Origin of the sequence: Haloferax sp. AS1 (assembly GCF_014530665.1) — an archaeon.
GTDB classification, from domain to species: Archaea; Halobacteriota; Halobacteria; order Halobacteriales; family Haloferacaceae; genus Haloferax; species Haloferax volcanii.
In genome coordinates, this window is the sequence record NZ_SPSA01000003.1 from 287853 (window position 1) to 344278 (window position 56426).

Annotated in this window: 50 protein-coding genes (2 of these 50 cut by a window edge); 13 read left to right on the forward strand and 37 right to left on the reverse strand. The window is 67.4% G+C overall.

The window, feature by feature from the left end; genetic code table 11:
* A protein-coding gene (locus E4P24_RS18200) for an SDR family oxidoreductase (protein WP_004061776.1) crosses the window boundary here: on the reverse strand, nt 1-304 show its beginning. Its footprint begins 458 nt before the window's first position; 304 of the gene's 762 nt are visible here — the first part of the coding sequence; the start codon lies at nt 302-304; its stop codon lies off the left edge, out of view.
* 99 nt (nt 305-403) lie between these two features.
* Here E4P24_RS18200 and E4P24_RS18205 point away from each other — a divergent pair, with 99 nt between their 5' ends.
* The 6 genes from E4P24_RS18205 (at nt 404) to xacK (ending at nt 7065) form a co-directional block, all read left to right on the forward strand.
* Entirely contained in the window at nt 404-1168 is a 765-nt protein-coding gene (locus tag E4P24_RS18205) for an L-arabinose 1-dehydrogenase (protein WP_004041122.1), read from the forward strand.
* 319 nt (nt 1169-1487) lie between these two features.
* Nucleotides 1488-2804 (forward strand): ABC transporter substrate-binding protein, encoded by a 1317-nt coding sequence (locus E4P24_RS18210; RefSeq protein WP_006600028.1) that lies wholly within the window; start codon nt 1488-1490, stop codon nt 2802-2804.
* 54 nt (nt 2805-2858) lie between these two features.
* A complete protein-coding gene (gene xacH / locus E4P24_RS18215) occupies nt 2859-3812 on the forward strand; it encodes a xylose/arabinose ABC transporter permease XacH (protein WP_004061772.1) in 954 nt (317 codons plus the stop codon).
* Between the two features lie 2 nt (nt 3813-3814).
* Nucleotides 3815-4744 (forward strand): xylose/arabinose ABC transporter permease XacI, encoded by a 930-nt coding sequence (gene xacI, locus E4P24_RS18220; protein WP_004061770.1) that lies wholly within the window; start codon nt 3815-3817, stop codon nt 4742-4744.
* A gap of 3 nt (nt 4745-4747) precedes the next feature.
* Complete coding sequence (xacJ, locus tag E4P24_RS18225; protein WP_115891574.1) at nt 4748-5911, forward strand: xylose/arabinose ABC transporter ATP-binding protein XacJ; 1164 nt, start codon at nt 4748-4750, stop codon at nt 5909-5911.
* A gap of 2 nt (nt 5912-5913) precedes the next feature.
* Nucleotides 5914-7065, forward strand: a complete 1152-nt coding sequence (gene xacK / locus E4P24_RS18230) for a xylose/arabinose ABC transporter ATP-binding protein XacK (RefSeq protein WP_049896013.1) — start codon at nt 5914-5916, stop codon at nt 7063-7065.
* A 261-nt stretch (nt 7066-7326) separates the two neighbouring features.
* On the opposite strand, the gene E4P24_RS18235 is transcribed toward xacK, so the two are convergent.
* Complete coding sequence (locus E4P24_RS18235) at nt 7327-8565, reverse strand: xylonate dehydratase (RefSeq protein ID WP_188148991.1); 1239 nt, start codon at nt 8563-8565, stop codon at nt 7327-7329.
* Nucleotides 8566-8721: 156 nt separating this feature from the next.
* Here E4P24_RS18235 and E4P24_RS18240 point away from each other — a divergent pair, with 156 nt between their 5' ends.
* Entirely contained in the window at nt 8722-10170 is a 1449-nt protein-coding gene (locus E4P24_RS18240; protein WP_115861463.1) for a 2,5-dioxovalerate dehydrogenase, read from the forward strand.
* Nucleotides 10171-10501: 331 nt separating this feature from the next.
* On the opposite strand, the gene xacR is transcribed toward E4P24_RS18240, so the two are convergent.
* From xacR to cobN, 11 genes are all read right to left on the reverse strand, one after another.
* Nucleotides 10502-11257, reverse strand: coding sequence for an HTH-type transcriptional regulator XacR (xacR, locus tag E4P24_RS18245; RefSeq protein WP_004041114.1), 756 nt, complete (start codon nt 11255-11257; stop codon nt 10502-10504).
* A gap of 658 nt (nt 11258-11915) precedes the next feature.
* Nucleotides 11916-13754 carry an IucA/IucC family siderophore biosynthesis protein gene (locus E4P24_RS18250; protein WP_115861465.1) on the reverse strand — a complete coding sequence of 613 codons (1839 nt, stop codon included), beginning with the start codon at nt 13752-13754 and terminating at the stop codon, nt 11916-11918.
* A gap of 8 nt (nt 13755-13762) precedes the next feature.
* Nucleotides 13763-15136 (reverse strand): lysine N(6)-hydroxylase/L-ornithine N(5)-oxygenase family protein, encoded by a 1374-nt coding sequence (locus E4P24_RS18255; RefSeq protein ID WP_188148992.1) that lies wholly within the window; start codon nt 15134-15136, stop codon nt 13763-13765.
* Nucleotides 15133-15774 (reverse strand): GNAT family N-acetyltransferase, encoded by a 642-nt coding sequence (locus E4P24_RS18260; RefSeq protein WP_115861469.1) that lies wholly within the window; start codon nt 15772-15774, stop codon nt 15133-15135. The genes E4P24_RS18255 and E4P24_RS18260 overlap by 4 nt, the downstream gene beginning before the upstream one ends.
* Complete coding sequence (locus tag E4P24_RS18265) at nt 15771-17552, reverse strand: IucA/IucC family siderophore biosynthesis protein (RefSeq protein WP_115803584.1); 1782 nt, start codon at nt 17550-17552, stop codon at nt 15771-15773. The genes E4P24_RS18260 and E4P24_RS18265 overlap by 4 nt, the downstream gene beginning before the upstream one ends.
* Nucleotides 17549-19120: an aspartate aminotransferase family protein gene (locus E4P24_RS18270; protein WP_188148993.1), complete on the reverse strand. Its 1572-nt coding sequence runs from the start codon at nt 19118-19120 to the stop codon at nt 17549-17551. The genes E4P24_RS18265 and E4P24_RS18270 overlap by 4 nt, the downstream gene beginning before the upstream one ends.
* Nucleotides 19117-20490, reverse strand: a complete 1374-nt coding sequence (locus tag E4P24_RS18275; RefSeq protein ID WP_004061752.1) for a diaminobutyrate--2-oxoglutarate transaminase — start codon at nt 20488-20490, stop codon at nt 19117-19119. Before E4P24_RS18275 ends, E4P24_RS18270 begins: the two co-directional genes overlap by 4 nt.
* 463 nt (nt 20491-20953) lie before the next feature.
* Nucleotides 20954-22162, reverse strand: coding sequence for an ABC transporter substrate-binding protein (locus E4P24_RS18280; RefSeq protein ID WP_008605878.1), 1209 nt, complete (start codon nt 22160-22162; stop codon nt 20954-20956).
* 88 nt (nt 22163-22250) lie between these two features.
* Nucleotides 22251-23081: a cobalt-precorrin-7 (C(5))-methyltransferase gene (locus E4P24_RS18285; protein ID WP_188148994.1), complete on the reverse strand. Its 831-nt coding sequence runs from the start codon at nt 23079-23081 to the stop codon at nt 22251-22253.
* Nucleotides 23074-23754 carry a precorrin-8X methylmutase gene (locus tag E4P24_RS18290; RefSeq protein WP_115803580.1) on the reverse strand — a complete coding sequence of 227 codons (681 nt, stop codon included), beginning with the start codon at nt 23752-23754 and terminating at the stop codon, nt 23074-23076. The genes E4P24_RS18285 and E4P24_RS18290 overlap by 8 nt, the downstream gene beginning before the upstream one ends.
* The gene (cobN, locus tag E4P24_RS18295) at nt 23747-27601 is read right to left on the reverse strand and encodes a cobaltochelatase subunit CobN (RefSeq protein ID WP_188148995.1); all 3855 of its coding nucleotides are present in this window, start codon (nt 27599-27601) and stop codon (nt 23747-23749) included. The genes E4P24_RS18290 and cobN overlap by 8 nt, the downstream gene beginning before the upstream one ends.
* 44 nt (nt 27602-27645) lie before the next feature.
* Here cobN and E4P24_RS18300 point away from each other — a divergent pair, with 44 nt between their 5' ends.
* A complete protein-coding gene (locus E4P24_RS18300) occupies nt 27646-29802 on the forward strand; it encodes a VWA domain-containing protein (protein WP_188148996.1) in 2157 nt (718 codons plus the stop codon).
* Nucleotides 29803-29837: 35 nt separating this feature from the next.
* Here E4P24_RS18300 and E4P24_RS18305 read toward each other — a convergent pair whose 3' ends face one another.
* The 11 genes from E4P24_RS18305 to cbiT are packed head-to-tail and all read right to left on the reverse strand — an operon-like array spanning nt 29838 to nt 38636.
* Nucleotides 29838-31076 carry a PQQ-binding-like beta-propeller repeat protein gene (locus E4P24_RS18305; RefSeq protein WP_188148997.1) on the reverse strand — a complete coding sequence of 413 codons (1239 nt, stop codon included), beginning with the start codon at nt 31074-31076 and terminating at the stop codon, nt 29838-29840.
* A 4-nt stretch (nt 31077-31080) separates the two neighbouring features.
* The gene (locus E4P24_RS18310) at nt 31081-31464 is read right to left on the reverse strand and encodes a DUF3209 family protein (RefSeq protein ID WP_004041101.1); all 384 of its coding nucleotides are present in this window, start codon (nt 31462-31464) and stop codon (nt 31081-31083) included.
* 2 nt (nt 31465-31466) lie between these two features.
* Complete coding sequence (locus E4P24_RS18315; RefSeq protein WP_188148998.1) at nt 31467-32687, reverse strand: CbiX/SirB N-terminal domain-containing protein; 1221 nt, start codon at nt 32685-32687, stop codon at nt 31467-31469.
* The gene (locus E4P24_RS18320) at nt 32684-33394 is read right to left on the reverse strand and encodes a cobalamin biosynthesis protein (RefSeq protein WP_188148999.1); all 711 of its coding nucleotides are present in this window, start codon (nt 33392-33394) and stop codon (nt 32684-32686) included. Before E4P24_RS18320 ends, E4P24_RS18315 begins: the two co-directional genes overlap by 4 nt.
* On the reverse strand, nt 33391-33651 hold the full coding sequence (locus E4P24_RS18325) for a ferredoxin (protein ID WP_188149000.1): 261 nt from the start codon (nt 33649-33651) through the stop codon (nt 33391-33393). The genes E4P24_RS18320 and E4P24_RS18325 overlap by 4 nt, the downstream gene beginning before the upstream one ends.
* Before the next feature lies 1 nt (nt 33652).
* Nucleotides 33653-34684 carry a precorrin-3B C(17)-methyltransferase gene (gene cobJ / locus E4P24_RS18330; protein ID WP_188149001.1) on the reverse strand — a complete coding sequence of 344 codons (1032 nt, stop codon included), beginning with the start codon at nt 34682-34684 and terminating at the stop codon, nt 33653-33655.
* Nucleotides 34685-34687: 3 nt separating this feature from the next.
* Complete coding sequence (locus tag E4P24_RS18335) at nt 34688-35572, reverse strand: precorrin-3B C(17)-methyltransferase (RefSeq protein ID WP_188149002.1); 885 nt, start codon at nt 35570-35572, stop codon at nt 34688-34690.
* Nucleotides 35569-36549: a cobalt-precorrin 5A hydrolase gene (cbiG, locus tag E4P24_RS18340; protein ID WP_188149003.1), complete on the reverse strand. Its 981-nt coding sequence runs from the start codon at nt 36547-36549 to the stop codon at nt 35569-35571. The genes E4P24_RS18335 and cbiG overlap by 4 nt, the downstream gene beginning before the upstream one ends.
* The gene (gene cobM, locus E4P24_RS18345; RefSeq protein ID WP_004041094.1) at nt 36542-37381 is read right to left on the reverse strand and encodes a precorrin-4 C(11)-methyltransferase; all 840 of its coding nucleotides are present in this window, start codon (nt 37379-37381) and stop codon (nt 36542-36544) included. The genes cbiG and cobM overlap by 8 nt, the downstream gene beginning before the upstream one ends.
* A complete protein-coding gene (locus E4P24_RS18350; RefSeq protein ID WP_006600012.1) occupies nt 37378-38085 on the reverse strand; it encodes a cobalt-factor II C(20)-methyltransferase in 708 nt (235 codons plus the stop codon). The genes cobM and E4P24_RS18350 overlap by 4 nt, the downstream gene beginning before the upstream one ends.
* Nucleotides 38082-38636: a precorrin-6Y C5,15-methyltransferase (decarboxylating) subunit CbiT gene (cbiT, locus tag E4P24_RS18355; RefSeq protein WP_004061742.1), complete on the reverse strand. Its 555-nt coding sequence runs from the start codon at nt 38634-38636 to the stop codon at nt 38082-38084. Before cbiT ends, E4P24_RS18350 begins: the two co-directional genes overlap by 4 nt.
* Nucleotides 38637-38805: 169 nt before the next feature.
* Between cbiT and E4P24_RS18360 the strand changes: the two genes are divergently transcribed.
* The 4 genes from E4P24_RS18360 to E4P24_RS18375 all read left to right on the forward strand — a co-directional run bounded on the left by E4P24_RS18360 (nt 38806) and on the right by E4P24_RS18375 (nt 40790).
* Nucleotides 38806-38991 carry a CbtB domain-containing protein gene (locus tag E4P24_RS18360; protein WP_004041091.1) on the forward strand — a complete coding sequence of 62 codons (186 nt, stop codon included), beginning with the start codon at nt 38806-38808 and terminating at the stop codon, nt 38989-38991.
* Between the two features lie 2 nt (nt 38992-38993).
* Entirely contained in the window at nt 38994-39830 is an 837-nt protein-coding gene (locus E4P24_RS18365) for a CbtA family protein (RefSeq protein ID WP_188149004.1), read from the forward strand.
* Entirely contained in the window at nt 39830-40171 is a 342-nt protein-coding gene (locus tag E4P24_RS18370) for a ferredoxin (protein ID WP_006600010.1), read from the forward strand. The genes E4P24_RS18365 and E4P24_RS18370 overlap by 1 nt, the downstream gene beginning before the upstream one ends.
* A gap of 124 nt (nt 40172-40295) precedes the next feature.
* A complete protein-coding gene (locus E4P24_RS18375; protein ID WP_004041088.1) occupies nt 40296-40790 on the forward strand; it encodes an Lrp/AsnC family transcriptional regulator in 495 nt (164 codons plus the stop codon).
* Nucleotides 40791-40857: 67 nt separating this feature from the next.
* On the opposite strand, the gene E4P24_RS18380 is transcribed toward E4P24_RS18375, so the two are convergent.
* Nucleotides 40858-42270, reverse strand: a complete 1413-nt coding sequence (locus tag E4P24_RS18380; protein WP_188149005.1) for an APC family permease — start codon at nt 42268-42270, stop codon at nt 40858-40860.
* Between the two features lie 276 nt (nt 42271-42546).
* Entirely contained in the window at nt 42547-43926 is a 1380-nt protein-coding gene (locus E4P24_RS18385) for an NAD-dependent succinate-semialdehyde dehydrogenase (protein WP_004041086.1), read from the reverse strand.
* A gap of 258 nt (nt 43927-44184) precedes the next feature.
* Between E4P24_RS18385 and E4P24_RS18390 the strand changes: the two genes are divergently transcribed.
* A complete protein-coding gene (locus tag E4P24_RS18390; protein WP_188149006.1) occupies nt 44185-45495 on the forward strand; it encodes an aspartate aminotransferase family protein in 1311 nt (436 codons plus the stop codon).
* A 171-nt stretch (nt 45496-45666) separates the two neighbouring features.
* Here E4P24_RS18390 and E4P24_RS18395 read toward each other — a convergent pair whose 3' ends face one another.
* From E4P24_RS18395 to E4P24_RS18445, 11 genes are all read right to left on the reverse strand, one after another.
* Nucleotides 45667-46716, reverse strand: a complete 1050-nt coding sequence (locus E4P24_RS18395) for a zinc-dependent alcohol dehydrogenase family protein (protein ID WP_115803570.1) — start codon at nt 46714-46716, stop codon at nt 45667-45669.
* Nucleotides 46717-46852: 136 nt separating this feature from the next.
* Nucleotides 46853-47524, reverse strand: a complete 672-nt coding sequence (locus E4P24_RS18400) for a helix-turn-helix domain-containing protein (RefSeq protein WP_004061730.1) — start codon at nt 47522-47524, stop codon at nt 46853-46855.
* A 74-nt stretch (nt 47525-47598) separates the two neighbouring features.
* Nucleotides 47599-48129 (reverse strand): Lrp/AsnC family transcriptional regulator, encoded by a 531-nt coding sequence (locus E4P24_RS18405; RefSeq protein ID WP_004061728.1) that lies wholly within the window; start codon nt 48127-48129, stop codon nt 47599-47601.
* A 208-nt stretch (nt 48130-48337) separates the two neighbouring features.
* The gene (locus tag E4P24_RS18410; protein WP_115803568.1) at nt 48338-49453 is read right to left on the reverse strand and encodes a DUF917 domain-containing protein; all 1116 of its coding nucleotides are present in this window, start codon (nt 49451-49453) and stop codon (nt 48338-48340) included.
* On the reverse strand, nt 49450-50538 hold the full coding sequence (locus E4P24_RS18415) for a DUF917 domain-containing protein (protein WP_115861490.1): 1089 nt from the start codon (nt 50536-50538) through the stop codon (nt 49450-49452). The genes E4P24_RS18410 and E4P24_RS18415 overlap by 4 nt, the downstream gene beginning before the upstream one ends.
* On the reverse strand, nt 50538-52082 hold the full coding sequence (locus E4P24_RS18420) for a hydantoinase/oxoprolinase N-terminal domain-containing protein (protein WP_006600004.1): 1545 nt from the start codon (nt 52080-52082) through the stop codon (nt 50538-50540). Before E4P24_RS18420 ends, E4P24_RS18415 begins: the two co-directional genes overlap by 1 nt.
* Entirely contained in the window at nt 52075-53166 is a 1092-nt protein-coding gene (locus E4P24_RS18425; RefSeq protein ID WP_115803566.1) for a DUF917 domain-containing protein, read from the reverse strand. Before E4P24_RS18425 ends, E4P24_RS18420 begins: the two co-directional genes overlap by 8 nt.
* The gene (locus E4P24_RS18430) at nt 53163-54233 is read right to left on the reverse strand and encodes an ABC transporter ATP-binding protein (RefSeq protein ID WP_006600002.1); all 1071 of its coding nucleotides are present in this window, start codon (nt 54231-54233) and stop codon (nt 53163-53165) included. Before E4P24_RS18430 ends, E4P24_RS18425 begins: the two co-directional genes overlap by 4 nt.
* Nucleotides 54226-55338 carry an ABC transporter ATP-binding protein gene (locus tag E4P24_RS18435; protein WP_115891569.1) on the reverse strand — a complete coding sequence of 371 codons (1113 nt, stop codon included), beginning with the start codon at nt 55336-55338 and terminating at the stop codon, nt 54226-54228. The genes E4P24_RS18430 and E4P24_RS18435 overlap by 8 nt, the downstream gene beginning before the upstream one ends.
* Nucleotides 55335-56234 (reverse strand): ABC transporter permease, encoded by a 900-nt coding sequence (locus tag E4P24_RS18440; RefSeq protein WP_004061713.1) that lies wholly within the window; start codon nt 56232-56234, stop codon nt 55335-55337. The genes E4P24_RS18435 and E4P24_RS18440 overlap by 4 nt, the downstream gene beginning before the upstream one ends.
* On the reverse strand, nt 56231-56426 hold the 3' portion of the coding sequence (locus tag E4P24_RS18445; RefSeq protein WP_004968525.1) for an ABC transporter permease. Its footprint extends 836 nt past the window's final position; only the last 196 of its 1032 coding nucleotides appear in the window; its start codon lies beyond the right edge, outside the window — the gene reads right to left on this strand; it ends in the stop codon at nt 56231-56233. The genes E4P24_RS18440 and E4P24_RS18445 overlap by 4 nt, the downstream gene beginning before the upstream one ends.

Sequence of the window (56426 nt, forward strand, 5' to 3'; positions counted from 1 at the left end):
GGCCGGCGTTGCAGACGACGATGTCGAGCGAGCCGAACCGCTCGACGGTCGCGTCGACGAGCGCCCGGACCGCGTCGGGGTCGGTCACGTCCGTCGGCACGACGCTCACGGCGGCGTCCGTGGCGTCACGAATCTCGTCAGCGAGCGATTCCAGTCGTTCGACTCTGCGGGCGGCGAGACACACGTCCGCGCCGTCCTCGGCGAGCACGCGCGCGGTCGCCGCGCCGATTCCCGAACTCGCACCCGTGACGAGCGCCGTCCGGCCGTCGAGCGGGTCTTCCAAGGCGGTTGGTCGGTCGACCATACGCCGTGATTGTGACCCTGCCGCATACGTGTTTCCCCACGGGAATCTGGCGACGGACGCTTGGAACACGTTTATTAGACTTCCGTCGATTGTCATCGTATGGCACGTATTGCGGTCACCGGAGCGGCTGGTAACGTCGGGAGAGTCACGGTCGAAGCGCTGGCGTCGGACCACGACGTGACGCCCATCACGCATCGCGAGCGCGAGGGACTCGACAGCGTCATCCTCGACGTGCGCGACGAAGACGCGCTGACCGAGGCGTTCGAGGGCCACGACATCGTCGTCCACCTCGCGGCCAACCCGAACCCCGACGCGGCGTGGGACAGCGTCTACGAGGTCAACATCGGCGGCACGTACAACGTCTACGAGGCGGCGCTGGCGGCCGATATCGACCGACTCGTCTTCGCCAGCACGAACCACGTCCACCAGATGTACAACATCGCGGACGCGACCCGACCGGAGACGCTGGCGGCCGACGCCGAGGCGGTCGGCGTGTCGGACCCGCCGCGCCCCGACTCGTACTACGGCGTGAGCAAGGTGTTCGGTGAGGCGCTTGGCAACTACTACGCGGACCGACACGGACTGGAAGTGCTCAATCTCCGCATCGGATGGCTCCTGACGGCCGACGAGGTCCGCGAGAAGATGGACGAAGAGGAGTCGGTCGCGCGCTACGTCCGCGCGATGTGGCTCAGCCCCGGCGACTGCGAACAGGGGATGCGCCGGGCCGTCGAGGCGTCGCTTCCCGATTCGCCGCTCGCGGTCAACCTCATCTCGGCGAACGACGACCGATATCTCTCGCTCACGGAGACGATGCGCGCCATCGGCTACCGCCCGCGAGACAACTCGGCGACCGTCGTGGAGTGAGCGAGCGGGGCGGTGGCTGAGCGACCGTGGAGTGACGTTCGTCGATGCCGACGCACCGCTACTGCGAGTCGGTGTCGCGGGCGACGACGCACGACCCCGAACGGCGTCTCGTTCGCCTCTCGAAGGAGCGTTCAGGTTCTCGCGCGGTAGTTTTCGGGGCGAATCCATCGCGAAGCGCGTTGCTGGGACCCACTGTTTTTATATCATCATCTGCTATCCACAACTTATATGTGTGGGTAGATAACATGGGTACTACATGGTCGAGCATGACAGTAGCGATGAAAGTGTAAACCGTCGAAAATATTTGAAGGCCCTGACCGTGGGTGCGGCCGCTGGTATCGCGGGGTGTACCGGCGGTGGCGGAACCGAGACGGAGAGCACCGAGAGCGGAAACGGGAACGGTTCCGGCGGTTCCACCGACGACACCGAGACGAGCGGGAGCAGTTCCGGTGGGTCGTGGGACTCGCAGCTCGAAGTGCTCCACGGGTGGGCCGGCGGCGACGGCGAGGCGGCGGTCACCGCGCTCATCGAGGCCTTCGAGGAGGAGCATCCCGAGATGGATACGAACTTCCAGGCGGTCGGCGCGAGCGCGAACGTGAACCTCAACGCGACGATTCTCCGGCGACTCGCGAACAACAACCCGATGAGTTCGTTCGCCAACTGGCCGGGCAAGAACCTCGAACGGTACTCGGGCGCGCTCATGGACCTCGAAGCCGACGTGTGGGACGCCGAAGGGTTCAAAGACACCATGCAGGCCCGCGCGGTCGAACTGTGTAAGTTCAACGACCAGATGCCGGCGGTCCCAATCGGCTCCCACCGGATGAACAACCTGTTTTACAACACCGCCGTGTTCGAGGAGGCCGGCATCGACGCGTCGAGCCTCGACAGCGTCGACGCGCTCCTCGACGCGCTCGAAGCTATCGACCAGAACACGGACGTGACGCCGATGGCGCAGGCGATGGTCGCGCCGTGGACGAATCTCCAACTCTGGGCGCAGATTCTGACGAGCCAGAGCGGCGTCGACGCGTACACGAACTTCATCGAAGGCAACCCCGACAGGGCGGCCGTCGTCGAGGCGCTCGAAGCGCTGAAGACCATCAACGAGAACTACATCACCGCCGACGCCTCGTCCATCAGCTTCACGACGGCGGGCCAGAAGGTCATCTCGGGGAACGCGGCAACCATCCATCAGGGCAACTGGGTGTACGGGATGTTCCGCGCCGACGATAGCTTCAACTACAAAGAGCAGTGGGACTGGATACCGTTCCCGGGAACGGAAGGTATCTACTTCTACCACGTCGACTCAATCGTCGCACCGAGCAACAACCCGAGCCGCGAGGAGACCATCGCGTGGCAGAAGTTCGTCGGCACGAAGGAGGCGCAAATCGCCTTCAACAACCCCAAGGGGTCGGTTCCGCTCCGCACCGACATCGACCCGAGCGAACTGACCGACTTCCTCGCGATGACCTACGAGGACCTCACCGACTCGGAGGCGTACCCGCCGACTATCGCCCACGGACTCGCCGTCACGCCCAAGACGATGGGCGCGTGTAAGACCGCCTTCGGCGACAACTTCATGGGGCCGTTCAACGTCGAAGCCACCGCCGACGCGCTCGTCGCAGCGGTCTCGGAGTAAGACCTCGGCTGAAACTTCACCCACATTATACACAAATAAAATATAGGTATATCCATGGCTACACACGATAACACGGAGCACGTTTCTGACGCGACCGACGAGGCGGTCGGGTGGGAGTCGAAGCTCCGGTATTTCCTCAACAGCGACTTCGTCCGCTCCGCGCCGTACTGGGGAATCCCGTTCGTCCTCATGAGCATCGCCGTCTACGGTGGTATCGGCTACAACTTCGCCATCTCGTTTACGGACTACGAGGGTCTCGGGACTCCCGATTACTCCACGCTCGACTTGGAGATGTACGCACAGGCGCTGTCGAGCGACGCGTTCATCGCCGCCGCGCAGAACAATCTGGTCCTCCTCGTAGGCTTTACGACTATCTGTCTGGTGCTCGGCCTGTTCCTCGCAATCCTGTTGGACCACGGCATCCGGTTTTCCGAGAAGTTCCAGACGGTCTATCTCCTCCCGATGAGCCTCTCGTTCGTCGTCACCGCGCAACTGTGGCTCTGGATGTTCAACGTCGAAAGCGGCATCCTCAACCTCGTGGTGACGACACTCGGGTTCAATCCGGTGGACTGGTTGGGGAATCCATCAATCGCGCTCGGCGCGGTGATATTCGCCCTCATCTGGCAGTTCAGCGGATACACGATGGTCGTCTACCTCGCGGGGCTCCAGTCGATTCCCGACGACCAGTTCGAGGCGGCCCGCGTCGACGGCGCGAGCATCACTCGGACCTACCTCCGCATCATCGTCCCGCAACTGAAGGAGGCGTCCGTCAGCGCGGCCGTCGTGCTGATGGTGTTCGCGCTGAAGGCCTTCACCTTCCTGTACGCCCTCGTCGGTCGCTACCGCCCGCCGAACGGGACGGACATCTTGGCGACGCTCATGGTTCGCCGCGCGTTCAAGTTCGGTGAGTGGGCCTACTCGGCCGCCATCGCGACCATGCTTCTCATCATGGCGCTCGGCGTCATCGGACCGTACCTCTACTACCAGTACAAACAGGGGAGTCTCTGACCATGTCACAGTCGTCATCCACAGGCAGCTTCGACGTCGCATCGCTCGTCGAGGACGTGAACCTCCGGCGCGTCGCCCAGTACGCGCTCGTCGTGTTCTTCCTCGGGTTCTTCCTCGTCCCGCTGGAGACGGGAATCATGACCGCCATCAAGACGAACGAGTCGGTCGCTCGCTCGCTTCCCTTCGCGCCGCCGGTCGGTGAGGGTTTCACCCTCGGGAACATCCAGTTCGCTCTCGAACAGCTCTCGGGGTCGTTCTTCAACTCGCTCATCATGTCGATTCCGGCGACCATCGGGAGCGTCCTGTTCGGGAGCATGGCAGCCTACGGCCTCACGATGGTCAACTGGCGGGCGCAGATGGGTATGCTGATGCTGTTCGTCGTCGGCGTCTTCGTCCCCTATCAGGCCGTGTTGGTCCCGCTCGCGCGCTTCTGGAACAACATTTTCCCGCTCGCGCGGATGCTAGAGCCGATGGTGGCGTCGATACCCTTCTTCCAGGGGTACCACGCCGAACTCGTGCCGCTCGTCATCACCCACATCGCCTACGGGATTCCCATCTGTACGATACTGTTCCGGTCGTACTACCAGAGCCTCCCGAACTCGCTCGTTGAGGCCGGGAAAATCGACGGCGCGAGCATCACGAAGATCTACCGGCGCGTCATCCTGCCCATCTCGAAGCCGATGTTCGGCGTCGTGTTCATCTACCAGTTCACGCAGATTTACAACGAGTTCCTCTTCGCGTTCACGCTCGTCACCGGGTCCGACGCGCCCGCGGCACCGGTCACGCTGGTGCTGCCCGCAATCGGGGCGTCGACCTCCGGCATCGACTTCGGTATCAGGATGTCCGCGGCGTTCCTCGCGGCGGTTCCGACGCTCATCCTGTACGTCGCGTTCGCCGAACAGTTCGCGAAGGGACTTCGCACGGAGGCCTGACCCATGGGACAGATTCAACTCACCGACCTGACGAAGCGCTTCGGCGACACGGTCGCCGTCGACGACCTCTCGCTCGACATCGACGACGAGGAGTTCCTCGTGCTCGTCGGTCCCTCGGGGTGCGGCAAATCGACGACGCTCCGGATGCTCGCCGGCTTGGAGACCCCGACCAGCGGGGACATCTACATCGGCGGGGACCACATGAACTACCGCGTCCCGCAGAACCGCGACATCGCGATGGTGTTTCAGGACTACGCGCTGTACCCCCACATGACCGTCCGGCAGAACATCCGGTTCGGACTGGAAGAAGAGGAGGGATACACGTCTGAAGAACGCGACGAACGCGTCGTCGAGGTCGCGGAGACGCTCGGCATCGCCGACCTGCTCGACCGAAAACCCGACGAACTCTCGGGCGGCCAGCAACAGCGGGTCGCCCTCGGACGTGCTATCGTGCGCGACCCCGAGGTGTTCCTGATGGACGAACCGCTGTCCAATCTGGACGCCAAACTGCGGGCGGAGATGCGGACCGAACTCCAGAACCTGCAAGACCAACTCGCGGTCACGACCGTCTACGTCACCCACAACCAGACGGAGGCGATGACGATGGCCGACCGTATCGCCGTCATGGACGACGGCGAACTCCAGCAGGTGGCCTCGCCCTTCGAGTGCTACCACGAGCCGAACAATCTGTTCGTCGCGGAGTTCATCGGCGAGCCGATGATAAACCTCGTCCGCGGGACGCGCTCGGAGTCGACGTTCGTCGGCGAGCATTTCTCGTACCCGCTCGACGCGGACGTGCTGGAGTCCGTCGGCGACCGCGAGGACCTCGTCTTGGGGATTCGCCCGGAAGACATCGAGGTCGTTGACGCGACGACCGACGACACCGCCGACGACGCCGCGCTCGGCGACCACGAACTCCGGATGGACGTGACCGTCGTGGAGCCCCACGGCGACCAGAACGTCCTCCACCTCTCGCACCCGGACCAGCCCTCCGCCGACGACGCCCTGCAAGCGGTCACGGAGGGGATGCATCTCGTCACGCGGGGCGACCGCGTCACGGTGACGATTCCGCCGGACAAGATTCACCTGTTCGACGCGGAGACCGGAACCGCGGTGCACAACCGACGTCACGACCAGGAAGCCGACTTCACACAACTCGAACAGTAGCCATGGCACGATTGACACTCGACGACGTAACGAAGGTGTACACCGACGAGGGCGGCGGCGATATCGTCGCCGTCGAAGAGATATCGCTCGATATCGACGACGGGGAGTTCCTCGTGCTCGTCGGCCCCTCGGGCTGCGGCAAATCCACGACGCTCCGGATGATGGCGGGGCTCGAAACCGTCACCGAGGGCGAACTCAGACTCGAAGACCGCGTCCTCAACGGCGTGTCCGCGCAGGACCGGGACATCGCGATGGTGTTCCAGTCGTACGCGCTGTACCCGCACAAGAGCGTCCGCGGGAACATGTCGTTCGGCCTCGAAGAGTCGACCGACCTGCCGGACGACGAGATACGCCAGCGGGTCGAGGAGACGACCGACATGCTCGGCATCAGCGACCTGCTCGACCGCAAGCCCGGACAGCTTTCGGGCGGCCAGCAACAACGGGTCGCCCTCGGACGCGCAATCGTGCGCGACCCCGAAGTGTTCCTGATGGACGAGCCGTTGTCCAATCTGGACGCCAAACTGCGGGCGGAGATGCGGACCGAACTCCAGCGCCTGCAAGGCGAACTCGGCGTGACGACCGTCTACGTCACCCACGACCAGACCGAGGCGATGACGATGGGCGACCGCGTCGCCGTCCTCGACGACGGCGAACTCCAGCAGGTCGGCACGCCGCTGGACTGTTATCACCGGCCGAACAACCTGTTCGTCGCGGGCTTCATCGGCGAGCCGTCGATGAATCTCTTCGACGGGTCGCTTTCGGGCGACACCTTCCGCGGCGACGGCTTCGACTACCCGCTTTCGGGGGCGACCAGAGACCAACTCGGCGGCGCGAGCGGCCTCACGCTCGGCATCCGACCCGAGGACGTTACCGTTGGCGAGCGGCGCTCCGGCCAGCGCACCTTCGACGCCGAAGTCGTCGTCGTCGAGCCGCAGGGGAACGAGAACGCCGTCCACCTGCGATTCGTCGACGGGGACGAGGGGACCCAGTTCACCGCGACCACCACCGGACAGTCGAGAGTCGAAGCGGGCGACTGCACGACCGTCTCGTTCCCCGAAGACGCGATTCACCTGTTCGACGGGGAGACCGGCGACGCGCTGAAGAACCGAGAGCTCCCGTCGAACCGCGCCATCGACGCGTTCGTCTCGAACTGACCGGTCACCGCGGTTTCCTTTTCGTCCGCGGTTCGCGCGCCGCTGTCAGCCGTCAGGTTATCTGCCGTCAGCGTCGCGACTGCAACCGCGAGTCGCGTCGCTCCGGTCTCGAACTCAAGCGAGTGAAAACGCGGCCGCGGCGGACGCGCCGCGGGGCGAGAGATGCTCACGGTTCTCGCCCGCGGTGGTGCGTCCGGGTTATGGGTGTGGTATGTCAGGCTGTCGCGGCCGCCGTGGGACAGTCTCGCTCTCGGCGTCGGGTTACTCCTCGTCGAAGAGCGTCTCCCCTTCGACCATGTGTGCTTCGACGGCGTCGAGGTCGAGCGTCAGCCCGAGGCCGGGCTTTTTGGGAATCTCCATGCGACCCTCCTGAATCAGGTCGTCCTCCTCGACGAGGTCCTCCCACCAGCCGAGCTGGTAGGAGTGGTATTCGAGGGCCAGCGAGTTCGGGATGGCCGCGGCGACCTGCGCGGAGGCCATCGTCCCGATGGGCGACGAGACGTTGTGCATCGCCACGGGGATGTAGTACATGTCCGCGAGGTCGGCAATCTTCCGCGTCTCGCGCATGCCGCCGACGCGAGGCAGGTCGGGCGCGATGATGTCCACCGCCTGCGGTTCGAGCAGCGTCCGCTGGCCGAACTTCCGGTAGACGTTCTCACCGACCGCGATGGGCGTCGTCGTGGATTGGGTCACGAGCTTCTGCACGTCGTGGTTCTCCGGCGGCACGGGGTCTTCGAGCCACCACACGTCGTAGTCTTCCAGCTCGGACGCGAGGCGCTTGGCGCTCCCGCCGGTAAAGGACCAGTGGCAGTCGAACGCCACGTCCGCGCGGTCGCCGACGGCCTCGGTGACGGCCTCGACGATTTCGACCTTGTGGTCGATTTCGGGGTTTCGGAGGTGGCGGTTCGCGCGGTCCTTCTCGTGGCCCGAGGGCACGTCGAGGTCGAACTTGATGGCGTCGTAGCCGAGCTCCTCGACCACGCGGACGCCCTCCTCGGCGCAGGCCTGCGGGTTGGCCTCGTCTTCGGTGTGGAGGTCGCAGTAGACGCGCACCTCGTCGCGGTACTTCCCGCCGACGAGCTGATAGGCGGGCACGTCGAGGAGCTTTCCGGCGACGTCGTGGAGCGCGATTTCGATGCCCGAGATGGCGGAGATAACCTTGCCCGAGACGGAGCCCTCGCCGGACATCTTCTGGACGAGATGCTCGTACAGGCGGTCGATGTCGAGGGGGTTCTCGCCGACGAGGAACGGCTTCATCCGCTCGATGATGGCGGTGTCGCCGCCGCCCCAGTAGGCCTCGCCGGTACCGACGACGCCCGCGTCGGTGTAGACGCGGACGAGAATCCACGGGTAGTTCCCGTCGACCATCGTCGTCTGTACGTCCGTGATTTCGGCGTCGCGGACGCCACCTCGCGGATTCGTGATGTCCATCGTCTCCGCGGACAGGTCGCGCATCGTGTACTCCGCGTTCGGGTCGCTAAGCTTCGCTTGCTCAACCATTGCGCACGTATATCTCGAAAGCCACTACAAAAGTGTGTGGGTCGGTAGTCCGTCGCTCACCCCGACGCGCGCTCCCGAACTCGCCCCGTCGTCGACAGCCAACAAATAGTGACAGCTTCGCAAGAGTTGTATGTCGGAAGACAGAACGTGTACCCGATGACGGACCCTAGTAAAAACTACGTCAACGGTGAGTGGGTGACCTCGGAGACCGGAGAGACGACCGAGGTGACGAACCCCGCGAACCCGAGCGAAGTGGTCGCGGCGTATCAGCACTCGAACGAGAACGACGCCGCGGCGGCCGTCGACGCCGCCGTCGCGGCGGAAGACGAGTGGCGAAACACGCCCGGCCCCGAGCGCGGGCGCATCCTCCGCGAGGCGGGGACGCTCCTCGCCCAGCGGAAGGACGAACTGACGGAGATTCTCATCGCCGAGGAGGGGAAGGCGCGGCCCGAAGCGGCGGGCGAGGTACAGCGCGCCATCGACATCTTCCACTACTTCTCGTCGAAGGCCGCCGACCTCGGCGGCACGAAGAAGGGTGCGAGCGGGCCGAACACGAACCTCTACACGCGACAGGAGCCGGTGGGTGTCGCGGCGCTCATCACGCCGTGGAACTACCCGATTGCGATTCCGGCGTGGAAGCTCGCCCCGGCGCTCGCCGCCGGCAACACCGTCGTCCTCAAACCCGCCTCCATCGCGCCCGGCGTCGTCATCGAAATCGCCCGCGCGCTCGACGAAGCCGGCCTCCCGGACGGCGTCCTCAACGTCGTCACCGGACCCGGTAGCTCGGTCGGCAGCGAGTTCATCGGCAACGAGGGCACGGACCTCGTCTCCTTCACCGGCAGCAGTCAAGTCGGTGAGATGGTGTACGAGCAGGCCACAGACGCCGGCAAGCGCGTCCAGACCGAACTCGGCGGGAAGAACCCGACGCTCGTCGCGGACTCCGCGGACCCCGCCGAAGCCGCCGACATCGTCGCCAACGGCGGGTTCGGAACCACCGGCCAGTCGTGTACGGCCTGTTCCCGTGCCATCGTCCACGAGGACGTGTACGACGACTTCGTCGCCGAGCTCGTCGACCGCGCGGAGTCCCTCGACGTCGGCCCCGGTACCGACCACGAGATGGGCCCGCAGGTCAGCGAGTCCGAACTCTCCTCGACGCTCGAATACATCGACATCGCCGAGGCCGAGGGCGCGACGCTCGTCGCCGGCGGCGGCGTCCCCGAGGGCGAGGCAGTCGAGACGGGTCATTTCGTCGAGCCGACGGTGTTCACCGACGTGGACCCCGACATGCGCATCGCACAGGAGGAGGTCTTCGGCCCGGTCGTCGCCGTCATCGAAGTGAGTGACTTCGACGAGGGGCTGGCGGTCGCGAACGACGTCGACTACGGCCTGTCGGCCAGTATCGTCACCGACGACCACACCGAGGCGAACCGCTTCGTCGACGAGGTCGAAGCCGGCGTGGTGAAGGTCAACGACAAGACGACCGGCCTCGAACTCCACGTCCCCTTCGGCGGGTTCAAGCGCTCCTCGTCCGAGACGTGGCGCGAGCAGGGCGACGCCGGTCTCGACTTCTACACCATCGAAAAGACCGTCTACGACAGCTACTGAGCGTCCCGCCCGGTCGCCGACGGCGACCGTCTGCCATCACCTCGTTATTTTGCTCCCTCTTCTCTTCTCTTCTCTTCTCCTCTCTTCTCCTCTCCTCTCCTCTCCTCTCCTCTCCTCTTTCGTGTCCCACCCCCGCCGATGCTGTTGTTCCGGCTCGACACCTTTCTATTCTCTATATCAGAATAGAGTGGACGGAACTATTGTCGTGAAAATTACAAGCGTACTCGTGTAATTGTCTATCGTCGTCGTCCGTCGGGAACTACGTCAATACGGTCCTGCGTCGATGATTCGTGCGGAGCTGCTACTGTTCCGAGATAGCGAACGAGGGGCGTCAGTAGTTGATGTTGAGTTCGACGACGTTCGCCGCGCTCAGGACGCGTTCGGGAAGCGCCCCGTGGAGGTCTTCGTCGCTGACGCGGCTGGCCGGAGCGGAGACGCTGATGGCCCCGAGCACCTCGCCGGACGAGGATTTGATGGGTGCGGCGAGACAGCGCAGCCCTTCGAGACGCTCGCCGTCGTCGATGGCGTAGCCTCGCTCGCGAACTCCTTCGAGCACCTGAAACAGCTCTTGCCGCGTGCCGATGCTCTTCGGCGTCTTCTGTTCGAGTCCGTGACGCTCGATTATCTCGTCCACCCGCGACTCCGGGAGGTTCGCGAGAATCGCCTTCCCGAGCGCCGTCGTGTGTAGGTTCGTCCGAAGGCCCGCGTAGGTGTCGAGGTCCACGGCGTCGTCGCCTTTCGCTCGCATCAGGTAGACGCCCATCCCCTGTTCTTCGACGAGGAGGTTGGCGAGTTCGCCCGTGTCGGCGGCGAGCGATTTGACCTCTGGCTCGGCGACCTGATACACTTCCATCGACTTCCGACTGTGGCCGCCGACTTCGAGAAACTTCAACCCGACGCGGTAGTCGTCGCCGTCCTTGAGGACGTACCCGTGTTTCTGGAGCGTCGTCAGGTGGTTGTGGACCGCGCTCTTTCCCATGTCGAGGTCGCCGGCCAGTTCCGTGACCCCGCAGGGTCCTTTCTGCATCAACTCCTCGACGAGCGCCAGCGTCTTTTCCGTGGTTCGTACCGGATGTTTGGCGTCCATGATTATTCGTTATCAAGTATCTGAATAAGTGTTCTGGTCGGGAGAACGAGGCGCTGTGAACGCGGACTGTCGTTGAGGCGGGACCGCGGATGCTCTCGCAGCAGATACCTGTTTCACCAGCGGCCCCTTCGTCTCGGTGGACTGGCCGGCCGCCTCCCGTTGTCGGCAGTCTCTCGAACCGGGGTTTCACCACGACCACCACTGTCCGTCCCTCGACTATCTCTCTTTCCTCAGTGGTTTTTCTTTTGAATCACAATATTGGAAGCGGTGAACTTCCGTTCCCATCTCATCACCGCTCGTCTCTCGCCTTTACTTTTCTTCTACCTCTACGTCGAAACAACATCCAGTGTTGTTCGGATATTCTTGAAACTCCGGATTAACGCCCTTTGAGTCCTGATCGCTGTCTTCCCTGTCGTGTCTGTGACTGCTGGTTTCGTCTCGTAGAGTTGGCAGCGACTGGCAAGTGTAGACGCTTCCTCCTGCTATTGTCGTGCAATTAATACGCACTACCATGTTGGATGTCTTTGACCCATCGTTCAGTTTCCGGCCCTCGCTCGTCGTGACTCGTAGTCGAGGACGAACGGTTGGCTCCACGGTGGTGACTCGGCATCGGGGAGCGCCGTCGGCGGAGCCGACGTTTCGAGGCCCGCTCAGCGGGTCAGTCGTCCGCCGTGCCCGTCTGACTCGCGCCGTCCGGTCGCTCGTCCGCGACTTCGTAGAGCGCGTTCGTCACCGTTCCGTGTTCGGAAGCGTGCGGACGACCGGGGGAGTCGTCGTAGCCGTAGTCGAAGATGCGGTTCCGGTTGAGGCTGAGCTTCGTGAACTCCGGTCGGAGCAGGTCGAACAGGTCGAACCGCGATTGGAGTTCGGGGAACTGCGCTTGATAGTCGAGAACCGCGCGTCGCGCGTGCGTCCAGAACTCCCGTTCGGGGTACGACTCGTGTTCTTCGAGCACGTCGGCGACGTACCGGAGGACGCAGACGAACAGCCCGGAGAAGATAAACTGACAGAGCCCTTCGGGCGGCTCTTTCCGAAGCACGTCGTGCACGTCGTCGGGGAGCGATTCCAACTCCGGGAGCGACTGGTCGCTCACGTTCACGTCGTCCGCGAAGTCCTTGACCGCGAGTCGCGTGGGGACGCCGTCTTCGACGACGAGGATGGTGTTTTGGCCGTGCGGGGAGAACACCGTTCCGTAGCGATAGAGGAAGTGCAGGAGCGGCGGCAAGACGGTGTCGAAGAACTCGCCCAGCCACTCGTCGAGGCTGAGCCCCGACTGTTCGACCAGCCGCGAGACGAAGGGTTCGCCCGCACCGTCGACGTGCATCAGCGACGAGAGCGTCATCGCCCGTTCGTCGTCTTCGAGGAACGTGTAGATGGACTCCCGCCAGACCGCGCCCAGCAGTTCGTGGTACTGGTACGGCGACCCGTCGATGTCGGTGAAGTCCGCGTGGTCGTAGTTGAGCCCGGCAATCTCGCCGGGGAGAATCAACCCCTGTTCTTGGAGGAAGTCGTCTCGCTCGTAGATGCCTTTGATGTACTCCGTGACCGTCGGCGCGAGTTCGGTCCGCTCGCCGGGAAGCCCCCGCCAGACGAGCGTGTTGAGAATCCGCATCGGAACTTTCACGTGGTGTTTCTCGGCGTCGTCGACGTTGACGAAGGTCCGGACCGACTGTTGCGGGAGGTACTCGTCCGGCCCGTCACCGAGCGGGACGATATCGCCGGCCGCGATGTGGTCGGGAAACAGCGGGACGACGGTGTGTTCCCACTGCCAGTCGTGCACCGGCATGAAGAAGTAGGCGTCCGGGTCGTACCCCTTCGCGTCGAGGCGGCTTCGGAAGCGCTCGTAGTGATCACCGAGTTCGCCGCTGACGAGCGAGTCGTGGTCGACCCCTTCGGCTCCGACGAACGTCGCGTGCTCCTTGCGGACCGCCGCCCACGAGAGCGTCACCGGCGCTTTGCGCTCGGGCGCGTACCGCTTGTAGTCGTCGTAGCCCCAGCCGAGTCGCCCCTTGTTGTACGTAATCCACGGGTGGCCCTCCATCTCGCCTTCGAGACGGGCGTAGTCGAGGTCCGTCGGGTCGAAGCCCCCCCGGTCCCGCTTTCGCGACTCGATGTGGGCGTCCGCGAGCAGCGTCCGCTTGTACTCGCGGACGAGGTTCCCCTCGGTCAGGCCGTCGAGGTCGGTCGTCTCTCCGAGGTCGCGAAGCAGTCGAAGGGGGTCACGGAGCGACTCCCACGTCCCGTCGGCCCGCCGCTCGACCGTGTCGCCGTAGACGTGGAGGCTGTCCATCAGCCGGTCGGCGGCCTCGAACCGGTAGCTCACCTCGCCGAGGTCGAACCGGTAGCCGTGGCGGTCGTCGCCGGCGTCGGCTTTCCGCGGCTCGATTATCTCCTCGTAGGCGAACTCTTCGAGCATCTTCGTCAGGAGGCGGCGTTCGACCGTCTCCCAGACGTCTGCGTCCAGTGCGTCCCGTAGCGTGCTGTCGTTCGGATTCATGGGTATCGTCAGTCGTTCTGCGTCGGCGTGGGTGGTGTCTCGCTCCCGCCCGCGCGGGTCGCGTTCGGTGCGTGTTCGAGGAACTGCGCCACCGAGAAGTCCTGAAAGACCGTGTCGACGTCGTCGGGATAGACCTCGCGGCCGACGAGTCGGTTGACGAACTTCGCGTTCCGGTAGCAACCGAGGCCGAGGTCCGGGACCCCGACGCCGTGGGTGTGGACCTCGGCGTTCTGGAGGAACACGTCACCCGGCGCGTCGACCGCGAGCCGGTGGTCTTCGGTCACGCCGAACCGGCCCTGTTCGTCCCAGTCGATGGCGTCTTCCAGCGGTTCGAGGAACGCTGGAATCGGTCGCTCGTAGCCCGTCCCGAGAATCACGACCTCGCTCTCGTGGACGAACGACTCCTCGGCCTGCCACTGGTGACAGTCGAGGGCGTACGCGTCGTTGACGGCCTCGATGTCGCGGACTTCGGTCATCGCAAACAGCCCCACGTCGGGGTCGCGGCCGCCGACGGAGCGCCGGTAGAGCAGGTCGTAAATCTCGGCGCTCGTCTCCGGGTCGATGCCCTTGTACAGCAGGTCCTGATTCGGGATGAGGTCGTCTTTCACCGCCTGCGGCAGGTCGTAGACGTACCGCTCGTACTCGGGGGTGAAGTGCTGGAGGCCGAGTTTCGAGTACTCCATGGGGAAAAACCCGTCAGAGCGAGTCAGCCAATCGAGCCGGTAGCCGTGGTCGGGCTGGCGCTCCAGGAGGTCCTGAAACACCTCGGCGGCGCTCTGCCCGGACCCGACGACGGTGACCGTGTCCGCCTCCACGACGCGCTCGCGGGAACCACGATACCGCGCCGTGTGGAACACGTCTTCGGTCGGGTGTCCACGGAGGTGTTCGGGGACGTGCGGCCGGGAGCCGATGCCGAGCGCGAGGTTCTCGGCGCGGTACTCGAAGCGGTCGCCGGTGTCCGGATTCCGCGCGGTGACCGCGTACCACTCCTCGCGGTCGTCCCAGCGAACCTCGGTCACTTCGCGTTCGAACCGGCAGGCGTCGAGTCGGTCGGCCACCCACCGGAGGTAGTCGTTGTACTCCCGCCGGGGAATCTGGAACGTCTCGTAGAAGTAGAACTCGTAGACGCGGCCGGTCTCCCGCAGGTAGTTGAGGTAGCTGTGGGGGCTCGTCGGGTCGGCCAGCGTCACGAGGTCCGCGAGGAACGGTACTTCCAGCGTCGTCCCCTCGATGAGCATCCCCTCGTGCCACGCGAACTCGGCGTCCCGTTCGAGGAACGCCGCGTCCACGTCCTCGGGCGCGCCGTCGAGCAGGGCCGCCAGCCCGAGGTTGAACGGGCCGAGACCGATTCCGACCACGTCGCGGACGCGGGGCTCGCTCATCGACCCACCTCCGCCTCCGCATTCTCGGCCACCGTGTCGAAGAACCGGTCGCGCTCGCAGTGCATCAACAGCGCCTCCTTGTCGGGGAGGTCGATGCGTCCCTGCGGCTCGTAGCCGCATCGCTCGAAGACGTGGATGACCCGCTCGTTTCGCACGTCCGGTTCGCTGACGACGCGAGTCGCGTCGGTCGCGCGGAACTGAAACGCCGTCATCGCTCGCAAGAGCGGTATCGAGTGGCCGTGTCCGAGATACTCCGGCGGCCCGATGAGAAGGTGGACGCCGCGGTCTTCGGGGGCGGCGTCGTAGCACTCTGCGACGACGTCGTCTGCCGCCCGGTACGCCTCCCAGTAGCTCATCGGCGTGTGGTCGAGCAGGCCGACGTACGGCGTGAGATGGTCGTCGGCCAACTTCTCGTCGAGTTTCGCCCGAAACGCCGGCTTCGGAAGGTCGAGTTGCCAGTACGGCTTTACGTGGTCCGAGCCGAGCCACGCGTGAAGGCGGTCGACGTCCAGCGCCGGGTCGACTTCCGCGAAGGCGATGGTCCGGTCGATGGTCTCGTCGCGGACGCGATACGCGTATTCGCGGCCGGCGTCGGCAGTCACCGCGTTCGCGGTCGCGGTCGCCGGTGCGTCGGTCATGGCGCTGGCACCTCCAGTTCCGTGACGAGCGGATTGTCGATGTCGGCGTACACCGACTGGTTCGCCAGCGACCCCTCCAGTTCGTCCATGTCGTGGAACCGCGTGAGCAGGTTCGCCTTGCACGGAATCGTCGGGTTGGTGAGGAGGTCGTCGAGCAGCGACGACGACGGCCGGTCGTACTCACGGAGCGATTCGAGTTCGTCGCGGAGGACGCCAAGGAGGCGTCGCTCGTCCACCAGTCCGGCCGTGCCGAAGGCGTTGACGAGGCCGAAGGCGTTGTTGATGACGACGTAGTACCGGATGCGCTCGTCGGCGACGGCGTCCGGACAGACCGTGTCGGCGCGCTCGCCGATGCCGGGCAGGAGCGCGTCCACCTCGTCGTACATCGACTCGGGGAGGTAGTAGCCCTGATTGTCGCGGTAGCGGAACGTCTCGGGGTAGCCGCCGTCGAGGGTCAGCACGCTGTTTTGCTGGTGGGCCTCGACGCCCAGCCCGCGTTCGAGATACAGCCACAGCACCGGTCGAACCGACAGTTCGAGATACTGTCTGAACCAGTCTTCTGCGACCGCCGGAGTGGCCCGTCCCTCGTGGTCGGCGATGCCCTCCACGAGCGTCGCCAGCCGCGACGACCCGTCGTCGAGGTGGTCCTGACAGAGGCCGACCACGGGCGTCGCGTTCGCCGCCGCGTTGCCGCGGAAGGGATTCTCGCGCAGGACCGTCTCGAAGCCGGACTCGCCGTCGCCGAGGTCGACCGTCAGATACGCCGGGTCGCGGACGACGTCGAACGCCGGGAACCGGGATTCGAGGTCGCCGCCGAGTTCGGTGTCCAGCAGTTCGGTGATGGCGACGCCGCGCTCCAGTTCCGGGAGCTTGTTCGTCCGCTCGGAGTTGGTGATTTTGACGTTCAGCGACCCCTTGACCATGAACGGCGCGTCCGGGGCGTACAGCGTCCGTACCGACGAGGTAGGGTAGAACTCCCGGCCGACTTGGCCGACGTATTCGAGGCCGTCGCCGAGGTGCGCTTGCACCTCGGGTTGCGAGCGGAGGTAGTCCGCCTGCCACGGGTGGACGGGAAGCAGCACCTCGTCGCCCTCGACGTGTTCGGTGACGAACGACTCGGGGACCGAGTCGTCCGCGCGGAGGGTCGACTTGACCCACTCGGCCGCCGACTCCTCGCGAGTGGAGTCCTGCGAGACGAACTCGGGGTCGGCGCTGAAGTACGCCAGCGGGAACGACCCGCGGAGTTCGGGCGCGTAGGCCCGCGACTCGTGAGCCGGGATACCCTGTCTGCTCTTGGGCGTCGGGTGGAGCGGGTGGCCGAAGACGAGCGACTGCTCGGCGTCGCGGAAGGAGGTGTCGAAGCCGTACAGTCGCTCCTCGTCGCCGCGCCGGGCCTCGACGAACCGCTCGATGTTCTGGCAGCTCTTGACGACCCGCAGGAGCAGTTCGTCGGCCGCGCCGGTGTCGTCGCGGTCGAGTCTGAGTTCGCTCGTGACGAGCGTCACGAGCACGGTGTAGTCGAGGGGGAACGTCTCGCCATCGGGAAGCCGGTAGACGCCGGGCAGGTCGAACTGGTGGCGACCCGTCGGCGACCGGTACGAAAGCGGGACGTAGAGGTCCACGCCCTGCTGAGAGAGCGGCGCGTGGACGACTACCTCGGCGTCCGCCTCGACCGGCACGTCCCCGGCTGGGACGACGGCGTAGTCCCCGGTCTCCCGGAGGTAGCAGTTCAGGAAGCTGTGTATCGTCGCTGACTCGGCTGTGTCGTTCGGATTCATGCGTGTCGGTCGTCGGTCGTCGGTTCGAGAGCGGTTCCGCGGTCCGAAATCTCGCGCAGGAGGTCTCGGAGGTCCTCGCGCGTCGTTCGGGGGTTCAGGAGCGTCAGCTTCAGACACGTCTCGCCGTCGACGGTGGTGCGGGCCACCACGGCCTCGCCGTCGTCGAGGAGGGAGTCGCGGATGGCCTCGTTCAGGTCGTCGGCGCTCGGGCCGTTGACCGGGCCGTCGGCCGGGCCGCCGCCGTCTCGTCCGTGGTCGGGGACGTACCGGAACACGACGACGTTCAGGTCGGAATCGTGGACGAGCCGCAGGTCGGGGTCGGCCTCGATGAGCCTCGCGGCGTCGGCGGCGAGGTCGATGGTGTACTCGACCATCGACGCCAGCCCCTCGCGGCCGAGCGCCTGCATCGTCACGAACGGTTTGAGCGCGTCGAATCGCCGGGTGGTCTGGACCGACTTCGAGACGAGGTTCGGCACGCCCGCGTCGTCGTCGCGCACGGGGTTCAGATAGGCCGCGTTGCGGTCGATGAGGTCGTACGCCGACGCGTCGCGGACGAGCACCGCGCCGCAGCTAATCGGTTGGTAGAACAGCTTGTGGAAGTCGACCGCGACGGAGTCCGCGGCCTCGATGCCGGCGAGCTTGTCGGCGTGGTCGTCGCTCAGGGCGAGCGCGCCGCCCCACGCGGCGTCGACGTGGTACCAGCAGTCGAGTTCGGCCGCGCGCTCGGCCAGCGGGCCTAACGGGTCGATGCTTCCGAAGTCCGTCGTTCCGGCGGTGGCGACGATTGCGAACGGGCGTTTCCCGCGCTCGCGGAGGTCCGCCACCGCCTCGTCGAACGCCGCCATCGACAGGCAGCGGTCGTCGTCGGTCGGGACGGTGACGACGGCGTTCTCACCGAGGCCGAGGTGCGAGGCCGCCTGCGTGGCGGTGAAGTGGGCGTCGGCCGAACAGAGGATGCGCAGGTCCCGCGCCTCCGGTGGCAGCCCCTCGCGCTGGACGTCGACGCCGTACTCCTCCAAAACGACCTTGTTGCGGGCGAGGAGCAGGCCGACGAAGTTCGACTGCGTGCCGCCGCTCGTGAACACGCCGTCGCCGTCCTCGTAGCCGAACAGGTCGCACAGCTTCCCGACGAACCGCCGTTCGAGCTGCGTCGCGGCGGGGCTCTGGTCCCACGAGTCCATCGACTGATTCGTCGCGGTCAGGAGTACCTCGGCCGCGAGCGCCGGAATCGTCGGCGGACACTGGAGGTGCGCGACGCAGGTCGGGTCGGAGACGCCGACCGAGTTTCGCAGAATCGGCTCGGTGCGGTCGAGCGCCGCGGCCACGCCGTCGCCCTCGTGGGGCAGCATCTCGAACCGGGCGAGCGCGTCGTCGACTTCTTCGGGCGTCGCCCCCGAGTACGGCGTCGCCTCCGCGGCGAACTCGTCGAGGACGAGGTCGCACGCCCGCCGCATCGCGTCGCGGTAACGCGCCCGGTCGTCGTCGTCGCCGCTCAGGAACCACTTCGCGGCGTCCGGTCGCGGGTCGCGGCGCTCGCCGGCGCCGTCGACATCGCCGACGCCGTTCATGCGGCGACCTCCCGGCGGCCGTCGGCGTCCTCGATTGCGGCCTCGACGGCGTCCGCGAAGATGCTCCCGACGGCGTCCACGTCGCTCGGACTGACGACGAGCGGCGGGAGGAACCGGACGACGCTCCCGTGGCGGCCGCCGAGTTCGACGATGAGGCCGCGGTCGAAACACGCCTCGCGGACGGCGTCAGCGAGGTCCGGATTCGCCGGGTAGCGCCCGCAGGCGTCGGATTCACCCGCGGGGTCGACGAGTTCGACGCCGAGCATCAGCCCGCGACCGCGCACGTCTCCGACGGCGTCGTGGGCGCGTTCGGTCGCGTCGAGGTGGCCGCGGAGCCGCTCGCCCATGCGCGCGGCGTGGTCGTCGAGGTCGTGTTCGAGGACGTGTTCGATGGTGGCGATACCGGCGGCCATCGCCAGCTGGTTTCCCCGGAAGGTGCCGGCGTGCGCGCCCGGCTCCCAGACGTCGAGCGACTCGTCGTAGACGACGACCGAAAGCGGGAGCGACCCGCCGATGGCCTTCGAGAGCGTGACCGCGTCCGGGACGATGTCGGCGTGCTCGAAGGCGTACAGTTCGCCGGTCCGGCCGAGACCGGTCTGAATCTCGTCGACGACCAGCGGGATGTCGCGTTCGCGGGTCATCCGCCGCATCTCGCGGGTCCAGTCGTCGGGCGCGGGAATCGCGCCGCCCTCGCCCTGCACGAGTTCGACCACCATCCCCGCGGGCTCGGTGATGCCGCTTTCGGGGTCGTCGAGGGTGCGCTCGACGTACCGGGCGGCGAGTTCGTGGCACTCGTCGCCGCCGACGCCGAACGGACACCGATACTCGTACGGATACGGAAGGTGGTGTACGTCGGGCATCAGACCGGGCACGTCCTCCTTCGGGTCGGTGTCGCCCATCAGGCTCAGCGCGCCGTTGGTCATGCCGTGGTAGCCGCCCTGAAACCCGAGAACGCTCCGGTTGCCCGTCGCGGTTTTGACGAGTTTGAGCGCGGCCTCGACGGCGTCGGTCCCGGCGGGGCTACAAAACTGCACCCGCGCGCTGTCAGCGAACTCGTCGGGGAGGCTGTCGAACAGCGTGTCGACGAACCGCTCCTTGACGGGCGTCGTGATGTCGAGGGTGTGGAGCGGGCGGTCCTCCGCGAGGACGCGTTCCATCGCCTCGACCACTCTCGGGTGGTTGTGTCCGAGCGCGAGCGTGCCGGCCCCCGCGAGGCAGTCGTAGTACTCCTCGCCGTCCATGTCGGTGACGGTGACGCCCGAGGCCTCCCGTATCGCGTGCGGGAGGTGTCGGGGATAGGTCCGCGCGCTCGACTCGCGGGCGGCCTGCTGTTCGAGCAACGCCTCGTTGCCGGCTGCCGGGTCGGTCATCGCGCTTCCCTCCGTTGATTCGTCGTCAGTCTATCGCTGTCGAACATGCGTGTTTTAGGCCGGCCTAAAAACACAAAAGGTTTACTGCAATCTAATTTTTAGTAAAAATTTCGGGACAGCGCAACCGCTCGTCGGCCGCGACGACCGACTCGCGGCGACCGGTCCTACGGTCCAGTTGGGTGCTCTTCCGACGGACGGAGTCGGTGGTCGGTCGCGTTCCGGGGTCCGCCCCGCCCCACCCCGCCCCGTCGCGGACTCACCTCGCTTTCGCTCGGCGGAACACCTCCATGAGCGGGGGTTCTCCCTCGACGAACCACGCTGCGGTGACCGCCGGGGACACGCCCATACCTTGGCTCACTGCCATATTTTTTAGGCTAGCCTAAAATATGATAAGCGTTCTGGCGGGACGCGCCGCTCGACGGGTGGGCGAAGAGAGAAAGCGGGGCCGCGAACCCGGGGCGAGTTACAGGTTCCCGTTGGCGATGTCCGCGACGCGCTGGGCGTCGAACAGGCGCTCGTCGGCGTCGTACAGGGTCCGCGCGAGGCGGTCCGTCACGACGAGGTTCGTGATGGGGCCCTGATAGAGCGCGCCGGCGCGGTAGACGTCGCCGTTCTGGACGGCGGTGAGTTCGCCCGCCACCTCGTGGTTTTCCATGAACGAGACCACGGTGTTCTGGAACTCCTCGCGTGTCTTGGCCTCCTGTCCGCGCACGAGGAGCACTTCGGGGTCGACCTCAAGCAGCGTCTCGAAGTCGACCGCGCCGCGGTTGCTGTAGAAGTCCCGCACCTCGGTCGTCGCGAGCGCGTCGTTGACTTTCAGGTCGTTGAGATGCTTGAAGCTCGTCCCCTCGTCGATGACGTAGGGGTAGAACTCCTCTGGCTCGTCGCCGCCGGCCCAGACGACCGCGGCCGAGGGTCGCTCGCCCTGCGCGGGGACGACCGGCGCGAGGTTCGACTGGAACTCCTCGTGGACCTGTTCGAACGCCTCGAAGCGGTCCTCGCGCTGGAACACCTGCGCGAACTTCTCGAACGCCTCGTAGAGGGTGTAGTAGCGGTAGTCCTCGTGCCACGCGTAGCCGCGCGAGAAGATGCTGTTGCCGAAGAACGGCCCGACCTGCGTGCTGATTTCCTCGATGTCGGCCTCGCTCCACTGGCCGCGGTTCAGGAGGAAGTTCGGGTCGGCGATGTGCACGTCCGCGTTCAGCTCGTAGAACTGCTCTTTGCCGACGCCGCTGTCTCCCCACAGCTGGCGGATGGACGACTTGTCGACGCTCACGTCCGGAATCTCGTCGTAGTACTGCGTGTGGTACCGGCCGGGGAGCCAAACGCCCATCGGCGCGTCGAGCCCGAGCGCGACGCCCATGTCGGCCCAACTGCCGTTGTTCGCAATCCACGCCTCCGGGACCGAGTCGAACGTGACCTCGCCGACCGGCTCTATCGACACCGAGTAGGACTCCGCTGCCTCGGTCGTCGTCTCTGTCTCGGTTTCGGTCTCCGTCGCCGCCTCGGTCGTCGCGGCCGTGGTCGTCTCGGGCTCGGACGCCGTCGTCGTCGTCTCCGACCCGCTCCCGCCGGTACAGCCGGCGAGCAGGCCGCCTGCGATGACCGCGCCGCCGTACTGGAGGTACTCGCGCCGCGTCGATTCCCGTCCGCTTTGTCCGTCGTTTGCCATGTCTTTTAGGCCTCCCTAAATGGTTAAAACGTCTTCGGAATTTAGGCGAGCCTAACTACCTTCGCGCGGGGCGGGGGAAGGAGGCGGCTCAGTCCGCCGCGTCGACGGGCGCTCTGACAGCGAGCACCGAGAGGTCCGAGTACGGCGTCGAGTCGGGGCCGCTCCCGCCGGCCGAATCGCGCAGGCCGCCGAGCGTGGTCCGGGTGATTCGCTCGTCGTCGTGGGTCAGTCGTTCGAGCACGAGCGCGTCCAGCGACTCGTCCGCGCCCGAATCGAGGAGGAACCCGGCGATGTCGCCCGGCATCCAGTCGAACGGTCGCGGCAGGACGAGCAGGTGGCGCTCGCCGGCCGCCTCGGCCAATCGGTCGAGGTCGGCGTCGAGCGACCCGCTTTTGTGGAGCGTGACGAACCGCGTGTCCTCCATCGGCGTCCGGGCGCGACTCGCGGCTATCTGGAGCGACGAGATGCCCGGAATCACCCGCACCGGCCGGTCGACGGCCCGCTGGACCTTCCCGAGGAACTGGTAGCCCGAGTGGTTCGGGTCGCCCATGAGCACCGCCGTCCCCCGGTCGCCGGCCGCGACGCGCCGCCCGAACTCGGCCAGCGCGTCGGCCTCGTCGGCGTAGCCGCAGGTGAGCAGGTCGGCGTCGGTCTCGTCGGCGACGAAGTCGACGACCGTCTCGAAGCCGACGACCACGTCGGCCTCTCGAATCGCCCGCCGCCCGCGGGGCGTCAGATACTCAAGATTCCCGGGGCCGACGCCGACCGCGTACACCGGCGCGGCGGCGTCCTCGGTACCGTCGGCGTCCTCGTCGCCCCCGTCGGTTTCGTCGATGCTCGGTTCGGGCGCGGCCGCGGCGAACGCCGCCGGGTCAGGTCCCGAATCGAGGTCGTACGGGTCGCTCTCGTCCTCACTCATGATTTGCGAGGTCTACGTCGCCGTTTCGCACGTCGCTGGCGACGTGAATCAGCTCGTTCGTGAGCGCGGCCGCGAGGCCGCTCCCGCCTCGTTTCCCGACGTTCGTCACCGCGGGCACGCCGTACTCGTCGGCTACGTCGCGGACGCGCTTCCTGCTTTCTTCGGCCTTCACGAAGCCGACGGGCGTCGCCACGACGGCCGCCGGTCGGGTTCCGTTCTCGATGCAGTCGCAGAGCGCCAACGCGGCGGTCGGCGCGTTGCCGACGACCGCGATAGCGCCGTCGTAGACGCCCTCCTTGTCGAGTTCGAGCACCGCGGCCGCGGTCCGGGTCATGCCCGTTTCGGCGGCGAGTTCGGCTCCGTTGCCGATTGCCTTCCGCACCTGGCAGTCGTGGCCGCGGCCGGTGATGCCGGCTTTCGCCATCGTGATGTCGGTCACGATGGGGCGCTCGTCGAGGACGGCCCTCGCGCCCGCGACGACCGGGTCGTTCTGGCACCGGATGAGGTGCTGGAACTCGATGTCGCCGGTCGAGTGGACCGCCTTCTGTCGGAGTCGGTCGTTAAGCGTCTCGTCGGGGACGAACGTCCGGACGATGTCCATGCTCGTCTCCGCGATGTCCATCGCTTCCTGCGTCGTCGCGCCGAGGTCGGCGTAGGCGTCTCGTTCAGTCATTGGATTGGGTCTGCGTCATCGCGTTCGTCGTGTTCGATTCGAGGTCGCCTTCGACGGAGAGGTTGATGTCCTGCAACCGCTCTCGCACGTCGTCGTCGGCGTCCCACAGGTCGCGGTCGATGGCTTCGAGGAACGTCGCGGTGATGCTTTCGAGCGCCCACGGGTTCACGTCGCGCAGCCACTCCTGTCGGTCCTCGTCGAAGGCGTAGGCGTCCGCGAGGTGCTCCCAGAGCGTGTCGCTGACGACGCCCGTGGTCGCGTCCCAGCCGAGCGCGACGTCGACCGTGGTCGAGAGGTCGCCCGCGCCCTTGTAGCCGTGTTCTTCCATGCTGTCGAGCCAGTCGGGATTGAGGACGCGTGCCCGCATCGCCTTGCGGACTTTCTCCTCGTTCGTGTAGACGCTGACGTTGTCGGGGTCGCTGGAGTCACCGACGTACGACGCCGGGTCGCTCCCGGAAATCTCACCGACCGCGGAGACGAACCCGCCGTGGAAGGCGTACCAGTCGGAGGAGTCGAACTCGTCCTGTTCGGCGGTGTCCTCGATTTTCACGGTCGCCTCGACCCCGCTCAAGCGGCGCTCGAAGGCGTCGTGGGCCTCGGTCACCTTGCCGCGACTCCCGAGGGCGTAGCCGCCCCACTGGACGAACACGTCCGCGAGGTCGCTCCGGTCGTCCCACTCGCCCTCGTCGACGGCCTTGTTCGTCCCCGCGCCGTAGCCGCCGGGCGTCGTCGTGAACACGCGGTGTTTGGCCAGTGTCTCGGCCTCGTCGGGGTCGACGCCCTCCGATTCGAACTCGGCGGCGTCCTCCTCGACGTGCTTTTTCACGTAGTTCATCTCGTGGGGCTCGTCGAGGTCGACCACCGCGTCGACGGCGTCGTTGACGACGCTCGCGGCCTGCGGGAACGCGTCGCGGAACAGCCCCGAGACGCGGGTCGTCACGTCGATTCGCGGCCGGTCGAGTTCGTCCAGCGGAATCGGCTCCACGTCGTCGACGCGGCCCGCGTCGGTCCACACCGGTTCGACGCCCATGAACGCGAGCACCTGCGCGATGGTCTCGCCGCGGGTCCGGACCGTCGGCGTCCCCCACGCGACGACCCCGAACTCCTCGGGGTACTCGCCGTGGTCGTCGTAGTGGCGGTCGAGGACGCCCTCGGCGACGCGCTCGCCGACGCTCCACGCCGGCTTGGCCGGGACTTTCCGCGGGTCGAGCGTGTAGAAGTTCCGCCCGGTCGGCAGCAGGTCCACCCCGCCGCGGGTCGGCGCGCCGGAGCCACCGGGGCGGACGTACTCGCCGTCGAGGGCGTCGGCGGTCTGCGGAATCTCGGCTTCCGCGGCCGCGACTCGCGGGGCTGCCTCGTCGCAGATGAACGCCAGCACCTCGCGGAGGTCGTCGTGCGCGCCGCGCTTGGCCCGCGCGTCCCCGAGTTGGTCGATATCGACCACGAGCAGGTTCATGTTCACCTCGTCGTCGGGGCCGGCGTCGACCTCCGACTCGGGCACGTCGAAGTCGCGTTCCGCGAGTGCGGAGACCAGTTCGACGCACTGGTCGTAGACGCGGTCTGCGGCCTCCGAGAGATACATCCCGAGGTCGTCGTCGTACGTCCCCGGCTCGTCCCGCATCCGGTCGTAGTCGACGCCCATGACGCCCGCGACGCTCTCGCGGAGACTCGGCGTGTCCGCGTTCGGGAGGCGGGTGAGCGCGACGAGGTACTCCACGAGTCGGTCGTTTGCGGGCGGTTCGCCCATCGTGTGGAGGCCCATCCGAATCTGCGTCGTCTTCACGTCGGTCAGGTACTCGTGGACGCGCTCGACGAGTTCGTCGAACTCGACTTCGGCCTCGTCGGAGCCGACATCGCCGTCCGCGCCGCGGATGGCCTCGGCGTCGTCGAACCCGAGTTCGACCGCGAGGTCGAGGTCGTCGACCGCGTCGACGAGGAGTTCGCGGAGTTGGTCGCCGCGCTCGGGGCGGGCCTCGTCCATGCCGGCCTCGCGGTACTCGCGGGCGAGTTCTTCGAGGTCCGCGAGGTCGTCGTAGGTTCCCGCGGTGCGCATGACCGGCGTGAGGTAGTCCACGATGGCCGCGTACGACCGGCGCTTGGCCTGCGTCCCCTCGCCGGGGTTGTTGATGATGTACGGGTAGACGTTCGGGAGGTCCGAAACCAGTTGGTCCGGCGCGCTCTCGCCGTTCAGCCCGACGGTCTTGCCGGGGAGCCATTCGAGGCTGCCGTGGGTGCCGAGGTGGACCACGGCGTCGGCCTCGAACGACTCGCGGAGCCACGCGTAGAACGCCACGTAGTCGTGCGGCGGCTGGAGGTCCGAATCGTGGTACACCTTCGAGGGGTCCATCCCGAAGCCGCGCGGGGGCTGGACGGTCACGAGGACGTTCTCGAACTCGACGCCCGGAATCGCAAACGGTCGCTCCGGCGGGTCGCCCCACTCCTCGACGACGTTGTCGCGGAAGCGGTCGTCGGCGTCTTCGAACCAGTCGGCGTACTGGTCGGGAGCCACCACGTCGACGCTCAGGTCCCGCACGTCCTCGGGGGCGACCCAGCGGTCGTCCAGCGTCAACTGCGAGGTGAGGTCGTCGATGAGCGCCTGCCCGTCCGCGGGGAGGTCACCGACGGCGTAGCCCCGCTCCCGGAGTTCGGACAGGAGGTTGACCGTGCTCTCGGGGCTGTCCATCCCGAAGGCGGTCCCGATGCCGTCGTCGCTCGGCGGGTAGTTGTGGAGGACGACCGCGACGTTCTTCTCGTCGTTCGGGAGGTGGCGGAGCCGCGCCCAGTTGACCGCGAGGCGGGCGACGTGGTCGACGCGGTCCTCGATGGGGAAGTGCTGTTTCGGCGCGCTCCCGACGCCCGCCTCGTCTTCCATCCGCTCTTTCCCGCTTATCGGGTGGGTGATGACGTTGCCGTCGAACTCGGGGAGCGCGACCGACAGCGCGAGTTCGAAGCCCATCACGCCCGTGTCGCTCGACTCGTAGCGGCTCCGAGAGCGCATGGTCGTGATGGCCTGCAACACGGGGACGCCGAGTTCGGTGAGGAACACGTCTTCGGCGGCCGACCCCTCGTCGTCGGCGTCGCGGCCCCGCTCGCTCATCGACAGCGAGAACATGAAGGAGCTGACGACGGCGTCGACGACGGGGCTGTCGTCGTCCGAAAACCAGTTCCGGGCGACCCACTCGGCGTTCTCCTGTCCCTCCTCGTCGGTCGCGGGGTTGCAGAACGCGGGTAAGACGTTCGCGCCGAGCGATTCGAGGCGCTCCACGAGCGCGTCCACGTACCGGGTGTTCGCGTGCGTCCAATGGGACTCGTAGAACCAGACGCCGATGGTCGGCTTGTCGGGGTCGTGCGTGTCGAGCAGTTCGTCGTACTCGACGCCGGGGTAGTCGGGGTGGTAGACGCCCTCTGTCGGGAGTTCGACAGGGTCGTCGACCTCGGTCTCGACGCCGGCGTACTCGGCGGCGAGGAACCGACAGAGGTTCTCGACGTTCACCGCGCCGCCGCGGTCGAGGTACTCGCAGACGCGCTCGCGGTCCGCGTCGGCGACGGTCGTGTCCCGGCGAGCGAAGGCGTCGCCCGTGGCCTTGACGACGAGCGGCACGCCCGCCGATTCGAGTCGTTCGACCGCGTGGTCGTAGCCGGGCATGCTGTCTTCGGCCCCGTGGAGCCAGAAGACGGCCGCCGTCGTCGACTCCAACTCGTCGACGAAGGCGTCCGCGTCGCTCACGTCGTCCAAGTCGCTCGCGGAGCGGACGACGAGGTCGATTCCGTCGAGTCGGCGCGCGGCCCGCTGGACCGCGCCCAACTCGTTTTCGGTCGCTGTGTACAGTCCGATTGTCGGTGTCATTGATAAAGTGTTATTGTCTTACTGCAACTACGTTTTCGTATTCGATGACGACTCAGACGCTTCCGTTCTCGGCTATCGTCGGCCAAGACGAACTGAAACGGGCGTTGTTGGCGGTCGGAGCCAACGACGACCTCGACGGCCTGCTCGTCCGCGGCGAGAAGGGCACCGCGAAGTCGACCGCGGTCCGCGCGCTTTCGGACCTCCTGCCCGAACAGGCGGTCGTCGCGGACTGTCCGTACGGCTGCCCGCCGGACCCGGACGACCCGGCCCGCCAGTGCGACTCGTGTCGGGCCCGCGACGACCCCGCGGTCGAACGCCGGTCGGTCCCGCTCGTGACGCTCCCGCTCGGCGCGACCCGCGACCGGGTCGCGGGCACGCTCTCCGTCGCCGACGCGCTGGACGGCGAGGCGTCGTTCGACCCCGGGCTCTTGGCCCGCGCGAACCGCGGCATCCTCTACGTGGACGAGGTGAATCTCCTCGACGACCACCTCGTCGACCTGCTCTTGGACGCGGCCGCGAGCGGCGTCAACCGCGTCGAGCGCGACGGGATGAGCGTCGAACACCCCGCCGAGTTCACGCTCGTCGGGACGATGAACCCCGAGGAGGGCGACCTCCGCCCTCAGCTCCGGGACCGCTTCGCCCTCCAGGCGACCGTCGTCGGCAGCCGCGACATCGACGACCGCGTGGAGATTATCGACCGGGCGCTGGCGGGCGGCGACGACCCGGCGACGGCCGGCGACGCCCACCGCGAGGAGACCGCGGCGCTCGAAACCGCGCTCCGCGAGGCGACGGCCCGCCTCGACTCGGTCGCCCTCCCGACCGAGTTCAAACGCGACATCGCGGAACTCTGCGTCGACGCCGGCGTCGAGGGCCACCGCGCCGACATCGCCATCGCCCGTGCGGCCCGAACGCTCGCGGCGCTCGACGGCCGGACGAAGGTGCTCGAAAGCGACGTGCGCGAAGCGGCCGCCCTCGCGCTCCCGCATCGACTTCAGAGCCGCCCGTTCGACGACGACCCGGACGTCGACGACGTGCTCGACGACCACTTCGACGAGGACGAAGACCGGGACGACGACGGGGGCGGCGACGCTAACGACGGGGACGGTGAGGGTGACGATGCGGGCGATGCCGACGACGGCGGGAGTGACGACGGCGACGCCAGCGACGGCGAGGAACGCGCCGAGGGAGGCGACAGCGACGCCGACGCCGACGATTCCGACGGCGACGCCCCCGGCGCGGCTCCCGACTCTGACGCCGGGGACGACGACGCCGGGGATGACGACCGAGGCGGCGAGGTCGGCGGAGCCGACGAGCGCGGACCCGAAGACGGTGGTTCGGAAGGCGAAAATTCCGAAGACGGCGATACCGACGACTCCGGCGACGACCCCGACGAGGCCACGCCGCTTCTCCCCGGTCAGAACCGGGCCGCGGTTGGCGACGCCGACCGGCCGCCGGTCGAGGACGCGGGCCTCGACGCGGAGACGCCGGGTGACGGCAGCCGCGCCGCGGTTCGGGAGTCGCGTCAGGGTCGAGGCTCGCGGGTACGAACCGAACCGGCGACCGAGACCGACGACATCGACGTGCCGGCGTCGGTCCGGGCCGCCGCCTCGGCCGGCCGGTCCCGCGTCACCCGGTCGGACCTCAGAACCGCGGTCTCCCGCGGGTCGGCCGCGACGCTCGTCGTGTTCGTCGTGGACGCGAGCGCGTCGATGCGCGCCGCGATGCGGCAGGCGAAGGGAACCGTGCTGTCGCTCCTCGAAGACGCCTACGAGCAACGCGACGAGGTCGCGTTCGTCGCCGTCGCGGGCGACGAGGCCGAGGTGTTGCTCCCGCCGACCGACAGCGTGACGCTGGCGGCGCGGCACCTGAAGGAGCTTCCGACGGGCGACCGGACGCCGCTTCCCTCCGGGTTGGACGCCGCTCGCCGGGTCATCGACCGCTCGGACGCCGACGCCGCGCTCGTCGTCGTCGTCACCGACGGCCGGGTTACCGTCGCGGACGGCAGCCCCACCGGACAGACCCGGTCGGCGGCGCGGAGCCTCGCCACCGCCGACGCGTCGGTCGTCGTCGTCGACGCCGGCGACGACGGCATCGGCGTGACCGACATCCTCGTCTCCGAAACGGACGCGCGGCGCATCCCGCTTTCCGACCTGTCGGCCGAGCGGGTCGCTGAGGCCGAGCGCTTCGCGGACGGGCAGTAGCGGGGTATCGCTCGTCTCGTGTCGCATGGTTTCTTCTATCGAATCGGTCGCGTGCGGAGTCGGTAGGCTCCGCGCGTGACGCCCTCGTCGTGGTACTCGACCGGCTCTTCGACCACCGCGAGGACGCCCCCACCCGCGGCGACCGCGGTCGGGATGCCGGGGAGGTCGTCGGTCCGGACGTGCCCCGCCGTCGCACCGAACGTGTGGACGCCGTGGCGGTCGGCCTCTCGCTCCCGGAAGTGCTGGGCGGACGGTACGAAGACCCGCGAGCCGGCCGCGACGGCGGCGCGCGCGAACCCGCCGGTGTCGCGGGTCCACAGGCGCTCGCCCCCATCGACGGAGACGCCGACCGCGGTGTGTTCGTCGGGATGTCGCGCGTCCGGGTCGCGGGTCGACTCCGCGAACGTGTTCCCCGTGACGAAGGCGGCGGTTTCGCCGGCGACGCAGACGTGGGTCGGATAGGCGTAGACGGTCTCGTCGCCGACGCGCCGCTCGGTGGCGAGGTCGAGTCGCCACCGCTCGCTCCCCTCGAAATCGAGGAGGTAGCCGCGTTTGTCGCCGTGGCTGGCGACGGCCAGCGCGTCGCCCGCGAACGCCACGTCCCCGACCCGCCGGTCGCCGTCGGTGCCGGGGTCCCACGACGCGACTCGCCCTCCGGTGTGGGCGTCGAGGAGCACGAGACCGTCCTGTTCGGGGTTCGGACAGCGGTTGTACGCGACGGCGACGCGGTCCCCCTCGGCGGCGACCGCGATGGGCGAGGCGTGGACGCGTCTGCGCCACGCGACCTGGCCGTCGCGGCCGAACCCGAGGACGACGCTCCGCCAGACTCGCTCGTCGCCGTCGCGTTCGTACCGTCGGGCGGCGACGACGACTCTGTCGCCCGTCACCGCGAGGTCGACGACGTAGGGTCGGAAGAACAGCGAGTCTCTCGCCGCGGTGCCAACGTCGTCGGTCGTCGCGTACGTCCAGCGCGCGTCGCCCGTCTCGGCGTCGAGGACGCGAACGAGTCCGTCGCCGCCGCGCTCGCCGACGACGAGGAAGTCGTCGGCGGCGGCCATCGACACGACGGGGTTGTCGCCGCGCGCCTCCCAGCGGTCGTCGGTGTCGGATGCGGAGTCGGCAGCGGCTTCCAGCGCGACGACGCGGCCGGCCGCGGTTCCGACGAAGACGGCGTCGTCGGTCGCGGCGACCGCCGAGCGCGTCCAGTTGTGGCGACTGCTCGCGGGGTCGACTTCACCGAGGTCGCGGCGGGCCGAGAGTGGAGCCGATGGCATCGGTTCAGTCCTCGACGGGGAAGGCGTCGTGAAGCGTGTGGTGGGCCTCTCCGAGGTCGTCGAGCAGCGCGTCCGTGCCCTCGCGGAGACGGCGAAGCGACCGTTCGGCATCGCGGACGGCGACGAGTCGGCCGCGGAGGTAGCCGGCCTGCGGGTCGTCGTCGTCGATTCGCGTCGCCTCCGATTCGAGGTCGACGAGCGCGGCGTCGAGATGTCGCTGGGCCTCGTCGAGCGTGGTCGCGTTCGCGAGCGCCTGAATCGGGCCGGGGTCGGCGTCGCCGAGGTAGTCTTCGAGTTCGGCTTCGGCGTGTCGCTTCGCGTGTTCGTCGGTCGTTCCGGTGATGTTCAACAGCGCCAGTCGGAGCGCTTCGAGTTCTGCGCAGGCCATGATTAGAGTGATTGGTGGACGAGGTTCGAGACGATGCGGTCCCGTTCGAGGTGGGACGAGACGATGCGGTCGGTGTCGTCGGGCGTCACGCCGCCGTACCAGACGCTGTCGGGGTAGACGGCGACGATTGGGCCGTCGCCGCACTGGCCGAGACACGAACTCCGGGAGACGTGTACGTCGCAGTCGTCGGCGTCGCGCACGCCCTGTCTGAGTTGTTCGAGGACGGTCGCCGCGCCGCTCGCGGCGCAGGTCTGGTTCGTGCAGACCGCGACGTGCTTCTCGGGGGCGTCGTGGACGTGCGGGTCGTCGTCAACGTCGCTCCGGTCGGCGTGTTCCGCCTGGTGGACGAGCGAGCGAAGCATCGCGCGAGCGCCGCCCTCGTCGTCCTCGTAGCCGGCGAGTTCGACCTTGTATTTGCAGGTGTCGCAGGACATCTCGACGCTCCCCGACCGCGCCTCTCGGTAGCGGTCGGCGAGCGTCTCGACCACCCGGTCGTCCGTGCCGAGCGGTCCCGACGCGCCGGCGTCGACGTAGGGGTACTCCTCGTCGAACGTCTCGGCTTTGTCCACGATTCGCCCCGTCAACACGCCGTCGCCGAGCATGTACGGGAGGACGACGACGGCGTCCGGGCGGTCCTTAGCGACGGTGTGAAGCGTCTCCTCAAGCCGGGGCGTCGTGACGCCGATGAACGCCGATTCGACGCGGGTGAACTCTCGGCCCTCGTACAGCAGACGCGCCAGTTTGTGCACGTCGCCGTTCGAGTCGGGGTCGCTCGACCCGCGGGCGCAGAGGACGACCGCCACGTCGTCGTCCTCGCGGTCGACGCCGAGGTCGGACTCGACCGCCTGCACTCGCTCGTCCAGCAGGTCGACGAGCGACGGGTGGATGCCGAGGTGCGAGCCGAACCGGAACTCGGTGTCGTCGTGGGTCGCGCGGGCCCGCTGGACCGCCAGCGGCACGTCGTTTTTGACGTGGCTCGCGGCGAAAAGCGAGAGGGGGACGACGGTCATCGTCCGGCAGGTCGGAGCCATCGACTCGATTGCGTCGTCTATCGACGGCTCGGCGAGTTCGATGTACGCCGCGTCCACCGGGACCGACAGTTTGGACTCCAGCTTCGCGGCGAGCGTCCGCACCTGCTCGTTGGACTCCTCGCGGCGCGAGCCGTGGCCGACGAGGAGCACCGCGTCGTCGTCGAGCGCCGGGTCGGGTCGTTCGAGACTCATGCGTTTTCCGCCTCTTCGAGGCTTCTGACGAGCTTTCGACGCCGCGTCGGCGCGAACAGGTTCGTCTCGTCGCTGCCCTCGTAGACCCATTCACCGAAGTCGGCGGCCGCGTCGTCGTCGATGCCGAACCAGTAGCCGCCAGAGGAGGTCTCGCCAATCTCGCCGGTCGGTGCGTCGACCGGGCAGGCGTCGAGCAGTCGGTCCACGGTTTCGAGGAGCGCCCGGTCGTCGTGGACGAACGAGATGCCGACCGTCCCCGACGAGGACTTGAAACAGACCGTCCCGCAGGATTCGAGCAGGCCGCGGAGGAGCTGTTTTCGCCGGGCGTCGAACACGTCGAAGCGGTAGCCGCCGGCGTCGTCGCCGACGGGGAGCCCGAACGCGGCGCTCGCGCTTCGCACCACGTCGCCGTCGACCGTCACGCGGTACTCGTCTTTCACGCGGGTGACGGCGGTGTTGTGCGCGTATTCTCGTGCCGTCTCTCGCCGGTCGATTTCGCCGCCGCCAGCGATGGCCGCGAGGCGGTTCGCGCAGGTCTCATCGCTCGTCGACACGGTGAACTGCGCCTGTTCGACCGCTCCGCCGCCGGCGACGTGACCCCAGAGATAGGCCGTCTCGGGCGCGCTTTTCAGGAGGTCGTCAGCGGGGGCGACGCCGGAATCCACGCTCGCGTCCGCGGCCGAGTCGTCGGCGTTCGCGTCGCTCATGCGTCCACCTCCCGGACCGAAATCGCGCCCGGCGGACAGGCTCGTGCCGCGAGTGTCGCGTCGTCGTCGCCGTCCGCTTCGGCATCTCCTTCGAGGACGGCGACGACGCGCCCGCCCGTCTGCTCGACGCTCACGACGCCGGCCGCATCGGGGTCGATTGTTGCGAGTCCGTCGTCGTCCTCGACGAACCGCCCGTCGCGGGCGAGACAGGCGAAGATGCCGTCGCAGGCGTCTCGGTCGATTTCGATTTCGAACATCTCAGTACTCGTATTTCTGCTCGTAGCCCCGCGGCGTCACCATCCGGTCGTCCCAGACGTACGTCTCCTCGTTGCCGACCAGCAGCGTCGTCGTCATGTCCACGAGGTCGGTCTCGCCGAGGTCGGGCAGGTCGCCGAGTTCGACGATTTCGACTTCCTCGTCGTCGCGGCCCGCGCCGTGGACGATGCCGACCGGCGTGTCTGGCGCGCGGTGTTCGAGGAGAATCTCGCAACATTTCTCGTAGTTCGACCGGCGCTTGCGGCTCCACGGGTTGTAGATGGCGATGGTGAAGCCCTCCTTGGCGGCCGCGTGAAGCCGCGACTCGATGGTCGGCATCGAGGTCAGGTGGTCCGAGAGGCTGATGGTCACGGTGTCGTTGACGAGCGGCGCGCCCAGTCGGGCCGCACAGGACTGCGCCGCCGGGACGCCCGCGACCACGTCGAACTCGACCATGCTCGCGGTCGCGCCCTTCGATTCGAGGATTTCGAGCGCGAGGCCGGCCAGCGCGTAGACGTTGGGGTCACCGCTCCCGACGATAGCCACGTCGTTGCCGGCGAGCGCCCGGTCGACCGCCTCCTCGGTCCGAGAGACCTCACCGCACATCGGCGTCGAGTAGAGGTCGTCTGCGCCCTCGACGATGTCGTCGGGGAGAAGTTCGATGTAGGTCGTGTAGCCGACGATGTGGTCGGCCTCGCGGAGCGTGTCTTTCGCCAGCGTCGTCATCTCGCTCGCGCGGCCGGGACCGAGGCCGACGGCGACGAGTTGCCCCGGCTCGCCGTCGAAGTCCTCGATGGTCGCTTCGACCTTCTCTGCGGTCTGTTCCTTCTTCGACCCGCCCGAACTGCCGCCGCATTTCGAAGATGACTCGCCATCGGACTTCGAGGAGGATGCGCCGCACTTCGAGGTCGTGTCCGACTCGGCCTCCGTCTTTGTCCCGCCGCACTTCGATTCCGATTCCGATTCAGTCGATTCAGTCGATTCGGTCGTTGCGCCGCCACAGTTCGATTCGGTTGTCGTGTCTGAGTCGCTCATGGGTTAGAAGTCGTCGACGTCGCGCCCGCCGCGGGGCGTGACGAGGTACGTTTGGTAGTCGTTGCTCCAGGGTTCGGTCTCGTGGGTGCCGATGAGAATCGAGGTTCCCATCCCGCCCACGTCGTCGTCGTGGGCCTTCGCGTCGCCGAGGGTCGTCACCGAGAACGTCTCGTCGTCCAGATTCCGGCCGGCCTCGCCGCGGCCGGCGTCGTTGAAGATGCCGACCGGCACGTCGTCGGCCCGCTCCTCGCGGACCACGTCGATGGCGCGTTCGTAGTTGCGCCAGCAGTTGTACAGGACGATGACGAAGCCGCTGATGGCGGCCGCGCGCAGTTTCTCCTCGATTTCGTCCCAGCCGCGCCACTTGTCGGACAGCGAGACCGTACAGAAGTCGTTCGACAGCGGCGCGCCCATCATGGCCGCGCCGCCGAGCGCCGCGGTGACGCCGGGGACGATTTCGATTGGCACGTCGGTCGCCTCGTCGCCTTTCGCCATCGTGAACACGAGGTCGGACTTCCCGTAGACGTTGGGGTCGCCGCCGGAGACGTGGACCACGTCCTCGCCGTCGCGGACGCGCTCGAACGCCTCGCGGGTCAGTTCGACCTGCTTTCCCATCGACGAGCGGACGACCTCCGGCCCGTCGTCGCTCCCCTCGGGCGGGAGGGTTCCGTCGTCGCGGAGGAACTCCTGATAGAGGTTCGAAGCGACGACGCAGTCCGAGGTGGAAATGAGTTCCTTCGCCTGCTTCGTCATGTGGTCCGGGAGGCCGGGACCGATGCCGACGACGTAGAGGGTCCCGTAGTCGTCGGGGACCTCGTCGCGGTCGTCGGACGCCGGTTCAGTCGCTGACTCGGTCGCCGGTTCGGTCGGCTCGCGACCGTCGTTCATCGTCCCACCGCCACGGTCACGGCGTCGTCGTAGCGCTGCTTTTCGACGACCAGTTCGTGGTCGCGGCCGCCGGCGATGGCGCTCGCCTCGGCGATGCCGGGCCAGCCGATGAGTTCCTTCGACCGCGAGGGCGTCGGCCCCTCGAACTCGGTCAGCGTCTCCTTTTCGAAGTAGACGACGCCCGCGCCGATTTCCTCGGCCGCGTCGAGCATCCCCGGTTCGTCCGCCTTTCGCGTGCCGGTCGCGACGAAGTCGATGTCGTCCCAGTCGTAGTCGGCGTCGTCGAGCGCTTGCTCCCACGCCGTCAGGAACTGCGCTTTCTTCGCGCCGGAGACGCTCCCGGTTCCGAGGACGACGCCGTCGCCGCCGTTGCGCTTCAGGACCGTCACGTCGTCGTCGACGAGGACCGCCTTCGGGCCGTCGAGTCGGGCGACGGGACCGAGTTCGTCGTTGAGGACGGCGAGGTTCGTCGCCACGGTCGAATCGCCGTTGACGACGTGGGAGTCGAGCGCCTTCGCCTTGCTCTCGACGCCCTGTTTGCCCGCGGCCTCAGAGGCGGTCGTCATCGCCGGGACGGCCCCGAGTTTCGAGAGGTCGTGGGCGACCTGATTCGCGCCGTGGTGGCCGCCGGTGAGCGGAATCGCCCACGTCAGTTCCTCGTCGACGACGACGACCGCCGGGTCCTCCCACTTGTCGTCGAGGAGGCCGGCGGTCTTCCGCATGGCGATGCCGCTGGCCATGAGGCCGACGAAGCAGTCGTACTCGCCCCAGTGGTCGGCGAACACGTCGCCGTGGTAGGTGAGGACGTCTATCCGGTCGTAGTCGTCCGCGAGGTCGCGCTTGATTTCCTCGGCCGTGTCGAGCTTTCGTTCGAAGCTGACGATGGCGATTTCGTCGGCAACCTCGCCGTCGCTGTCTGGCGTTTGACAGTGGCCGCTTCCGGAGTCGGTGTCCGAGTTGGTGTCTGTGTCACTCATTGTCTGGCTCCTGTGTTTCGGTGTCGGGTTCGTCGTTCGGTGCGTCGCCGCCGCGGGCCCAGTCGCCGTAGAGGAACGACCGCTCGTACGCCGAGCCGTTCACCGCCTCGCCGATGATGACGAGCGCCGAGGCGCGGTAGCCCGCGTCTTCGACCCGCTCGCCGATGGTCTCGATGGTGCCCTCGATGACGTCTTCGTCCGGCCACGAGGCGTGGTAGACGACCGCGACGGGCGTGTCTGGGTCGTGGCCCTCGTCCAGCAGGCGGTCCATCGTCTCCGACACGGCGTGGGTGCCGAGGTAGATACAGACCGTGGTGTCACCGAAGCCGACGAAGTCGCTGATGTGGTCCTCCTCGGCCGAGAGCGTCCGGCCCCGCGGCCGGGTGAAGACGACGTGATTCGAGACCTCGTTGAGCGTCAACTGGGTGCGGAGCGTCGCGCTCGCGGCGAACGCCGAGGTGACGCCGGGAACGAGGTAGCTCGGCACGCCAGCCTCGGCCAGCGCGTCCATCTGCTCCAAGGCGGCCCCGTAAATCGCCGGGTCGCCGCTGTGGAGTCTGACGACGGTTCGGCCCGACTCGTAGGCGTCGGCCATCAGCGGAATCAGCTCTTCGAGGTCCTTGCCGACGCTGTTGACCCGCTCGGCGTCGGCGCAGAACTCGTCCAACAGTTCGCTGTTGACGAGCGACCCCGCGTGCACCACGAGGTCGGCGTCCTCGACGAGTTTCCGCCCGGCGACGGTGAGCAAGTCCGGGTCGCCCGGGCCCGCGCCGACGAAGGGGATTCCCTCCTCGTCGGTGAAGCCGGTGTCCGCCTCGCCGTCCGCGCTCACGCCGACCCCCCCGATTCGACGCCGTCGAACTCGGCGGTCGCCACGTCGCGCTCGACGCCCTCGCGCTCGGCGTAGGCCAGCGTGTAGTAGTCGCGCTCCGCGAGTTCGTCGGGGTCGTCGGTGACGACCGTCTCGCCCTGCTCCATGAACAGGCGGCGGCCGAAGCGAACGTCGTAGCCCGCTTCGGTCAGCTTCTCGTGGGTCGCCGGCGCGTCGGTGACCTTGAACAGCACCATGCGGTCGGGGCCGGTCGGCGCGGCACCGTTGGCGGCCTCGCGGAGCGCCAGCCCGGTTCCGGATTCGATTTCGACGCCGAGCGCGGTCGTGAAGGCCGTCATCGCGCTCACGCCGGGGACGACTTCGAGGTCGATGTCGGGGTGGAACGCGTCGAGGGTGCGGCGGAGGTGGCCGAACGTCGAGTAGACGTTGGGGTCGCCGAGGGTCACGAACGCCACGTCCTCGGAGTCGGCGCGGGCGGCCACCTCGGCGGCGGCCTCCTTCCACGCGCGGCGGAGTTCGTCGGGGTCGCGCGTCATCGGGAAGTCGAGGTCACCGATGCGCTCCTCGGGGACGTGGTTCAGCGCGACCGTCCGCGAGAGGCGGCCGGGCGAGTAAACCACCGCCGCCGATTCGAGCAGGCGTTTCCCCTTGACCGTCACGAGGTCGGCCTCGCCCGGGCCGAGTCCGATGCCGTAGACGGTCATAGCCCCTCCGCGTCGCGTCGGCCGACGACGACGTACACCGGGTTGTTCGACCGGAAACTCGTCGCGCCGGCGAGTTCGTAGCCGTGGCTCACCTGCATCTGGACGACCGCCGAGAGCAGGCCGCGCTCGCGGAACGCCTCGATGGCGTCGCCGGCGGGTTCGACCCGCGAGACGTTCATGACGATTCGGTCGACGCCGGTCTCGACGGCGTGGTCCAACACGGCTTCGAAGTTCCGACTGCCGCCGACGAACATCGCGTCGGCGTCGGCCGGGAGACCGTCGGGAGCCTCCGCCTCGCGGAGCGTCACGTCGGCGTCGTAGTCGTTCGCCGCGAGGTTCTTCCGCGTCACGTCCAGTCGGTCCGGCTTGCGCTCGACGGCGGTCACGCGCTCGACCCGCCGGGCCGCCTCGATGGTGACCGAGCCGGTACAGGAGCCGACGTCGACGAAGTGGTCCGTCGGCCGCAAGCCGAGTTTATCGAGCGTGACCGCTCTTACCTCCGGTTTCGTGGGTCCCGCCTTGGCGTCGTGCGGGAGCGTTACCTGTGACATTCGACTCGACAATCCCGGCGCGGTTTGAAAACAATTGTGCTTGTTGTACCACAAACAAGGTTTCATAAAATCCGCCCCGGAGTTATTAAATCGAGATTGCTGAAACACAATCTCGCTTGTTCTCGAAAGTTTTACAACTGTGCTTGGTTTTCATCAACCCGAGTTTACCATGGCTACGGCGAACACCGTCAACGGTCGCATCGAACGCGCACGAACGGAACTGACCCCCGCGCAGATGGCTGCCGGTTCCCTCTTTATCGTCGCGCTGGGCTTTACGCTCCTGTTCGTGCAGGACCCGCTCGTCCACGACTCGCTGCACAACTTCCGCCACGCGGCCGGCATCGCCTGCCACTGACGATGTTCGGGGAGTACCTGACGCGGGGAGTGAAGGCGGGGGTCGTCGCCGGACTGGTGTTCGGACTGTTCATGGCCGTCGTCGCCAACCCGCTCGTCGGCTACGCGGACGACCTGAACCACGCGACAGTCGAGGAGAGCGGACATACTCACGAGGCCGAAAGCGCCCACAGTCACGAGGCCGAGGGGGCTCACAGCCACGAGTCCGGTGACCCCCACGCCGGCGAGAGCGGCGGCCATCACGACACCGCGGTGTCGATGGCGGTCACGAAAGCCGTGAGCGTCGCGGCCGGCGGGCTGTGGGGCGTCGTGCTCGGCGGCGCGTTCTTCGGGGTCGCCTTTTTCTTCCTCGAACCGGCGATTCCCGGACCCGACGCCGCGAAGAGCTATCTGATGGGATTCGCGGGGTTCGTCACCGTTTCGGGCGCGCCGTGGTTGGTGCTCCCGCCGGTCGCGCCGGGGGCGGAACAGTCGCTCTCGACGGCGACGCGGCTCCCGCTCTACGCCGGGATGATGCTCGCCGGGGCGCTCGCCTGCCTCTCGGCCGGCTACGTCTACACCCGCCTGCGCGAGTCGCGGGGCCTCGGTGCGGCTCTCGTCGGCGCGGCCGTCCCGTTCGGCCTGCTCGCGGTGCTGGCCGTCGTCGCCCCCGAAAACGCGGTTCGCGGGGCGCTGTCGCCGGCGCTCGAAACCGGACTCACCGGCCTGTTCGCGTTCGGACAGGTCCTCCTGTGGCTGGTCCTCGCGGCGGCGCACGCGCGGTTCCGGCCGTCGAGTGAGTCCGAGCCCGAACCGGGGATTCCGACCGCCGGCCGGGACTCGGCTCCCGCGGCCGACTGATGCGCGACCGAACCGACGAGGTCCGCGAGCACGGCTTTACCGACCACGTGTTGGTCTGTACGAACGGCCGCGAGTCCGAGTACGCCGACTGCGCCGAGGCCGACGGCCCGGCGGTGTACGACGCGGTGACCTCGTGGTTGCGCGACCGTGGCGTCTTCTGGTCGCGGGTCCACGTTGCAGAAACGAGCTGTCTCGGCCTCTGTAGTGCGGACGGGGCCGCGGTCGCCATCCACCCTCGAAACCGGTGGTACTCGGACGTTCGCCCGGACGACGTGCCGGCGCTGTTGGCCGAGGAGTTCGGTCCCGACGCGTCGAACCTCGGCGTTCGACCCCGCGACTGACCGTCCCGGGGACGACCGTCGGTGTCTGCGCCGCGCCGTTCTCACCGCCTCTTGCCGTTCCCTCCCCGACGCGGGCGGGGTTGAACGCAGAACAATAATATCGGTGCACACCTGATTACGGTCCATGGACGAGAAGGACCTTCGAATCCTCAAGGCCATCGGGACGCTCGAATCGGGGAGTCCCGACCGGATAACCGAGGAGACGGGCATCCCGAAGTCGACCGTTCACTACCGCCTCGAACGGCTCCAAGAGCAGGGCATCATCAAAAACGACATCTTCGATATCGACTTCGAGAAGGCCGGGCTGAACCTCACGCTCATCACCGAGGTCTGGGCCGAGTACGGCTCGGAGTACCACAAGGAGGTCGGCGACAAACTCGGGGAGGTGCCCGGCGTCAACGAGGTGTACTTCACGCTCGGCGACACCGACTTCGTCCTGATTTCGCATCTCGCCTCGCGCTCGATGGTCGAGGACCTCATCTCCGAGTTCGAGGAGATAGACGAGATTTCGCGGACGAGTTCGACGTTCGTCATCACGACCATCAAGGACGAGCCGAACCCGCTGAACGACTACGAACTCGAAGAACTGAAAGCGGCGCTTCTCCCCGACGTGTCGTAACGCGGCCCGTGCCGTATCCGCACGAACCCCGCCGCACCGCCTTTCGACCGCCGGAAGCGAAATCGAATCAGTCTTCGAGCTGCTGGGCGCTCAGGTGCGCCTTCGCTTCCGTCCGGGTCGGCAGCCCGCCGGCGACGGCCAGCAGGACGACGCCGAGCAGACACCAGCCGCCGACCATCGCCCACTCGTAGGGCCACGCCAGCGCCGAGGGCGAGCCGGGGAGGTAGAGGCCGACGAAGAACACGGTCAACAGCAGCCCGAGCGTGCCGACCGCGTAGCCCGCCGGCAGCTTGAACGGCCGGTCGAAGTCGGGGTCGCGGTACCGGAGCACGAGGAACGAAACGACGACGAGAAGCCACGCCGTCACCATGCCGAGCCCGCCGGCGTTGACGACCCACACGAGCATCTGCTCGCCGAACAGGGGCGCGAGCGCCGCGAGGCCGCCGACGAGCACGATTGCGGTCGACGGCGTGTCGTGGTCGTCGTGAATCGTCGCGAGCTTCTCGGGGAGCATGTGCGAGTCGGCCATCGCGTAGATGGCGCGGCTGGCTCCGAGGACGAACCCGTTCCAGCTCGTGAGGATGCCCGCGAGGCCGGCCAGCGCCATGATGCGGCCGATGGTCACGCTGTCGAACGCGATTTCCATCGCCGTCGCGGCGGGGAGCGAACTCTCGACGAGCGTCGTGCCCGTGGCGACCTGCCCGGCCGCCCAGATGACGGCGATGTAGAACGCGGCGGCGCAGGCGACCGAGAGCCCGATGAGCCCGCCGAGGAGCTTCGGTGACACGTCGGCCTCGCCCGCGGCCTGCGGGATCACGTCGAAGCCGACGAACATGAACGGCGTCATGATGGCGACCGTGAACACGCCGCCGATGCCGGCTCCCGCGAGCGGCGGCGACGACGGCGACGTGCCGTTGAACAGCGCGCCGAGAAGGAGCGTCAGCCCCGACAGCGTGATGACGAGCGCGAGAATCGCCTGGAACTGCGCCGCCGGCCGGACACCCCGATAATTGAGGTACGTGATAACCACGGAGCCGATGACGCCCGTCGCGACCCACGTACCGTAGACCGGCTGGCCGGCGACCGTCCAGAGTTCGAACACGTTGAAGCCGGGGACGATGTACGCGAGGGCGCTCGGCAGCGCGACCGCCTCGAACGCGACGACGCTGATGTAGCCGAAGATTATCGCCCACGTACAGGCGAACGAGCCGGCCGGCCCCAACGCCCGCATGCTGTAAACGTGCTCGCCGCCGACGAACGGCATCGCGGAGGCGAGTTCGCCGTAGATGAGCGAGACGACGGTCACCATGAACCCGCCGAGGACGAACGCCGAGATAGCGCCGGTGACGCCGCTTTGGTCGATGAAGTACCCCGTCTGCACGATCCAACCCCATCCGATCATCGCTCCGAGTGCGAGCACGAACACGTCGCGCTTCGAGAGGACGCGTGAGAGTTCTCCTGTCATGGTTATGAGTGACATCACCACATTCTAACTTACCCACTATATATCTTGCTGTGTTCAATTTTTAGTCTCTATTAGAAACACAGTTCAATAGTAATCCGTCATCTGGGACGACAAATCGAGCGACGATTCACCGGAAAATCGCCAAACGGCCGTCGGTTCGAATAGTAGTCAACTCGTCGAGCAGAAAGAAACGGCGTCCGCGCTCGATTCGCGTTCCGGGCGTCGTCGCGGGCGTCGCGCCCGGTGTCGCGTTGGGTGTCGCTCCGGGTGCTGGGTCGGGCGTCGTCGCGCTTACTCGTCGGCGGGCGCGTCCTCGACCCAGACCGTCTTCGTGTTGACGAACTCCCGAATCCCGTGCCGGGAGAGTTCGGTCCCGTAGCCCGAGTCCTTCGTCCCGCTGAACGGGACCCGCGGGTCAGACGCGACGACGTGATTGACCGCGACGTTACCCGCGGTGAGCTTCGTCGTGAGCGCCTCGCCGCGTTCGGCGTCGGCCGTCCAGACGCTCGCGCCGAGGCCGTAGGGCGTGTCGTTCGCCACGCGGACCGCCTCCGCCTCGTCTTCGACTCTGATGACGGTGGCGACGGGGCCGAACAGTTCCTCGGTCCTCGCGGGCGCGTCCTCGGGCACGTCGGTCAGCACCGTCGGCGGGTAGTAGTGGCCGGGTCGGTCCAGCGGTTCGCCGCCGAGGCGGAGCGTCGCGCCGGCCTCGACGGACGCCGTGACCTGCTCGTGGAGCGTCTCCATGAGGTCCGCCCGCGCCTGCGGCCCCACGTCGGTCTCGGGGTCGGTGGGGTCGCCGACGGTCAGTGCGCGCATCTCCTCGGTGAAGCGCTCGACGAACTCGTCGTAGACGGCCTCGTGGACGAGAAAGCGCTTCGCGGCGATACACGACTGGCCGTTGTTCTGCGTTCGCGCCCGTGCGGCCCGCTTCGCGGTCGCTTCGAGCGGCGCGTCGTCGAGGACGACGAAGGGGTCGCTCCCGCCGAGTTCGAGCACCGTCGGCTTGAGTTCGCGGCCGCTCGTCTCCGCGACGGCCCGCCCGGCGCGGGTGCTCCCCGTCAGGCTGACGCCCCGAACTCGGTCGTCTTCGATGACGCCGGCGACGCGCTCGGCGGGAATCCGGAGCGAGGTGAACACGTCGTCGGGGTAGCCCGCCCGCTCGAAGACGGAGGCGATTGCGTCGGCGCAGCCGAAGACGTTCGGCGCGTGCTTGAGCACGGCGACGTTTCCGGCGGTGATGTGCGGGGCCGCGAACCGGAACACCTGCCAGAACGGGAAGTTCCACGGCATCACCGCGAGCACCGGGCCGATTGGCTCGTAGGAGACGTACGTCTTCGACCCCGGCACGGTGCCGATGTGCTCGTCCTGCAGGAACTCCGACGCGTGTTCGGCGTAGTAGTCGCAGACCCACGCGCACTTTTCGACCTCGGAGACCGCCTGCTCGACGGGTTTGCCCATCTCCTCGGTCATCAGCGTCGCGTACTCCTCGCTGTGTTCGCGCAGCACGTCGGCCGCGGCCGCGAGCAGTTTCTCGCGCCGCGAAATCGGCGTCTCGCGCCACGATTCGAACCGGTCCCACGCGGCGTCCAATCGCGCGTCGACCGTCGCTTCGTCGTGTTCCTCGTGCGTCTCGATGACCTCCTCGGTCGCGGGGTTGATGGATTTCATGGTCGGCTCTCGGGAGCGCGGCGGTCGCTCGTCGCTCCCGCTTGGGCCCACTGTCGTCCCATATGTTGATAAATGTTCCAGACGCAGCAGAATACTCGGACTGTGTTCAAAACACGTCGGTGACGAACGCAGTCGAGTACGGAGCTCCCAGGCGCGTTCGAGTCTGGAACGACCGCCCTCGTCCCGACACACCTGCAGTGTTCTGGATGATATTCCACACAGAACAATTTATTAGGATTCAGTTTAGAACTTGTGTTCATGAGAGAACGGACGACGAACTCGTCGGTCGAGGCGGCGTACGACGACTACCTCATGCCGATTTGGAAATCACTGAACGTCCCGGTCGAGCGGGCGTCCGGCTGTACCCTCGAAGACTTCGACGGCAACGAGTATCTCGACGTGTTCTCGGGCATCTCGGTGACGAACGTCGGACACAACAACGAGGCGGTCGTCGAGGCCGCCACGGAGCAGTTGGAGGAGTTCGTCCACGGCTGTTCGTACGTCCATCCGAACCGGCCGGTGGCCGACCTCGCCGAGACCATCGCCGAGGTGACGCCGGGCGACCTCCAGAAGACCTTCTTCTGTAACTCCGGCACCGAAGCCGTCGAGGGAGCTATCAAACTCGCCCGGAAGTACACCGGCTCCAAGGAGGTCATCTCGCTGGAGATGGGCTTCCACGGCCGCACCCTCGGCAGCCTCGCGCTCACCGGCAACAGGGCCTACAAGCAGGACATGGCCCCGACCATCAACGACGTGGCTCACACCGCGCCGCCGTACGCCTACCGCTGTCCCCGCTGTGACGGCGACACCTGCGGCGCGGACTGCGCGGACGCGCTCGAACGAGTCATCGGCTCGCACACCAGCGGCGACCTCGCGGCGGTCGTCGTCGAACCCGTCATGGGCGAGGCCGGCATCGTCGTTCCCTCGGAGGCGTGGCTCAAGCGTGTTCGGGACATCGCCCACGACCACGGCGCGCTCCTCATCGCCGACGAGGTCCAGACCGGCTACGGCCGCACCGGCGAACTGTTCGCCAGCGAGCAGTTCGGCGTCGAACCGGACATCCTGACGCAGGCGAAGGGCATCGCCAACGGCCTGCCCCTCGGCGCGTTCACGGCCCCCGCGGACATCGCGGACGCGTTCGGCTCCGGCGACCACCTCTCGACGTTCGGCGGCAACCCCGTCGCCTGCGCGGCCGCGCTGGCGACCATCGAGGAACTCCAGAACGGTATCGTCGACAACGCCCGCGAGAACGGCGAGTGGCTCTCGGCCGAACTCGCCACGCTCGAATCCGACTACGACGTGGTCGGCGAGGCCCGCGGCCTCGGGCTGATGCAGGGCATCGAACTCGTGGACCCCGAGACGACCGGCCCGCAGCACGTCGCGCCCGCCCCGGACAAGGAACTCGCGGCCGCGGTCGGCAAGCACCTCCGCGAGGAGTCCAACGTCGTCATGGGCGTCGGTGGCTACTACAAGAACGTCATGCGCTTCCAGCCGCCGCTGACGATTTCGCAGGCGCAGCTCGGCGAGGCCGTCGACGCGCTCCGAACCGCGCTGGACGACCTGGCCTGAGTCGCCTGCGTCGACCGCGACACCCGCTCACGGCCTCGTTTCGATTGCTCTCGGTCTCGCGGCTTACGGTGGTGATAGTTGTGGATTGGTGCCGGGGAGGGATAGCCCCCGCTGAAACGGCCGCCTCCGCCGGAAGCGCGTCTCGACCGTCGGTCTGGGTCAGGGTGTGTCTTACTCGTCGACTTTCACCATGACCTTGATTGCCTCGCGGTCGTCCATCGCCTGATAGCCTTCCGGGACGCCGTCGAGGTCGACGGTCTTCGTCAGGATGGGCGACGGGTCGAGGGTGCCCTGCAGCACGTCGTCCATGAGTTCCTCGATGTAGTTCCGGACGGGTGCGCCGCCGGCGGAGAACGAGAGGTTCTTGTAGAATATCGGCTGGAGGAAGTCGGCGGACTCGACGTGCGGGACGCCCACGGCGCCGATGGAGCCGCCGGGACGGGCGACCTGTGCGGCGGTTTCGAGCGCCGACGCCGCGCCGACGCATTCGAGGACGTGGTTCGCGCCGCCGTGGGTGAGTTCGAGGACTTCCTCGACGGCCTCTTGGCCGCGGGACGAGACGGTGTCGGTCGCGCCGAGTTCGCGGGCGACTTCCAAGCGGTCCTCGTGGTGGCCGACCGCGATGATTCGCTCTGCGCCGATGCGCTTCGCCGCGAGGACGCCGCACAGCCCGACCGCGCCGTCGCCGATGACGACCGCGGTGTCGCCGGCTTCGAGGTCCGCCAAGACGGCGGCGTGGTGGCCGGTCGACATCACGTCCGTGAGCGGGAGGAGCGATTTGAGCGTTTCTTCGTCGTCGGCGTACCGCTCGGGGACCCGAACGACCGTGCCGTCGGCGTGAGGGACGCGGACCTTCTCGGCCTGTGCGCCGCCGGTCTCGTCGCCGTGCGGACCGAAGAACCCGCCGTCTACACACGCGGTGTGGATGCCTTTGCGACAGAACTCGCACTCCCCGCAGCTGTACGCGAACGGGACGAGCACGCGGTCGCCCGGTTGGACGCTCGTGACGTCCTCACCGACTTCCTCGACGATACCCATCGGCTCGTGGCCGACCCCGGAGCCCTCCTCGTGTTCCTCGTGACCGCGGTAGAACCAGAGGTCGGACCCGCAGATGGCGGTGTGAGTAACGCGGATGACCGCGTCGGTCGGTTGTTGAAGCTCCGGTTCTGGTTTTTCCTCGATGCGAACGTCGCCCGGACCGCGATAGACTGCTGATTTCACGTACGCTGTGAGGTACGGACCTTGCGGGCATAGATGCGATGCTATATGAACAGTCCATTTAACTGCGGCCGGGCGGCCGTCCCGCTCGTCCACGGGGAAGCGAGCCGACCGCGTGGGCACGTGGCCCAGCGGCGGTTCACTGCGTGGGCGGTTGCATCCGCGCCTGCATGCCCAGCGAGGAGGTAATCAGTTCCCGTTCGCCGCGTCGGAGGAGACTCGACAGCGACGGTTGCGAGATGCCGAGTTCGGCGGCCAGCTCCTCGGCCGTAATCTGTCGCGGACTCTCGTAGTAGCCGCGCGAGACGGCGAGCGTCAGCGCCTCCCGCTGGCGGTCGGTGAGGCTGTCCGTCGGTTCGTCGGACGCGGACCCCTCCGACGCGATGGACACGAGGTCCAGCGAGATGCCGTGGGCCTCACAGCTCTCTCGGAACTCGTTGAACCCCTCGTACTCCTTGAACACTTTCGTCTCGTGCCAGCCGTCGGCGGTGACGACCGTCGGTTCGAGCTGTGCGCCCCCGAAGTCCGGCTCGAACGCCTTCGAGACCGACTCCGCCAGTTCGACGGTGAGCTTGTAGACGTCCTTGTCAGCGGTCTCTCCGATTGCGTCGGCCGCGACGACCTCGTCGCGCGTCAGGAGGTCAGCCTTAGTGACGCCGTCTTCCCGCTCGAACTGCACGGTGAATATCTGCACGTCCGGTTGCAGACAGAGTGCGTGAACGCACTCGACCTCGTCCGGCCGTAGCGCGGTCGGAATGCTGACCAGCGGAAGCGAAGTCGAGCGAAGAACGAACTCCGTGGTGATAGCCATTGTGTGGTATCACGCCGTCCGGCGAGTTAACGTTCTGGGGTCTCCGCTGCGTGGGGGTGACCCGACCCTTCGATTCAGGGGCGGTCCAGCTCTTTGTCCCACGCCTTCCACGTCTTCAGAAGCGGGATGATGGTGTAGTCGTCGACGATTTCCTCGCCGTCGAAGAGGTCCCAGACGTACTCTTTCAAGGTGTTCAGGTCGGTGTGCCACGCGCTAAATACGAGGTCGTACTCGCCGAGACAGGAACTCGCGTTGTAGACGAGTCCCTCGTCGATGAGCATCGTGATGAACTCGGTCCGCACCTCGGAGGAGACGTGCTGGTCGAACGAGACGAGTATCTGCGCGTCGGCGAGGTCGGCCTCCTGGAGGACGATGACCGCGAGGATTTCGAGCACGTCGCTCTCTTGAAGCTTCTCGCGGCGGCGACGGACCGCGGTCCGGGAGAGTCCGACGCGCTCGGCGAGTTCGGTGTCTGAGATGCGGCCGTTCTCGTTGAGCGCGCGGAATATCTCGTAGTCGTGCTCGTCGAGGTAGTTTTCGAGGACCGCCTCCGGCGTGTTCGGGTCGGGCGGCGCGTCGGCGGACGTGAGGTCGGGGTTTTCCATGGTCGGATGTATTGGTGGGGTTCGATTTGAAACTGCGGGTGTCGTAAACGAACCAAAACGACACAATAGTTGTGTCGAATTGGCTAGTCCACAGCTTGCGGTGGGTGGTGGGTGGCGAGCGATTCGGTCGTGGGACGCCGCGCGAAACGCGGCGTCGAGGGCAGTTCAGCGGCGAGGCCACCGGCGCGACCGAGGCGTCACCACCGGGTCACCACCCCGCCTCGTCCCGCGGTAGCGGGTCGTACGGAACCTCGTACCCGAACGCTTCGGGGCCGATGACGTCGAGCGCTTCGGGCGTCGTGAGCAGTTCGGGCGCGGGCACGCCGAGGACGCGGACGCGCTGGCCGTACCGCAGGGCGTCGGTCGTGACCGGCGCGCCGGTGTCGGTGTCGACGAGGCAGATGAGGTCGGGCACGGTCGTCCGGAGGTCGCCGTCGTCGTCCCGCGCGACGAGGAACTCGTTTTGGAACTCGATTTCGAGGGTCGCGTCCTCGTCCAACCCGGCGAGCGTGACGCTCCCGAGGGCGAAGCCGTCGCGGTTGCGGCGGTGCACGTCCACGATTTTCCCGGCGAACAGCTCCTCGCCGCCGAGCAGTTCGCGGCCGGCGTCGACCGGGTCGGTGCCGGCGTCGCGGGCGCGTTCGACCGCCCGCCCGAGTTCGGTGGCGAGCGAGACGGTGTGGGGAACCGCGTACTCCGAGACGAACGCGCCGGTCATGAGCGGGAAGGCGTAGCCCGAGCGGCCGCCCATCTGGACGGTGATGGCCCGCGCGAGGTCTTCGAGGCGCTTGGCCGAGTCGATGTCGCGGTAGACGACCTGATTGCCGCGCTCGTCGGTCGTCGCCGCGTAGTTCACGGGCGTGCCGTAGATGAAGAACGTGTCCATCTGGAGTTCGGGGAACGCCCGGCCCATGCCGTCGGCGTCGACCACGGGGAGGTCGGTCATCGCCGCCACGCACAGCGGGGCCATGCTGTTCGCGCCGCCGATTTCGCCGGGGATGAGCGCGTCGACCGTCTCGCCGGAGAGGTCTTCGATGGCCCGAAGCGACTGCACCTCCTCGTCGCCGCCGGCGAACTTCTCGACGCTGATGGTGGGCGCGCCCATCCCGCCGACGCTCGCCACGGTGGCGTCGGCCGGCAGGTCCCGCGGGTCGACCAGTTCGACCGCGTCGGGGTAGGCGTCGTCTTCGAGGAGCGTCTGGAGGCGCAGGCGGCCGAGACGGGGGTTGCCGCCGCCGCCGGTGCCGAGGATGCCCGCGCCGATGCCGAGCGCTTCGAGGTCGTCGAGCGTTATCGCCGTCAGGTGTGGGATGTCGAAACTCATGGGTGGTCCGCGAGTGGTTCGTAGGTCGCGTCGAGGCCGAACGCCCCCGGCCCCCACACGTCGAGGGCGGCGGGCGTCCGCATTATCTCGGGCGTCCGGATGCCGAGGACGCGGACCCGCGCCCCGTACCGGAGGCTCTCGGTCGGAATCGGCCCGCCCGTCTCGCGGTCGAGGACGGTGATGAGGTCGGGGACGGTCGCCACGTAGCTCCCGTCGACGGTCGCGCCGAGGTTCTCGTTTTGGAACTCGATGCGCATCTCCGACCCCGCGTCTTCGTCGAGGCCGTCGATGTCGACGTGGCCGAAGACGAAGCCGCGTTCGGTGCGGCGCTGGACGTCGACGATTTTCCCCTCGAACAGCGACCGCGCCTCGCCGTATATCGACTCGCGGGTCACCTCGCGGACGGCGTCCATCGCGTCGTCCTCGGCGAGTCGGAGCGCGCGGCCGAGGTCGCGGGCGAGCGACATCGTGCCGGGGATGGCCGTCTCTTTGACCTGTGCGCCGGTCATCGGGTAGTCGGAGACGTAGCCGACGCCGCCCATCCTGACCGTGACGCCGCGGGCCAGCCACTCCAACTGGTCGTTGTCGTCCGTCTCGATGAGACAGGTGTTTCCCCGCTCGTCGCTGACGGCCGCGGGCGTCCCGCTGATGCCGTAGATGTTGAACGTCTCGTGTTGGAGTTCGGGGAACGCCCGACCCATGCCGTCGGCGTCGACCACGGGGAGCCCGCGGCGGGCCGCGACGGCGAAGGGGAACGTCGAGTTGATGCCGCCGCACTCGATTGGCATCGTCGCGTCGGCGGTCTTCCCGACTTCGCGCTCGACGCGCTCCATCGAGGTGACGGCCTCCCGCCCGCTCGGGAGCTTTTCGACCGAGACGGTGGGCGCGCCCATCTGGGCGGTCGGGACGACGAAGTCCTCGGCGTCCAACTCGTCCGGGGGGATGAGTTCGACGGGGCCGAACTCCTCGATGGCCTGCTTCGCGACGAGTTTGCCGACGTGGGGGTCGCCCCCGCCGCCGGTGCCGAGGACGGTCGCGCCGAGCGCGATGTCCTCTATCTCCTCGACGCCGATTTCGACCGTCATCAGTGGTCGAGCGCCCCGGCGGCCTTCACCTTGATTCGCACCGCGTTGCCGGGCAGGTACGAAAGCGGGACCTCCTCGATGTCGACGATGTCCACGCTGTCGGGGTCCGCGCCGGCCGCGAGCGCGTTGTCCGTGGCCTCGTCTTTCGCGTGTTGGATGGCTCCCTCGCGGTCCATCTCGTCGAGGCTGTATATGCGGTCGACCTCGCCGGAGACCTGCGCGATGGCGACGCCGACGGCGTTCGCGACCTCGTAGTGGTCGGGCTTGTGGACCTCGCTCGCGCCCGCGATGTCGTCGGGGACGAGGATGCTCCCGCCGCCGACGATGACCACGGGGACGGGGTCGGCGCTCGTCTTCATGCGGTCGACCTCGCGCTCGACGCGCTCTCTGACGTACTCGCGGGCGGCCTCGACGATTTCATCGTCGACGGCCGGCGTCTCGGAGCCGATGTCGATGGTGCCCGCGGCGACTTCGAGGTCGGTCGCGGTCAGCGTCTCGCCGCCGAAACACCTCGCCTCCTCGGTCAGCTTGTAGCCGACGCTCTGGGGGCCGACGGTGACGCCGCCGTCGGTCGAGACGATGGAGCCGCCGCCGATGCCGATGGCGATGATGTCGGGCATCCGGAAGTTGGTCTTCACCTCGCCGATTTCGACGGCGACGCTGCTCTCGCGGGGGAAGCCCTCGGTGACCGCGCCCACGTCGGTCGTCGTACCGCCGACGTCGACGATGATGCCGTTTTCGACCTGTGAGAGGTACGCCGCGCCGCGAACCGAGTTCGAGGGGCCGCTGGCGACGGTGAAGATGGGGTAGCGGATGGCGTAGTCGACGCTCATCAGCGTCCCGTCGTTCTGGCCGAAGTAGAGGTTCGCGTCGATGCCGCGTTCGTCCATCGCCTCGACGAAGGCGTTCGCGGCCTCCGAGGCGACGCTCGTGAGCGCGGCGTTGAGCGCCGTCGCGTTCTCGCGTTCGAGCAGGCCCACGCTGCCGATTTCGTTCGAGACCGAGATGGGCACGTCGTCACCGACCTCCTCGCGGATGAGTTCCGCGACCCGCGTCTCGTGGTCGTCGCGGACGGGCGAGAAGACGCTCGTCACGGCGAAGGCGTCCACGTCGGAGAACTCGCGAATCTGCGCTCTGACCTGCTCCTCGTCGAGGTCGTTGAGGAGTCGGCCGTCGAACTCGTGGCCGCCGTCGAGGATGGCGACGTTGTTGCCGATGGCCGCGGCGAGGTCGTCGGGCCATTCGAGGAGCGGGCGGATGCTCTGGGTCGCGGGCGCGCCGATGCGGATGACGCCGACCTCGTTGAGGCCGCGCCGCTCCGTGATGGCGTTCGTCGCGTGGGTCGTGCCGAGCATCACGTAGTCGAGTTCGTTTTCGGAGACGCCGCTGTCGTCGAGGACCACGTCGAGGGCGTTGAGGATGCCCGAGGTGATGTCTTCTGTCGTGGGGGTCTTCGTCTTCGCGAGGAGGTTGTCGTCGCCGTCCATGACGACGGCGTCCGTGTTGGTGCCGCCGACGTCGATTCCGATTCGGTAGTCAGTCATGTCTGGGTTGCTGGAGAGTTTCGATTGGTTCGTAGTCGATGCTGTAATCGAAGTACGCCGGGCCGACGAGGTCGAGTCCCTCCTCGGTCCGCCACTTCGGTGAACACGGCATCCCGATGACCCGCACCCGGTGGCCGTAGGCGAGTCGCTCGGTGGTGACGGGGTCGCCCGTCTCGGCGTCCACGACCGTAATCAGGTCGGGGGTGCTCGCCACGACGCCGCGCTCTGAGTCGCGGGCGACGAGGTTCTCGTTTTGGAAGTCGAGGGCGAACGTCCGGCCCTCGCAGTCGTCGATGCCGTCGAGGGTCGCCTCACCGACGGCGAAGCCGCCTTGGGTCCGGCGCTCCACGTCGGTTATCTTCCCCGCGAACAGCTCGTAGCCGTCGGTGAGGTCGAGGACCGACTCGACGGGGTCACGCGAGCGGTGCTTGGCGGTGCGAATCGCCTCGCCGATGTCGTGGGCGAGCGACATCGAGTCGAGAATCGCGTGCTCGCGGACTTCCGCGCCGGAGAGCGCGTAGGTGCCTATCATGCACGCGCCGCCCATCTCGATGCTCGTCACGCGGGCGAACGCCTCGGCGTACTCGTTGCTGACGGTGTTCACGAGAAGCGAGTTGCCCTTCTCGTCGGCGATGCTCATCGGGGTCGCGCTGACGCCGCCCATCGTGAGCGTCACCATCTGCACCTCGGGGAACGCCCGGCCCATGCCGTCGGCGTCCACGAGGGGAAGCCCGAGCGCGGCGGCGACGGCGATGGGGACGGTGCTGTTCAGCCCGCCCGCCTCGATACTCATCGTCGCGTAGGCCTCCTGTCCGAGGTGCGTTTCGAGCGCCTCGAAGGCGGCCAACGCCTCGGTTCCCTTCGGCATCTTCTCGACCATCACGGTCGGCGCGCCGAGCATCGCGCTCGGGATGACGAGCGCGTCGTCGGGCACGTCTCGCGGGTCGATGAGGTCGACGGGACCGTGCTCTTCGATTGCCTGCTGTGCCATCAGCTTCCCGATGTAGGGGTCGCCCCCGCCGCCCGTCCCGAGGACGGTCGCGCCGGTGGCGAAGTCGTCGATGTTGTCTGTGGTTATCTTCATGGCTCTTGGTTCGATGCGACCCCCTCGTCGGCGACCGCCGCGACGGCCACCTCGGGCGCGTCGTCGAACGCGTCGGCGTACGCCTCGTCGTAGATGTGACACCGGACGCTGGGGCCGGCGTCGACCGCGACGAACGCCGGTTCGTCGGCCGAACACGCGTCGGTCGCGTAGGGACACCGCGTGTGGAACCGACAGCCCGTGGGCACGTCCCGCGGACTCGGAATTTCGCCCCGGAGCGGTTCGTGCCGCGGCTTGTACGCCTCTTCCTCGTCGGTCGTGACGGGAATCGCGGACAGAAGCGCCCGGGAGTAGGGGTGTCGCGGCCGCTGGAAGACCTCCTGCGTGGGGCCGCGCTCCTGAATCTCGCCGAGGTACATCACGGCCGTCTCGTCGGCGAAGTTGCGGACCAGAGAGAGGTCGTGGGTGATGAACAGGTAGGTGAGGCCGAACTCCGCCTGTAAGTCCTCGAGGAGCGCGATAATCTTCGCCTGCACGCTCACGTCGAGGGCGCTCGTCGGCTCGTCGAGCAAGAGCAGTTCCGGCTCGACCGCGAGCGCGCGGGCGATGTTCACCCGCTGTTTCTGCCCGCCGGAGAGTTCGTGGGGGTACTTGTTCCAGTACTCGTCGTTCAGTTCGACGCGTTCGAGCAGGTCGACCACGCGCTCTCTGAGGTCGGACGTCGGCACGCCGCGGGCCTTCAACGGGACCGCGAGCGACTTGCCGATGGTTCGTCGGGGATTCAGACTCGACGTGGGGTCCTGGAACACCATCTGGACGCGCGACCGGAGGCGAGCCAGTTGCTCGTCGGTCGCGTTCGTGATGTCCTCGCCGTCGAATCTGACGGTCCCGCCGGTCGCGCCGGTCAGGCCGATAATCGTCCGCGCGACGGTGCTTTTGCCGGAGCCGGACTCGCCGATGAGCGCGAGGGTCTCCCCGCGCTCGATGTCGAACGAGACGCCGTCGACCGCTTTCACGTAATCGGACGTGCGCTTGATGATGCCGCTTTTGACGGGGAAGTACTTCTCGAGGTCGTCGACGTCGAGCAGGGGTTCGGACACGTCAGTCACCCCCCGTCTGCTTGCCCGGCCTGCGGGTCATGTGACTCCGCGTCTCCTCGACGGTCGGCCGCTCGGACGCCGGGACGGCCTCGTCGTAGAGGACGCACTCGACGCCGGTTTGCGGGCCGCGCTCGTACATCTCCGGGCGGGCCTCCTCGCACTCGGCGGTGGCGTAGGGACACCGCGGCGCGAACCGACAGCCCGGCGGCGGGTCGAGATACTCGGGAATCGAGCCGTCGATGCCGGTCGCCATCTCGTCGCCCGTCAGGCGCGGAATCGACGCGATGAGCCCCTGGGTGTAGGGGTGTTTCGGGTTCTCGAACAGCTCGTCTGTCGGCGCGGTCTCGACGATGCGGCCGCCGTACATGACGTACACGCGGTCGCTCACCTGCCGGGCGACGCCGAGGTTGTGGGTAATCATCAGGACGCTCAGGTCGTGGTTCTCGATGAGGTCCGCGAGCAGGTCGAGAATCTGGTCGTGAATCGTCACGTCCAGCGCGGTGCCGATTTCGTCGGCGATGAGCAGGTCCGGCTCGTTCAGCAGGGCCTGCGCGATGAGCGCGCGCTGGCGCATCCCGCCGGACAGCTGCGACGGGTACGAGTCCATGATGTTCTCGGGGTCCGGCATCTGAACCTCGCGGAGCATCTCCACGACGCGCTTGCGCGCCTCGTCGCGCTCGCCGCTGAAGCGGCGGCGGAAGAACTCCACGACGCCCGTGTCGCTGTCGCCGCCGAACTGCGCGGTGTCGGTGAGCTGTTCCCCGATGGTGAACGTCGGGTTCAGACTCGACATCGGGTCCTGGAAGACGAGGCTCATCCGCTGGCCCTTGACGCGCTCGAACTCGCGGTCCGAAAGCGACAGCAGTTCCGTCCCGTCGAACGTGATGTCGCCGCTGACGCGGGCCGGCGGCTGATTCAGGAGGCGGAGGATGGACTTCATCGTCACCGACTTACCACAGCCGGTCTCGCCGGCGATGGTGACGACCTCGCCTTTGCCGATAGAGAGATTGACGCCGTCGATGACCTCCGCGAGGCCGTCGAACGACTCGAAGCCGACTTCGAGGTTCTCGACGGTCAAAAGCGGGTTCTCGGCGACCGGCTCGTCGAGTCTCATCGGTTCACCTCCACGTCGAACAGGTCACGGAGGCCGTCACCGAGCATGTTGAACCCCATCACGAGGACGAAGATGGCGAGGCCGGAGAAGACGCTCACCCACCACGAGTCGGGCAGGTACGACGTTCCTTGGCTGACCATCGTGCCGAGTCCGGGCTGGGGCGGCTGGACGCCGACGCCGATGAACGACAGGCCCGCGCCGATGAGGATGACGAAGCCCGCGTCGAGGGTCACTTTGACCAGAATCGGTGACAGCGTGTTCGGGAGAATCTCTCGAAAGAGGATGTGCGGCGTGCTCGCGCCGGCGAGCTTCGCGGCCTGCACGTACTCCTCGCTGCGCTCGCTGGCGACGATGCTCTGGACGAGGCGGGCGTGCCACGTCCACCACAGCGCCGCGATGGCTATCATCGCGTTCGTCAGCGTCGGCTCCAAGGCCGACGTGATTGCCAACGCCATCACGAGTGGCGGTAAGGCGAGCGCCGTGTCGGTCGCCCGCATGATAATCGTCTCGGTCCAGCCGCCGTAGTAGCCGGCGACGAGGCCGAGCAGCACGCCCACGGGGACGCCGAAGCCGAGGACGACGGCCACGAGCATGAGCGACAGCCGGTAGCCGAAGAGGATGCGCGAGAGCACGTCGCGGCCGACGTGGTCGGTCCCCAGCGGGTGGTCGACGCTCGGCGGCTGAAGCGTGTTCGAGAAGTCGGTGAACTTCCCGGCGTGTTCGGGGTACGGCGCGACGACGGGCGCGAAGACGGCGAGCAGGACGATGGCGATGATGATGCCGAGACCGACGACGCTCATCGGCCTGCTGGTAAAGCGCTTCCACGACCGTTGCCAGAGCTCGCGGCGCTCGGCCGAGACGACCCGGTCGAGGACGCTCGCTGACTCGGCGCTCATGTCGCCTCCTCCATCGCCAGTCTGATGCGCGGGTCGACGCGACCCAACAGCACGTCGACGAGGAAGTTGATGCTCACGAACGCGACGCCGATGGTCATCGTGACGCCGACGACGGCGTTGAAGTCGTTGTTCAGCACCGCGGTGACGCCGTAGGACGCGAGGCCGGGCCACGAGTAGACGAGTTCGATGAGG

What these genes read in the sequence shown, in the direction of transcription:
- E4P24_RS18405 (WP_004061728.1), bottom strand. Translation starts at nt 48,129, where the DNA reads ATGGAAAACCCCGACCTCACGTCCGCCGACGCGCCGCCCGACCCGAAC.
- E4P24_RS18425 (WP_115803566.1), bottom strand. Translation starts at nt 53,166, where the DNA reads ATGAAGATAACCACAGACAACATCGACGACTTCGCCACCGGCGCGACC.
- E4P24_RS18240 (WP_115861463.1), top strand. Translation starts at nt 8,722, where the DNA reads ATGACGGACCCTAGTAAAAACTACGTCAACGGTGAGTGGGTGACCTCG.
- E4P24_RS18325 (WP_188149000.1), bottom strand. Translation starts at nt 33,651, where the DNA reads ATGTTCGAAATCGAAATCGACCGAGACGCCTGCGACGGCATCTTCGCC.
- E4P24_RS18375 (WP_004041088.1), top strand. Translation starts at nt 40,296, where the DNA reads ATGGACGAGAAGGACCTTCGAATCCTCAAGGCCATCGGGACGCTCGAA.
- E4P24_RS18335 (WP_188149002.1), bottom strand. Translation starts at nt 35,572, where the DNA reads ATGAACGACGGTCGCGAGCCGACCGAACCGGCGACCGAGTCAGCGACT.
- E4P24_RS18235 (WP_188148991.1), bottom strand. Translation starts at nt 8,565, where the DNA reads ATGGTTGAGCAAGCGAAGCTTAGCGACCCGAACGCGGAGTACACGATG.
- cbiT (WP_004061742.1), bottom strand. Translation starts at nt 38,636, where the DNA reads ATGTCACAGGTAACGCTCCCGCACGACGCCAAGGCGGGACCCACGAAA.
- xacR (WP_004041114.1), bottom strand. Translation starts at nt 11,257, where the DNA reads ATGGACGCCAAACATCCGGTACGAACCACGGAAAAGACGCTGGCGCTC.
- xacI (WP_004061770.1), top strand. Translation starts at nt 3,815, where the DNA reads ATGTCACAGTCGTCATCCACAGGCAGCTTCGACGTCGCATCGCTCGTC.
- E4P24_RS18420 (WP_006600004.1), bottom strand. Translation starts at nt 52,082, where the DNA reads ATGACTGACTACCGAATCGGAATCGACGTCGGCGGCACCAACACGGAC.
- E4P24_RS18250 (WP_115861465.1), bottom strand. Translation starts at nt 13,754, where the DNA reads ATGAATCCGAACGACAGCACGCTACGGGACGCACTGGACGCAGACGTC.
- E4P24_RS18400 (WP_004061730.1), bottom strand. Translation starts at nt 47,524, where the DNA reads ATGGCTATCACCACGGAGTTCGTTCTTCGCTCGACTTCGCTTCCGCTG.
- E4P24_RS18275 (WP_004061752.1), bottom strand. Translation starts at nt 20,490, where the DNA reads ATGACCGACCCGGCAGCCGGCAACGAGGCGTTGCTCGAACAGCAGGCC.
- E4P24_RS18310 (WP_004041101.1), bottom strand. Translation starts at nt 31,464, where the DNA reads ATGGCCTGCGCAGAACTCGAAGCGCTCCGACTGGCGCTGTTGAACATC.
- E4P24_RS18350 (WP_006600012.1), bottom strand. Translation starts at nt 38,085, where the DNA reads ATGACCGTCTACGGCATCGGACTCGGCCCGGGCGAGGCCGACCTCGTG.
- E4P24_RS18270 (WP_188148993.1), bottom strand. Translation starts at nt 19,120, where the DNA reads ATGAACGGCGTCGGCGATGTCGACGGCGCCGGCGAGCGCCGCGACCCG.
- cbiG (WP_188149003.1), bottom strand. Translation starts at nt 36,549, where the DNA reads ATGAGTGACACAGACACCAACTCGGACACCGACTCCGGAAGCGGCCAC.
- E4P24_RS18390 (WP_188149006.1), top strand. Translation starts at nt 44,185, where the DNA reads ATGAGAGAACGGACGACGAACTCGTCGGTCGAGGCGGCGTACGACGAC.
- E4P24_RS18365 (WP_188149004.1), top strand. Translation starts at nt 38,994, where the DNA reads ATGTTCGGGGAGTACCTGACGCGGGGAGTGAAGGCGGGGGTCGTCGCC.
- E4P24_RS18305 (WP_188148997.1), bottom strand. Translation starts at nt 31,076, where the DNA reads ATGCCATCGGCTCCACTCTCGGCCCGCCGCGACCTCGGTGAAGTCGAC.
- E4P24_RS18265 (WP_115803584.1), bottom strand. Translation starts at nt 17,552, where the DNA reads ATGAATCCGAACGACACAGCCGAGTCAGCGACGATACACAGCTTCCTG.
- xacJ (WP_115891574.1), top strand. Translation starts at nt 4,748, where the DNA reads ATGGGACAGATTCAACTCACCGACCTGACGAAGCGCTTCGGCGACACG.
- E4P24_RS18315 (WP_188148998.1), bottom strand. Translation starts at nt 32,687, where the DNA reads ATGAGTCTCGAACGACCCGACCCGGCGCTCGACGACGACGCGGTGCTC.
- E4P24_RS18360 (WP_004041091.1), top strand. Translation starts at nt 38,806, where the DNA reads ATGGCTACGGCGAACACCGTCAACGGTCGCATCGAACGCGCACGAACG.
- E4P24_RS18290 (WP_115803580.1), bottom strand. Translation starts at nt 23,754, where the DNA reads ATGACTGAACGAGACGCCTACGCCGACCTCGGCGCGACGACGCAGGAA.
- E4P24_RS18205 (WP_004041122.1), top strand. Translation starts at nt 404, where the DNA reads ATGGCACGTATTGCGGTCACCGGAGCGGCTGGTAACGTCGGGAGAGTC.
- cobJ (WP_188149001.1), bottom strand. Translation starts at nt 34,684, where the DNA reads ATGAGCGACTCAGACACGACAACCGAATCGAACTGTGGCGGCGCAACG.
- E4P24_RS18410 (WP_115803568.1), bottom strand. Translation starts at nt 49,453, where the DNA reads ATGAGTTTCGACATCCCACACCTGACGGCGATAACGCTCGACGACCTC.
- E4P24_RS18370 (WP_006600010.1), top strand. Translation starts at nt 39,830, where the DNA reads ATGCGCGACCGAACCGACGAGGTCCGCGAGCACGGCTTTACCGACCAC.
- E4P24_RS18380 (WP_188149005.1), bottom strand. Translation starts at nt 42,270, where the DNA reads ATGTCACTCATAACCATGACAGGAGAACTCTCACGCGTCCTCTCGAAG.
- E4P24_RS18385 (WP_004041086.1), bottom strand. Translation starts at nt 43,926, where the DNA reads ATGAAATCCATCAACCCCGCGACCGAGGAGGTCATCGAGACGCACGAG.
- E4P24_RS18280 (WP_008605878.1), bottom strand. Translation starts at nt 22,162, where the DNA reads ATGGCAAACGACGGACAAAGCGGACGGGAATCGACGCGGCGCGAGTAC.
- xacK (WP_049896013.1), top strand. Translation starts at nt 5,914, where the DNA reads ATGGCACGATTGACACTCGACGACGTAACGAAGGTGTACACCGACGAG.
- E4P24_RS18415 (WP_115861490.1), bottom strand. Translation starts at nt 50,538, where the DNA reads ATGACGGTCGAAATCGGCGTCGAGGAGATAGAGGACATCGCGCTCGGC.
- E4P24_RS18255 (WP_188148992.1), bottom strand. Translation starts at nt 15,136, where the DNA reads ATGAGCGAGCCCCGCGTCCGCGACGTGGTCGGAATCGGTCTCGGCCCG.
- E4P24_RS18320 (WP_188148999.1), bottom strand. Translation starts at nt 33,394, where the DNA reads ATGAGCGACGCGAACGCCGACGACTCGGCCGCGGACGCGAGCGTGGAT.
- E4P24_RS18435 (WP_115891569.1), bottom strand. Translation starts at nt 55,338, where the DNA reads ATGAGACTCGACGAGCCGGTCGCCGAGAACCCGCTTTTGACCGTCGAG.
- xacH (WP_004061772.1), top strand. Translation starts at nt 2,859, where the DNA reads ATGGCTACACACGATAACACGGAGCACGTTTCTGACGCGACCGACGAG.
- E4P24_RS18440 (WP_004061713.1), bottom strand. Translation starts at nt 56,234, where the DNA reads ATGAGCGCCGAGTCAGCGAGCGTCCTCGACCGGGTCGTCTCGGCCGAG.
- cobN (WP_188148995.1), bottom strand. Translation starts at nt 27,601, where the DNA reads ATGACACCGACAATCGGACTGTACACAGCGACCGAAAACGAGTTGGGC.
- E4P24_RS18260 (WP_115861469.1), bottom strand. Translation starts at nt 15,774, where the DNA reads ATGACCGACGCACCGGCGACCGCGACCGCGAACGCGGTGACTGCCGAC.
- E4P24_RS18285 (WP_188148994.1), bottom strand. Translation starts at nt 23,081, where the DNA reads ATGAGTGAGGACGAGAGCGACCCGTACGACCTCGATTCGGGACCTGAC.
- E4P24_RS18300 (WP_188148996.1), top strand. Translation starts at nt 27,646, where the DNA reads ATGACGACTCAGACGCTTCCGTTCTCGGCTATCGTCGGCCAAGACGAA.